60 protein-coding genes and 1 riboswitch (2 of these 61 only partly in view) are annotated in these 57,671 nt (G+C 37.9%); of the genes, 56 read left to right on the forward strand and 4 right to left on the reverse strand.

The window, feature by feature from the left end:
* The 3 genes from BV906_RS06120 to BV906_RS06130 all read right to left on the reverse strand — a co-directional run.
* Positions 1 to 1,959, reverse strand: the 5' portion of a protein-coding gene (locus tag BV906_RS06120) for a penicillin-binding transpeptidase domain-containing protein (RefSeq protein ID WP_087972550.1). Its footprint begins 60 nt before the window's first position; 1,959 of the gene's 2,019 nt are visible here — the first part of the coding sequence; it begins with the start codon at positions 1,957 to 1,959; its stop codon lies off the left edge, out of view.
* 139 nt (positions 1,960 to 2,098) lie between these two features.
* A complete protein-coding gene (locus BV906_RS06125; protein WP_087972807.1) occupies positions 2,099 to 3,073 on the reverse strand; it encodes an LCP family glycopolymer transferase in 975 nt (324 codons plus the stop codon).
* Between the two features lie 310 nt (positions 3,074 to 3,383).
* The gene (locus BV906_RS06130) at positions 3,384 to 3,989 is read right to left on the reverse strand and encodes a class D sortase (protein ID WP_087972551.1); all 606 of its coding nucleotides are present in this window, start codon (positions 3,987 to 3,989) and stop codon (positions 3,384 to 3,386) included.
* Between the two features lie 518 nt (positions 3,990 to 4,507).
* On the opposite strand from BV906_RS06130, the gene BV906_RS06135 reads away from it, so the two are divergent.
* The 9 genes from BV906_RS06135 to BV906_RS19395 all read left to right on the forward strand — a co-directional run bounded on the left by BV906_RS06135 (position 4,508) and on the right by BV906_RS19395 (position 9,863).
* Positions 4,508 to 5,098 carry a TasA family protein gene (locus BV906_RS06135; protein WP_087972552.1) on the forward strand — a complete coding sequence of 197 codons (591 nt, stop codon included), beginning with the start codon at positions 4,508 to 4,510 and terminating at the stop codon, positions 5,096 to 5,098.
* Between the two features lie 109 nt (positions 5,099 to 5,207).
* A complete protein-coding gene (locus BV906_RS06140) occupies positions 5,208 to 5,774 on the forward strand; it encodes a TasA family protein (RefSeq protein WP_087972553.1) in 567 nt (188 codons plus the stop codon).
* Between the two features lie 171 nt (positions 5,775 to 5,945).
* Entirely contained in the window at positions 5,946 to 6,797 is an 852-nt protein-coding gene (tapA, locus tag BV906_RS06145) for an amyloid fiber anchoring/assembly protein TapA (RefSeq protein ID WP_176330278.1), read from the forward strand.
* Positions 6,794 to 7,369 carry a signal peptidase I SipW gene (gene sipW, locus BV906_RS06150; RefSeq protein WP_087972555.1) on the forward strand — a complete coding sequence of 192 codons (576 nt, stop codon included), beginning with the start codon at positions 6,794 to 6,796 and terminating at the stop codon, positions 7,367 to 7,369. Before tapA ends, sipW begins: the two co-directional genes overlap by 4 nt.
* A gap of 27 nt (positions 7,370 to 7,396) precedes the next feature.
* Positions 7,397 to 8,071 (forward strand): LPXTG cell wall anchor domain-containing protein, encoded by a 675-nt coding sequence (locus tag BV906_RS06155; RefSeq protein ID WP_087972556.1) that lies wholly within the window; start codon positions 7,397 to 7,399, stop codon positions 8,069 to 8,071.
* Between the two features lie 170 nt (positions 8,072 to 8,241).
* Positions 8,242 to 8,325: riboswitch (cyclic di-GMP riboswitch) on the forward strand.
* A gap of 24 nt (positions 8,326 to 8,349) precedes the next feature.
* Positions 8,350 to 8,472, forward strand: coding sequence for an anti-repressor SinI family protein (locus BV906_RS06160; protein ID WP_087972557.1), 123 nt, complete (start codon positions 8,350 to 8,352; stop codon positions 8,470 to 8,472).
* An 84-nt stretch (positions 8,473 to 8,556) separates the two neighbouring features.
* Positions 8,557 to 8,889, forward strand: coding sequence for a helix-turn-helix domain-containing protein (locus tag BV906_RS06165; RefSeq protein ID WP_087972558.1), 333 nt, complete (start codon positions 8,557 to 8,559; stop codon positions 8,887 to 8,889).
* A gap of 144 nt (positions 8,890 to 9,033) precedes the next feature.
* Positions 9,034 to 9,537: a VanZ family protein gene (locus BV906_RS06170; protein ID WP_087972559.1), complete on the forward strand. Its 504-nt coding sequence runs from the start codon at positions 9,034 to 9,036 to the stop codon at positions 9,535 to 9,537.
* 167 nt (positions 9,538 to 9,704) lie between these two features.
* Positions 9,705 to 9,863, forward strand: a complete 159-nt coding sequence (locus BV906_RS19395; protein WP_176330279.1) for a hypothetical protein — start codon at positions 9,705 to 9,707, stop codon at positions 9,861 to 9,863.
* A gap of 30 nt (positions 9,864 to 9,893) precedes the next feature.
* Here BV906_RS19395 and BV906_RS06175 read toward each other — a convergent pair whose 3' ends face one another.
* Complete coding sequence (locus BV906_RS06175) at positions 9,894 to 10,544, reverse strand: YigZ family protein (RefSeq protein ID WP_087972560.1); 651 nt, start codon at positions 10,542 to 10,544, stop codon at positions 9,894 to 9,896.
* A 182-nt stretch (positions 10,545 to 10,726) separates the two neighbouring features.
* On the opposite strand from BV906_RS06175, the gene BV906_RS06180 reads away from it, so the two are divergent.
* From BV906_RS06180 to BV906_RS06400, 47 genes are all read left to right on the forward strand, one after another.
* Positions 10,727 to 11,866: a sensor histidine kinase gene (locus BV906_RS06180; protein WP_087972561.1), complete on the forward strand. Its 1,140-nt coding sequence runs from the start codon at positions 10,727 to 10,729 to the stop codon at positions 11,864 to 11,866.
* Positions 11,867 to 12,051: 185 nt separating this feature from the next.
* Positions 12,052 to 12,744, forward strand: a complete 693-nt coding sequence (locus BV906_RS06185; RefSeq protein WP_087972562.1) for a response regulator — start codon at positions 12,052 to 12,054, stop codon at positions 12,742 to 12,744.
* 143 nt (positions 12,745 to 12,887) lie between these two features.
* Positions 12,888 to 13,730, forward strand: coding sequence for a DegV family protein (locus BV906_RS06190; RefSeq protein WP_087972563.1), 843 nt, complete (start codon positions 12,888 to 12,890; stop codon positions 13,728 to 13,730).
* A 559-nt stretch (positions 13,731 to 14,289) separates the two neighbouring features.
* Positions 14,290 to 15,438: an ATP-dependent helicase ComFA gene (locus tag BV906_RS06195; protein ID WP_245843940.1), complete on the forward strand. Its 1,149-nt coding sequence runs from the start codon at positions 14,290 to 14,292 to the stop codon at positions 15,436 to 15,438.
* Positions 15,435 to 16,115, forward strand: a complete 681-nt coding sequence (locus BV906_RS06200) for a ComF family protein (protein WP_087972565.1) — start codon at positions 15,435 to 15,437, stop codon at positions 16,113 to 16,115. The genes BV906_RS06195 and BV906_RS06200 overlap by 4 nt, the downstream gene beginning before the upstream one ends.
* 141 nt (positions 16,116 to 16,256) lie before the next feature.
* On the forward strand, positions 16,257 to 16,682 hold the full coding sequence (locus tag BV906_RS06205; RefSeq protein WP_087972566.1) for a TIGR03826 family flagellar region protein: 426 nt from the start codon (positions 16,257 to 16,259) through the stop codon (positions 16,680 to 16,682).
* Between the two features lie 124 nt (positions 16,683 to 16,806).
* The gene (flgM, locus tag BV906_RS06210; protein WP_087972567.1) at positions 16,807 to 17,064 is read left to right on the forward strand and encodes a flagellar biosynthesis anti-sigma factor FlgM; all 258 of its coding nucleotides are present in this window, start codon (positions 16,807 to 16,809) and stop codon (positions 17,062 to 17,064) included.
* A 31-nt stretch (positions 17,065 to 17,095) separates the two neighbouring features.
* Complete coding sequence (locus BV906_RS06215) at positions 17,096 to 17,581, forward strand: flagellar protein FlgN (protein WP_245843942.1); 486 nt, start codon at positions 17,096 to 17,098, stop codon at positions 17,579 to 17,581.
* A 29-nt stretch (positions 17,582 to 17,610) separates the two neighbouring features.
* Positions 17,611 to 19,065 carry a flagellar hook-associated protein FlgK gene (gene flgK, locus BV906_RS06220; protein WP_087972568.1) on the forward strand — a complete coding sequence of 485 codons (1,455 nt, stop codon included), beginning with the start codon at positions 17,611 to 17,613 and terminating at the stop codon, positions 19,063 to 19,065.
* Positions 19,066 to 19,075: 10 nt separating this feature from the next.
* Positions 19,076 to 19,963 carry a flagellar hook-associated protein FlgL gene (flgL, locus tag BV906_RS06225; protein WP_087972809.1) on the forward strand — a complete coding sequence of 296 codons (888 nt, stop codon included), beginning with the start codon at positions 19,076 to 19,078 and terminating at the stop codon, positions 19,961 to 19,963.
* A gap of 94 nt (positions 19,964 to 20,057) precedes the next feature.
* A complete protein-coding gene (locus BV906_RS06230) occupies positions 20,058 to 20,621 on the forward strand; it encodes a DUF6470 family protein (RefSeq protein ID WP_087972569.1) in 564 nt (187 codons plus the stop codon).
* Positions 20,622 to 20,640: 19 nt separating this feature from the next.
* Positions 20,641 to 21,087: a flagellar assembly protein FliW gene (gene fliW / locus BV906_RS06235; RefSeq protein ID WP_087972570.1), complete on the forward strand. Its 447-nt coding sequence runs from the start codon at positions 20,641 to 20,643 to the stop codon at positions 21,085 to 21,087.
* Positions 21,087 to 21,308: a carbon storage regulator CsrA gene (gene csrA / locus BV906_RS06240; RefSeq protein WP_087972571.1), complete on the forward strand. Its 222-nt coding sequence runs from the start codon at positions 21,087 to 21,089 to the stop codon at positions 21,306 to 21,308. The genes fliW and csrA overlap by 1 nt, the downstream gene beginning before the upstream one ends.
* Positions 21,309 to 21,384: 76 nt before the next feature.
* Positions 21,385 to 21,618: a flagellar protein FlaG gene (locus tag BV906_RS20120; protein WP_342744355.1), complete on the forward strand. Its 234-nt coding sequence runs from the start codon at positions 21,385 to 21,387 to the stop codon at positions 21,616 to 21,618.
* Positions 21,611 to 21,745 (forward strand): flagellar protein FlaG, encoded by a 135-nt coding sequence (locus tag BV906_RS20125; protein WP_342744356.1) that lies wholly within the window; start codon positions 21,611 to 21,613, stop codon positions 21,743 to 21,745. Before BV906_RS20120 ends, BV906_RS20125 begins: the two co-directional genes overlap by 8 nt.
* A gap of 13 nt (positions 21,746 to 21,758) precedes the next feature.
* Positions 21,759 to 23,288: a flagellar hook-associated protein 2 gene (locus tag BV906_RS06250; protein WP_342744357.1), complete on the forward strand. Its 1,530-nt coding sequence runs from the start codon at positions 21,759 to 21,761 to the stop codon at positions 23,286 to 23,288.
* Between the two features lie 35 nt (positions 23,289 to 23,323).
* The gene (gene fliS, locus BV906_RS06255; protein WP_087972572.1) at positions 23,324 to 23,725 is read left to right on the forward strand and encodes a flagellar export chaperone FliS; all 402 of its coding nucleotides are present in this window, start codon (positions 23,324 to 23,326) and stop codon (positions 23,723 to 23,725) included.
* The gene (gene fliT / locus BV906_RS06260; protein WP_087972573.1) at positions 23,725 to 24,078 is read left to right on the forward strand and encodes a flagellar protein FliT; all 354 of its coding nucleotides are present in this window, start codon (positions 23,725 to 23,727) and stop codon (positions 24,076 to 24,078) included. The genes fliS and fliT overlap by 1 nt, the downstream gene beginning before the upstream one ends.
* 210 nt (positions 24,079 to 24,288) lie before the next feature.
* The gene (hpf, locus tag BV906_RS06265; RefSeq protein WP_087972574.1) at positions 24,289 to 24,852 is read left to right on the forward strand and encodes a ribosome hibernation-promoting factor, HPF/YfiA family; all 564 of its coding nucleotides are present in this window, start codon (positions 24,289 to 24,291) and stop codon (positions 24,850 to 24,852) included.
* 341 nt (positions 24,853 to 25,193) lie between these two features.
* Positions 25,194 to 25,358, forward strand: coding sequence for a hypothetical protein (locus tag BV906_RS19400; protein WP_176330280.1), 165 nt, complete (start codon positions 25,194 to 25,196; stop codon positions 25,356 to 25,358).
* 357 nt (positions 25,359 to 25,715) lie between these two features.
* On the forward strand, positions 25,716 to 28,229 hold the full coding sequence (gene secA, locus BV906_RS06270; RefSeq protein WP_087972575.1) for a preprotein translocase subunit SecA: 2,514 nt from the start codon (positions 25,716 to 25,718) through the stop codon (positions 28,227 to 28,229).
* Positions 28,230 to 28,623: 394 nt separating this feature from the next.
* Positions 28,624 to 29,725, forward strand: a protein-coding gene (gene prfB, locus BV906_RS06275; protein ID WP_140321966.1) for a peptide chain release factor 2 whose coding sequence is annotated in 2 segments (ribosomal slippage) — positions 28,624 to 28,695 and positions 28,697 to 29,725 — 1,101 coding nt in all. Because the reading frame shifts where the segments join, the coding sequence is not laid out codon by codon here.
* A 218-nt stretch (positions 29,726 to 29,943) separates the two neighbouring features.
* Positions 29,944 to 30,309: a cytochrome c551 gene (gene cccB / locus BV906_RS06280; protein WP_087972576.1), complete on the forward strand. Its 366-nt coding sequence runs from the start codon at positions 29,944 to 29,946 to the stop codon at positions 30,307 to 30,309.
* Between the two features lie 228 nt (positions 30,310 to 30,537).
* Positions 30,538 to 31,224 (forward strand): cell division ATP-binding protein FtsE, encoded by a 687-nt coding sequence (gene ftsE / locus BV906_RS06285; RefSeq protein WP_087972577.1) that lies wholly within the window; start codon positions 30,538 to 30,540, stop codon positions 31,222 to 31,224.
* Positions 31,214 to 32,107 (forward strand): permease-like cell division protein FtsX, encoded by an 894-nt coding sequence (gene ftsX, locus BV906_RS06290; RefSeq protein WP_087972578.1) that lies wholly within the window; start codon positions 31,214 to 31,216, stop codon positions 32,105 to 32,107. Before ftsE ends, ftsX begins: the two co-directional genes overlap by 11 nt.
* A 61-nt stretch (positions 32,108 to 32,168) precedes the next feature.
* Complete coding sequence (locus BV906_RS06295) at positions 32,169 to 33,647, forward strand: M23 family metallopeptidase (RefSeq protein ID WP_087972579.1); 1,479 nt, start codon at positions 32,169 to 32,171, stop codon at positions 33,645 to 33,647.
* A 679-nt stretch (positions 33,648 to 34,326) separates the two neighbouring features.
* A complete protein-coding gene (locus BV906_RS06300) occupies positions 34,327 to 35,775 on the forward strand; it encodes a S41 family peptidase (protein WP_087972580.1) in 1,449 nt (482 codons plus the stop codon).
* Between the two features lie 209 nt (positions 35,776 to 35,984).
* The gene (locus BV906_RS06305; RefSeq protein WP_087972581.1) at positions 35,985 to 37,193 is read left to right on the forward strand and encodes a PDZ domain-containing protein; all 1,209 of its coding nucleotides are present in this window, start codon (positions 35,985 to 35,987) and stop codon (positions 37,191 to 37,193) included.
* Positions 37,194 to 37,391: 198 nt separating this feature from the next.
* Positions 37,392 to 39,371, forward strand: a complete 1,980-nt coding sequence (uvrB, locus tag BV906_RS06310; protein ID WP_087972582.1) for an excinuclease ABC subunit UvrB — start codon at positions 37,392 to 37,394, stop codon at positions 39,369 to 39,371.
* Positions 39,372 to 39,378: 7 nt separating this feature from the next.
* On the forward strand, positions 39,379 to 42,258 hold the full coding sequence (uvrA, locus tag BV906_RS06315; RefSeq protein WP_087972583.1) for an excinuclease ABC subunit UvrA: 2,880 nt from the start codon (positions 39,379 to 39,381) through the stop codon (positions 42,256 to 42,258).
* Positions 42,259 to 42,642: 384 nt separating this feature from the next.
* Entirely contained in the window at positions 42,643 to 42,996 is a 354-nt protein-coding gene (locus BV906_RS06320) for a YojF family protein (protein WP_087972584.1), read from the forward strand.
* A gap of 26 nt (positions 42,997 to 43,022) precedes the next feature.
* The gene (gene bshB2 / locus BV906_RS06325) at positions 43,023 to 43,694 is read left to right on the forward strand and encodes a bacillithiol biosynthesis deacetylase BshB2 (protein ID WP_087972585.1); all 672 of its coding nucleotides are present in this window, start codon (positions 43,023 to 43,025) and stop codon (positions 43,692 to 43,694) included.
* Between the two features lie 126 nt (positions 43,695 to 43,820).
* On the forward strand, positions 43,821 to 44,015 hold the full coding sequence (locus tag BV906_RS06330) for a PspC domain-containing protein (RefSeq protein ID WP_087972586.1): 195 nt from the start codon (positions 43,821 to 43,823) through the stop codon (positions 44,013 to 44,015).
* Positions 44,015 to 44,374, forward strand: a complete 360-nt coding sequence (locus BV906_RS06335; RefSeq protein WP_087972587.1) for a phage holin family protein — start codon at positions 44,015 to 44,017, stop codon at positions 44,372 to 44,374. The genes BV906_RS06330 and BV906_RS06335 overlap by 1 nt, the downstream gene beginning before the upstream one ends.
* 92 nt (positions 44,375 to 44,466) lie before the next feature.
* On the forward strand, positions 44,467 to 45,405 hold the full coding sequence (hprK, locus tag BV906_RS06340) for an HPr(Ser) kinase/phosphatase (RefSeq protein WP_087972588.1): 939 nt from the start codon (positions 44,467 to 44,469) through the stop codon (positions 45,403 to 45,405).
* Between the two features lie 12 nt (positions 45,406 to 45,417).
* Entirely contained in the window at positions 45,418 to 46,299 is an 882-nt protein-coding gene (lgt, locus tag BV906_RS06345; protein ID WP_087972589.1) for a prolipoprotein diacylglyceryl transferase, read from the forward strand.
* Positions 46,300 to 46,366: 67 nt separating this feature from the next.
* Positions 46,367 to 47,326 (forward strand): nucleoside recognition domain-containing protein, encoded by a 960-nt coding sequence (locus BV906_RS06350; protein ID WP_087972590.1) that lies wholly within the window; start codon positions 46,367 to 46,369, stop codon positions 47,324 to 47,326.
* On the forward strand, positions 47,301 to 47,936 hold the full coding sequence (gene ppaX, locus BV906_RS06355; RefSeq protein WP_087972591.1) for a pyrophosphatase PpaX: 636 nt from the start codon (positions 47,301 to 47,303) through the stop codon (positions 47,934 to 47,936). Before BV906_RS06350 ends, ppaX begins: the two co-directional genes overlap by 26 nt.
* A 2-nt stretch (positions 47,937 to 47,938) precedes the next feature.
* A complete protein-coding gene (locus BV906_RS06360) occupies positions 47,939 to 48,454 on the forward strand; it encodes an acyltransferase (RefSeq protein WP_087972592.1) in 516 nt (171 codons plus the stop codon).
* A gap of 17 nt (positions 48,455 to 48,471) precedes the next feature.
* Positions 48,472 to 49,017 carry a glycerol-3-phosphate responsive antiterminator gene (locus BV906_RS06365; RefSeq protein WP_087972593.1) on the forward strand — a complete coding sequence of 182 codons (546 nt, stop codon included), beginning with the start codon at positions 48,472 to 48,474 and terminating at the stop codon, positions 49,015 to 49,017.
* 203 nt (positions 49,018 to 49,220) lie between these two features.
* Positions 49,221 to 50,051, forward strand: a complete 831-nt coding sequence (locus tag BV906_RS06370) for an MIP/aquaporin family protein (protein WP_087972594.1) — start codon at positions 49,221 to 49,223, stop codon at positions 50,049 to 50,051.
* Between the two features lie 12 nt (positions 50,052 to 50,063).
* Entirely contained in the window at positions 50,064 to 51,557 is a 1,494-nt protein-coding gene (glpK, locus tag BV906_RS06375) for a glycerol kinase GlpK (protein ID WP_087972595.1), read from the forward strand.
* A gap of 330 nt (positions 51,558 to 51,887) precedes the next feature.
* Entirely contained in the window at positions 51,888 to 53,552 is a 1,665-nt protein-coding gene (locus tag BV906_RS06380; protein ID WP_087972596.1) for a glycerol-3-phosphate dehydrogenase/oxidase, read from the forward strand.
* Positions 53,553 to 53,971: 419 nt separating this feature from the next.
* On the forward strand, positions 53,972 to 54,970 hold the full coding sequence (locus tag BV906_RS06385; RefSeq protein WP_087972597.1) for a tetratricopeptide repeat protein: 999 nt from the start codon (positions 53,972 to 53,974) through the stop codon (positions 54,968 to 54,970).
* Between the two features lie 78 nt (positions 54,971 to 55,048).
* Positions 55,049 to 56,002: a thioredoxin-disulfide reductase gene (trxB, locus tag BV906_RS06390; protein ID WP_087972598.1), complete on the forward strand. Its 954-nt coding sequence runs from the start codon at positions 55,049 to 55,051 to the stop codon at positions 56,000 to 56,002.
* A gap of 447 nt (positions 56,003 to 56,449) precedes the next feature.
* Positions 56,450 to 57,331 (forward strand): RNase adapter RapZ, encoded by an 882-nt coding sequence (gene rapZ, locus BV906_RS06395; RefSeq protein ID WP_087972599.1) that lies wholly within the window; start codon positions 56,450 to 56,452, stop codon positions 57,329 to 57,331.
* Position 57,332: 1 nt separating this feature from the next.
* Positions 57,333 to 57,671 carry the start of a gluconeogenesis factor YvcK family protein gene (locus BV906_RS06400; RefSeq protein ID WP_087972600.1) on the forward strand. It continues 633 nt past the right edge of the window, so only the first 339 of its 972 coding nucleotides appear in the window; the start codon lies at positions 57,333 to 57,335; its stop codon lies beyond the right edge, outside the window.

The following is a 57,671-nucleotide window of genomic DNA, read 5'->3' on the forward strand; positions in this document are numbered from 1 at the left end:
ATGTGTTTCTTCAACCATCATCGCTATAAGGATATTCGGATCATCTGTCGGATACCCAACAAACCAACCGTTCTCCGCGCCGGATTCTTTATCGGAAAGCTTTAACTCGGCAGTACCGGTTTTACCTGAAATTGGGAAGTCTGCATCTTGAGCTTTTTTCGCTGTACCTTCTGTTACGACTTTTCTTAGGATATCTTGAATGGCTGTTGCTTGATCAGGTGTAATTAATCCATCTTGCCAAACTTGAGCTGTTTCTTCACTTGTCAAGAACGTTGGTTTTATCAAATTTCCGTTATTCAAAAATGGCGTGTACGTTACTGCCAAATGAAATGCACTCATTTCCAATTCACCTTGGCCGTAGCTTGCGTTTGCAAGTAAGACCTCATCATTTAAATCACCATCTGAAGAAATGGTTGACATCGTGATTGGGTATTCAAATGGAAGTTCCTCCCCAAATCCGAAATCTTTTAGCCCACTGACATAGGCATCCGCGCCCATTTCAACTGCTTTTCTTGCAAAAAAGATATTATCAGAACGTACTAATGCATCTTCCAAGTCTACAGGCCCATTAGAAGTAGATACCCTTGTAACTTCATAATCACCCCAGCCTTCACCATTACTCCATGTTAACCCATTAATTTCTATTCCCTCACCAAGTTTGATACTTTCGTTTTTTAATCCAATCGCACCAGTGACCGGTTTAATGACCGACCCTGGAGCATATGTGGCAGCAAACCGATTAATTAGTGGCTTTTGTTCGTCATTTTCAAGTCGTTCCCATAAATCTCCAGATGTTCCATATAAAATTTCATTTGGATCAAATGCAGGGCTGCTAACAAGTGCTAACGTTTCACCGGTTAGCGGATTAATCGCTGCAGCTGTTCCAGCATCTTCTCCGTATGATTGGAATAACTTTTCCTGTATATTGACATCGATTGTTACGCTTACTGTTTCACCATCTTGGACAGGTGTTTCAGCTAGTATAATTTCTTCCTGTCCTTCTTTATTAATCGTGACTTTAACTCCTTTTTTCCCTTTAAGCTGCTCTTCATAAAGTGCCTCAAGACCGCGCGAACCAATTTTATCATTTGCACTATATTGTCCAGGATCTAGATCTTCTAGATCATCCGCTGTGATATCGCGAATATATCCAACGAGATGTCCCGTTGCTTCATGGGCAGGGTATACACGACCGGTTGTTTCTCGGCGCTGGACGCCATCTATTGCCATTAACTGGGGGAGAAGTTCCTCATCAGAAGGGAGTACGCTTTTTAGCGGCACAAATAAATTATCTTCTACCCAACCGGCATTAAGTGCTGTATCAACTGCATCTGGACTCATGCCGAGCAAATTCGCTATTCGATCTTTTGACTGTTCTGCATTGGTTCCAAGCTCACCAGGAATAACACCGATTTCATAAACCGTATCATTGATGGCTAAAGGTATTTGGTTGCGGTCGAGAATCTCCCCACGCTTCGGGTTGATTGTTTCAATAGCAATATCCCCGCCGTCTTTTAATGGTGGGAAAATAAATCCAGGATTCCAACTGACATACCAATTCAATTCCTCTTCTTCGCTATCTTCTCCCTCCTGGATAAGAGTCGCTTCATAATCAAATGTAATCGGCCCGGCCACTGTTTCCATGTTTACTGTAAAAGGGATCGTGGCCTTTCCTTCTTCCATCGCCAATTCAAGCTTCTCTTTGTTTAATTCTTCAACGTCTATCTGCAAATCAGTAACGTTTAAGTCCTGATAAATTTTTCCGGTTCGTAATGTGGACGCATCTTCTGGATACGTTTCTGTTGCTGTCGTGGAAAACATCCCAAACATTTCTTCAAACTCCTGTTCACTCCATAACTTTACATAGTCATTAAACCGCTCATTCGGTGTAACCTGATCATCATTCGAACATGCAGTAAGAATAAGTGGAATAATAAGTAATAATAATAGTCGCTTCATAAAGTAGACCCCCAAAAAAAATTTCTGAATCTAGTATAACACTATCAACTTGCTGAAATGGAAGCATAAGAACCGTCCCATGCTTCCAAATAAACGAAAAGCCACGCTGTTTTAGTAATACACAGGTGACTTGTTGCTTTTAGTTTGCTTCCATATGATTTGTAATCTCGGTAGTGATGCGGTTGAATTCAGATTCTGGAACGTTATAATACCAAACGCCACCAATTGTTTGTCCGGAACCATTGATTTCCATTGTCGTTACATTTTTGCGTGCTCCGGCATAGCCAGTGACAAGTGTTTGTATCTTGTCCATATCCAGGTTTGTTTGTACATTGCCACCTAAGATGTTAAGGAATTCTCCAATTTTAGTGATACTATTAAAGCTAGCAGCTTCATTCATGGCAGCAGTGATTACTTTTCGCTGCCGTTCATTTCTACCCATGTCACCACGTGGATCTTCATAGCGCATTCGAATATAGCTTAATGCCTCTTCACCGTTCAATGTAATTTGTCCTTCAGGATATGTGCGACCATCTTGTGTGAAAGCAAAATCATTCGTTACAGTCACACCACCCAATGCATCAACCCCTTGTTGGAAACCTTCCATATTTACTCTTGCATACGCATGAATAGGAAGGTCGAACGTTTCTTCAACCGTTTGAACCGATAATTCTGTTCCACCGAAAGCATAGGCATGGTTAATCTTATCCATACCACGACCAGGAATATTTACATACGTATCCCTTGGAATGCTCAACATAATCATGGACTCCGTGTTCGGATTAACAGATAAAAGGATCATTGTATCAGATCGTCCCTTGTCACCAGAACGCTCATCCACACCAAGTAAAAGTATATTAACGGATTCTGTTTCTTTGAAAATATTATTTACTTCTTTTTGTCTTTCTGGATCTTTATCCCGTGCTAATGGATTATGCATTGTTTCGACCGTGGCACCGACCTGATTCCAAACATAGAAACCAAATCCTCCGATCAGTAGAACTAATGCCAGGAATATTCCACCAACCCAATAAGGCCATTTGCGTTTTTTCTTAACTTGTCTCTTTTCTGCTCTTGACACGACTCGTATTCTCCTCTGTACATATGATTCCATCAAAATGGATTATAAGACTTTTTAACTAGTAAAATGGTGCAACTGGCTACTATCTGTAGAAGCGAAAATTTAGGCATTCGCCCAAAAGTTTGGCGAATCCTATATTATTAAAATATCGAATCTTGGATAAATTATATCTGAAATGACGAATATAGTCTATGGAAAATTGAAGAATTTAATAACATGAGGTTTACTATTAGAGAGAGAGATAGTTATAACTACAATCAATGCAAAATTATAGTAAGTGGTAAAAAGATATTATTTTCACCACCTTATCGTAATTCTTCTCGAATAGACTAGTAGGAAGGTTTTACTTCTCTATTTCTTTATTAACTGGCATTGCTGTAATGATATACCTATCTGGTGCACTGCCGATAAAGGAAAAAGGGTAGCATGTCGTTATTGTCAGTACCTCTTCATCATGTGGAACGATTATGGTACGATCATCTGCATCAACAATCTGCGTTTTAGTGATTTTATAGAAAAAATCACCATAAGATAATTTTAACGTTAGAATATCACCAATCTCCAGTTCACCCATTCGACGAAAGACCGTATCACGATGTCCCGAAAGAACAATCTGATCATTTTGAAGTGGATATGCCGTGCCGCCATAATGCCCGACCCCTTTTGCCAAATCATCCTCATGTGTTCCTTCGACGATTGGAAGGTCTGCTTCTAGTTTTGGAATATGCAAGAGTCCGACTGTCTCACCTGTTACCGGAGAAAACTCTTCAGCTAACTCCACTTGTTGGATGGGATTAGTTTCCTTGATCGTTTTTTCTTTCACGTCCAGTAAAGATTGTGCCTCTGACATACTTTCACTTTGTGCGCTTTCTGTTTCGTACCACTGGAAACCGCTGTAAGCAATTATTACTAATCCAACAGTAATCAATAAAATAGAAAACTTCTTCATAGGGCATGCTCCTCATACTTATGATTAAATTTAATATCTAAAACTTTTTTAATCTATAAAGTTATTTTTTTAACGCATGCCTTCCATTCGGATTGGATTGCGTACACTAAAGGTTCTTTTGTTCATTATAACGAAAATAAATAATATAAAAAAATTCATAAATTTAAGTAAAATAAAGTATAAAGGAGATAATGAAAGATTGGTGTTCTTTATAACGTATAAACGACTGAATTTGAAGGTTTTCATTCTAGGAGTAATAACCTATACTTCAATTTATCGTTCGTTATAACATACAATTGAGGTTGTTTATAAAGAACGAACGCTATTACGTTGAGATACATAAGAGAGGAGGATTATCGCTGTGGCAAGTCTAGTTCGCAAATAAACTACTTCTATTGTATTAGGTTATTACCAACTAGTACAGAGAATCAGACCAGTAATTAAAAACAGCGAAGATCAAAGGAAAGTCAGTAACAAACGCATTACTAAAAATTATATTTTATTGGAGGAATTAGACGATGAGTATTAAGAAAAAATTAGGTATGGGTGTAGCAACAGCAGTATTGGGATTAGGATTAATTGGTGGAGGAACATTTGCTTATTTTAGTGATCAAGAAGTTTCGAATAACACATTTGCAGCGGGTACGTTGGATTTATCATTAAGTCCAACCGAAATTATTGAAGTAACAAATATTAAACCTGGCGATACAATGCTGCGGCCTTTCACACTTACAAATAGTGGAACATTGGATATTAAAACAGTTGATTTAATTACAAATTATACAGTAGAAGATGCAAAAGGTGATAATGCGACTGAAGATTTTGCTGAACATATCCGTGTAAACTTTTTGGCAAACGCTGATAAATTAACTGCCCCAATTTGGTCAACAACACTAGCAGATCTGAAAAATGCTAGTCCGGAATTAGTACAAGAAAAATTCTGGGCTGTATTCTGGGAAAATAGAGGCCTAGATGCAGGTACAAATGATACTTTCTTCGTTCAATTTGAATTTGTTGAGAACAACCAGGATCAAAACAAGTTTCAAGGAGATGGCTTGAACTTGGAATGGACATTTGAAGGAATGCAAGGTGAAGGGGAAGCAAAATAATTATTAACGGAGGAGAGCATTTCTCCTCCTACATAAGTTTTTCAAAAAAATAACATAATCATAAAGTTAAACACTTTTCACATAACATAAGTCGAAAGGGGAAGTGATTATGAGCTTAAAGAGTAAATTAATAATGAGTATCGTGACTGCAGCACTTGGTTTCAGCCTAATAGTTGGTGGAACATTAGCGTATTTCAATGATACGCAAGGAACTACAAACACCTTTGCAACCGGTTTATTAGATTTAGGAATAAATAAAGAAACAATTTTTCAAGTTGACAAGATAGTTCCTGGAGACACCATCAATGGGAATTTCGAACTTACAAATGATGGGACAGTAGATATGAAAGAAGTAATTTTACATTCTTCCTATGAAGTTGTTGATAATGGGAAGAACAACGGTGGTGATGATTTTGGTAATCATATTAGTGTAGAATTTTTATATCATATGAATGGTAAAGAAAAAGTACTTTTTAAAAAGAAGCTTTCTGAGTTGAAAGGTAATCCGACACAGATATTAGAACAATTTCCGGAGAAGAGTAATGCGGCAAAATTTGCGGTTCGACTTAGCTTTGTTGATAACGAAGGAAATCAAAATCACTTTCAAGAAGATTCTATTGAACTAAAGTGGGAATTTGAAGCGATTCAACGAGACGGTAATCCTGATGTTCACTAAGTTTTTTCCGATTCCTTAACCTTAAAACAGAAGGAGATCATCCCCTCCTTCTAATTTCTATAAAATAGCTATACTTAAAAAATTTATATCTATTCAAAAGCATACAACATTCATTTCTATGTTTATGAATGGATATAAAAATTGTAGACAGTTTGAAGGGCGGAGATAAATTTGAGAAAAAGCCATTTAAAAAGATTCAAATCAAAGGATGGAATTTTTTTAATTGTATTTAAAGTTACGCTTATTTGGTATTTGTTAATTTTTGCTGCGGGTTATTTAACTTCAGATACAGCTGCTCATTTTAATGATTATAAGGAGACATCAAGTTCAATAACGGTTGGCATTTGGGAAGAAGAGCTTGATGATCGAGATGAAACAGATAAAAGCTCCTTATCATTTATAACGAAGGGAAACCAAAATATAAAAGCCTGTCAGCCCACAATCATTACTACAGAATTAAAGAATAAAGGTCCAGAGGATATGAAAAAAGAAAGTTCCTTTGATGTGTATTATATCTCAAATGGCAACCCTGAAAAGCATGGAGAAAAACTACAACTGAGTGAAAACGAGGGGAAAATTGACCCTCTGAAAAATGGTGGATCAACTACATTGTCATTTAATGCAGACAAAGCTGGTGTTTATGTATTCAAAGCTAAGGAGCAAGCAGTTGAGGATAGTAAACTCATTTGGAGTAAATGGATAGATATTAATTGCCCGTCAGAAAATAATCAGCCTGATGCAAATAATGATTCTGTAATCAATGAAGAAGTTAAACCAGACCAGCAAAATGATGAAGCAAATGAAAATAATAAAGCTAAAGATGAGAAAACAGATACTATTACCGAAAAACCGGAAAGTACGGAAGCTAAGGAGGATACAGAAGAAAGTAAAATAGAAAAAGATGCTGAAGTGGTAGAAGATGCTGGACCAAGTGTAACAGAGGAAGATAATAAAGTGATTGAGGAAGAGACTACAGAAAAAGAGGAAGAAACGAAAAACAATCAGGAAGGTGAAGAAAAATGAAAAAGCGTATTTTAAAATGGACAAATCGGATTATTACAGGTGTTCTAATGATTTTACTTGTAGGTGTAGCGATTACTGTACTGTCCACTAAACTAACCGGTGGAGATCCTCAATTATTTGGTTATGAGTTGAAAACAGTATTATCCGGATCAATGGAGCCTGGTATACAAACGGGTTCAATTATCGCGATACAATCTGTAACTGAAGGGGAGAAAAGCAGCTTTAAAAAAGGCGATGTTATTACATTTATGGAGGAAGATAATAAGCTGATCACTCATAGAATTACGGATGTTACTTCAACAGAAAATGGGGTTCTCTATACTACCAAGGGTGACAATAATAATGCGGACGATAGAAATCCTGTTCTAGCAGATAATATAGTTGGTGTATATAAAGGTTTAACCATTCCTTATATTGGTTACTTAATTAACTTCGCACAATCCCCGAATGGAAGCATAGCATTTATGATTATTCCTGGATTACTCATGCTAGGCTACTCTGGAATTACAATTTGGAAAACGATTAGACAGCTTGATGATAAAGACAAGGTCATAGATGTTAAAGAAATGTAATTGATATTTATACGGGGAAGGTGCTTTATGAAACATGGAAGAGTTAGCCCTTTTGTATTATTAGTGGCCAGTATTTTAGTTCTTGTTATGGTAAATGTAAAAACTGTAAAAGCCGAAGATAAAATTACAATTGATATTTTACCAGAAGAAGTATTATTCAACGTTGATAATATGAAACCAGGGGATTGGGCACCGAGAACAGTTATTGTTCAAAATAATGGTGGATTAAATTTTGATTATTATGTATCGGTGGAACCAAATGGAGATTCTAAGAAACTTTATAACGAATTAATAGTCGAAATACACGATGCAGATCAGTTATTATATAATGGCCACTTAAAAGATTTTAGTGGATTACCTCCTAGAAGCCTTGAAAGTACTACAGAAGAAGAGTTGAATTTTACGATTCGATTTCCCGTTCATTTGGGTAACGACTATCAAGGTTTAGATGCTAATTTTTCCATTCTTTTTACAGCTGAAGGAATGGAAGATGTGGGCAAGAATGATAGTGACGAACAAAGTGTTGCAGGAGCTGTGAGCAGCGATGGAAACTCAAGTTCAGGAGGATCAAGCTCAAGCTTTGGGGGATTACCACTGCCAAACACAGCAACTAACATATTTAACTTTCTCATTATTGGTGCTTTATTAATTATAGGTGGTTCACTAATTATTCTTTATAATAGAAAGAAAGTTTCCGAATGACGATTTTCAGATTAAAGGAATAACCGAATAATGAAATAAATATTTTAATACGGAAACCAGATTCATCTCAATTTATTTTTTCTACCCTACAAAACTAGTCTCAATCCGACAAAACAAGTCAACCAATTATTGCTGTATCTATAGTATGATAGTCTTATAAATTAAGAATCCTCAGTAAATGGCAAACTTATTGAAAAATAAGGACGCAAAGTCACAGGTCTAAAGCACGGTGCTATGATGGCTGGATTGTCTGAATTGAATAAGTGGGGGACAGGTACATGGAGAAAACACTTGATAATCTGGCAGTTGATGAGGAATGGATCATGTTGATAATGAATGCAAAGCATCTGGGTATTTCTGTGGAAGAGATTCGTGAGTTCCTGAATAGTACAGGAAAATAGATGTATTTTCAGCTAAACTTGTACTTTATTTAGAACTCATCACTGCAAACATGGTATAATGCGCAGTGAAAGTAGGTGAGGAACTTGATCGGTGAAAAAATAAAAAAATTGCGCCAAGATAAACGAATGTCCATTTCTGAATTAGCTGAAAAAGCGGGTGTGGCAAAATCATATCTCAGTTCGATTGAGCGAAACCTCCAATCAAATCCATCGATCCAGTTTATTGAGAAAATCAGTACTGTATTGGGTGTATCCGTAAATGACATTATAAATGAAGAAAGTAAAAACTTAGACACAGAAGAACTTGATAGTGAATGGATGCAAATCGTACAGGAAGCAATGAAGTCCGGTGTTTCCAAAGCACAGTTTAAGGAATATCTGGAATTTAATAAATGGCGACAAAAACAGGATAATTAAGAGTTCTAAAACCGCTCCGGCTAACTGCTTAGCGGTTTTTTAAAATGGAAAATTTTAAATATGACACGTAACGGATCAACCGCTATACTATATAGTGTGATAATTTTTAGTAAAAAAGTATGATGAAAGTTTGGTAGGATAACGATGAAAAAGTATTTATATTGGTTATTGCCGATTGGGTGGATGGGGATTATCTTTTATTCCTCTTCAACACCATACGAGAATCAGGATATCAAGCCTTTGATGGATGGTCTGGTTGATTTTAGTTTTCTGGAACCATTTGTTGGCTGGATATCATTTTCTTATAATCATTCGGTGATAAGTGTCGAGAAATTAGGTATCAGTGGGTTTATCGAATTTTTTATTCGTAAAGGGGCACATGTCACGGTGTTCTTTTTGCTTTCCTTTTTATTCTATATTGCTTTTAAAAAATCAACCAATCTAAGTAATGAACTCCGATTATTATTTTCACTGTTATTGACAGTAATCTATGCTGTTTTAGATGAAACACATCAGGGTATCACACCAAATAGAACGCCATATGTTGGTGATGTATTGCTGGATAGTATCGGGGCATTAGCAGCTATTATTTGTATTATTATTATAAGCTGGTTGAAGAAAAATAGAAGTCCTAGCCATAAAATATAATTATTGTCGAACAGTTATAGAGGACGTTCTTTGTACACACACTTAAGACGAAAACAAAAATATATTTCCTTTTTCGACATAATACGACATATATTTGGCGGAAAATGTGGTACAGTTCTTTCTAATGCAAGTAGTAATTTGGAATTCGAATAAGAGGTGGTTAGAAAATGGTAGAACAAGAGAAATATAAATCGATGCTGCGGCGAATGATTGATGAAACAGAAAAGCAAAATATTCATTCGTCTGAAGAGCTGATAAAAATGTTAATCAATGAGTTATCAGGTAATAAAAGTTTGGAAAAATATTCGCAAACGATGGCAAAATAAACTGCATTCCTATTAGGATGCAGTTTTTTATTAATTGTCATCGGCCCGACTAAAGTCACTTTCAATATATTTCGGTTCTATTTTCTTTATTTCTGCTTGATCATTTGTTAAGTCTACAATCCAATTTTGGAATGGATTTTCTTCCCCATCTTTTACAAAAACAATAAATTCAACTTTCTCCAAATAGTTAACTGTTTCCAGGATATGATCCGAATTACGTAAAACATTTTCCAGTTTACCTAAAAGGCTGTAATCAACAGTTATGGAGAAACCTTGCATGAGTTGCCTTATTACAACACCTGTTGTTTTTATAGCCTGGGATGTTGTGCTTCCATATGCGCGAATTAGTCCGCCGGCACCAAGCTTGATTCCGCCAAAATATCTTGTAACAACGACTGCGGTATCTTTGAGGTGTTGTTTCTTAAGAACTTCAAGCATTGGAACTCCAGCAGTACCAGTTGGTTCCCCATCATCATTTGCCTTTTGAATTTGGTCATTTTCGCCGATAATATAGGCAGAGCAATTATGGGTGGCATCATGATGTTTCTTCTTTATTTCCTGGATGAAATTCTGTGCTTCCACTTCCGTTTCAACCCGCTTTACATAGCCGATAAATCGGGACTTCTGGATAATTATTTGGTCGTTACCTTCTTTTTTTACTGTATAATAGTTATTGAGCATGTTGATTTTATCACCTCGAACGCACATTATAGTATATAAATAGTTTATTTGATTCATATAAAGAAAAGAGTTCATGAAAATATCCAAATAAGGAAAAATTTTACTGAATATAAGGAGAAGACCCCATTAAAAAAATAAATAGTTACGTACTATTATAACATAACATAGGTTGGTGAATAGCTATGGCAGTAAAGATAAGTGAGAAGGCTTTGGACCACGTTATTGATGAAATGGTTGAAGTTGTCGAAAATAGTAAGGATGAGATCTTCAATATTAGTGAAGAAGCTCGTAAAGAACATGAGCATCTTGTTATCGAACTGAAAGAAACAAAGGTAAAGGTCCTCCAGCATATTGAAAATGGGGACCAGCTTGAAGAAAAAGTACGTTATTCACGAAAGCGATTGGCAAAAGTAAGTAAATACTTTGATCAATATTCTGAAGCAGATATACGTGAGGTATATGAAAGTACGCATCTTATGCAAACAAATCTTGCAATACTACGTCAAGAAGAAAAAGCATTGCGTGAAAAACGAGATGAATTGGAAAGAAGATTAATAACATTGTCGCAAACCATCGATCGGGCCGAGGGATTGGCCGGAAAAATTTCCGTCATTCTCACTTACTTGCAAGATGATTTTCGTCAAGTTAATGAAATGATTGAAAGTGCAAAAGAGAAACAGGAATTTGGATTGAAAATTATTGAGGCACAGGAAGATGAACGCAGGAAGATATCGAGAGAAATACACGATGGACCTGCACAAATGCTCGCCAATATTTTACTCCGCTCTGAAATTGTAGAACGAACGATTCGTACTTGTACTGTTGATGAAGCGATAGCTGAAATCAAAAGTGTCAGGGAAATGGTTCGTTCATCCTTATATGAAGTCAGAAGAATTATATATGATCTGAGACCGATGGCTTTGGATGACCTAGGTCTTATACCAACAATAAAAAAATACGTGGACAATCTATCTGATTTTAATAAAAAAACGATCGAGTTCACTGTTTTAGGTGAAGATAAGCGTCTCAATCAGAAATATGAAGTAGCCTTTTTTCGGTTGATGCAAGAATCCATTCAAAATGCAATCAAACATGGTAAAGCAAGTCTGATACAAGTGAAATTGGAGATATGTGGAAGTAACCTGACAATGGTCATTAAGGATAATGGTAAAGGGTTCGATATGAATATAAAAAAAGATAAATCATTTGGTTTAATTGGTATGAGAGAGCGAGTGGAAATGCTTGATGGTCAACTGAATATAAAATCTTCTCTTGGAAAAGGGACAGCAATTATAATAAAAGTTCCATATTCGACGGCATAAGTATATAATAGTTTAATATACTTCTTAGCAAATTTGACTTATGGCAAAGCATTAACTGTAAGTCTTCATTGCACTATATTTATTACATGTAAGAAGTTATTTTTCTATCAGTGTTAAAAATTAGAGAGAAAGATATAAATAAATGGGTCAATACTAGTAATAGTAAGCGGGAGGAAGATTGGTCGATGAATACAGAGAAAGAAATTCGTATTGTTTTAATAGATGATCATAAATTATTTCGCGAAGGGGTAAAGCGTATTTTGGAATTTGAACCATCATTCAACGTCGTTGCTGAGGGTGATGATGGGTCTGTTGCATCCAAACTGGTAAAGGAAAATGAGCCGGACGTTGTTTTAATGGATATTAATATGCCAGAACTCAATGGTGTACAGGCGACTACTGACTTGGTCAGATATTTTCCAAATTCAAAAGTAATCATTCTTTCGATACATGATGATGAAAGTTATGTGACCCATGCACTGAAGACTGGTGCGCAAGGATACTTGCTGAAAGAAATGGATTCTGATTCATTGATTGAAGCAATTAAAGTAGTTAGTGATGGTGGGTCCTATTTACATCCGAAAATAACACATAATCTCGTGAAAGAATATCGTCGCCTTGCTAAAGAGAATTCATCAAGTATCGCTGACAAAGGAATCGAATACCGCAAACCGCTTCATTTGCTGACAAAGCGTGAATGTCAGGTTTTACAACTTTTGGCGGATGGGAAAAGTAACCGTGCAGTAGCAGAAACTTTATACATTAGTGAAAAAACAGTGAAGAACCATGTCAGCAATATTTTGCAGAAAATGAATGTTAATGACCGTACACAAGCAGTTGTATCGGCAATCCGCAAAGGCTGGGTAGAAGTAATTTAATAAATTTAAAAATACGCTAGTGTCGTCGTACATTAGCGTATTTTCCTTTTGGGATGAATTCACGCGATTATAGGTGATTTTTTCATAGTCTTCATGTAAAATAAATGAACATATTGTGAAATTAATTAGAGGAGAAGATATTCATGAAGCTTGCTGTAATGACAGATAGCACAGCATATATCCCCGCTGATATAAGGGACAAACATAATATACATATGGTTCCCCTCAGTGTAAACTTTAAAAATCACTCCTATGAGGAAGAAATAGATATCACATCAGACCAATTTTATGAAAAAGTAAGAGAAACAAAAGAACTGCCTACCACTTCACAGCCGTCCATCGGTTATTTAACTACAAAATTGAAAGAGCTTGCAATGGATTTCGATGCCGTCATATCTGTTCACCTGTCAAGTGGGATTAGTGGAACATACCAGACAGTATTAACAGCAGGCGAGATGGTTGAAGACATTGATGTTTATGCCTATGATTCAGAAATGAGTTGTATGGCGCAAGGTTTTTATGCGCTGGAAGCGGCTTTAATGGCAGCAACGGGGAAGACTGCTGAAGAAGTTCTTTTGCGGTTGGATGAAATGAAACAAAGTATGGATGCTTACTTTATGGTAGATGATCTTACCAACTTGCAGCGTGGAGGACGTTTGAGCGGTGCACAGGCATTGGTTGGCAGTCTCTTGCAAGTGAAGCCAATTCTTCACTTTTCGGATAAGCTAATTGTTCCATTAGAAAAAATCCGAACTAGAAAAAAGGCGATACATCGTATTGTTGGATTACTGGAAGCTGATGCTGAAAAAGGCAACGAACTGCGCGTTGCATTTATTCATGGAAATGATGAAACAGCCGCCGTCGAACTCCAAAGTAATTTTCTGAGGAAATATCCAAACATGGAAACTTCTATCAGTTATTTTGGCCCTGTTATAGGTACCCATCTTGGAGAGGGTGCTCTCGGTATTGCCTGGTATGTAAAGTAGATAGTATTTTATGATAGATAAAGAGGAAGTATAAAATTCTAGCGCAATTAATTCTTGGACATAAATAGCCACGTCCAGCTCCGGCACCCAGCGACTACCGAGACTTCCTTCACCTGCGTAATCTAAATCAACATCGACTCTCTTCGTTCGTCGTGTTTCCCTTTTTCTCCTGCGGTGCAGTCCAGTCCGTTTGTCGCTACCCGGCGCCTGCACTTTTGTTCTTGATTATAAGTATAGCCAAGACTGGTAATCACCATAAATGAATAATTAGAAAGTGAGTGAAATATTAATGCCAAGTAATGTAAATGCTCCCTTTAACCTCAAGGAACTCTCCATTCAATATGACGGAAAACTCCTTCTTAGAAAAGAAATTCTCCTGGATGAACCTGTCTTTCAACAACTTCTATCAAGCAATTACCTCACAGAGAGAAAATCGATTATCCGTAAGAATCTAAAGTTTCAATGCCAGCGTTGCGGGAACCAGACAGCTTATTTATTTGCAAAGATCCCCTGCCAACTATGTCATCATACACATGTATACTGTCGAAAATGTATTGAAATGGGACGAGTTAGTGAGTGTGAGATGCTCTATTATTGGACGGGGCCAACACCAAAGTGGCTCCGGCATGCGCACCCTTGTTCCTGGCAAGGTCAACTGACTTCTGTACAACGGCAGGCTGCTGAGCGAATTGTAGCGGCAATTCGAAACAAAGAGTCTGAACTACTGGTTTGGGCAGTTTGTGGGGCCGGGAAAACAGAAATGCTTTTTCTTGGAATTACTGAAGCATTACAGCATGGGAAGCGTATTTGTTTGGCAACCCCTCGGGCAGATGTTGTCCGCGAACTGCTACCTCGCCTGCAAAAGGCTTTTTCCACTGTTTCCATCCAAGCATTACATGGTGGAAGTGGGGACAAACATGGAACAGCACAACTGATGCTTGCGACAACCCATCAGTTACTCCGTTATCAGAATGCATTTGATGTCATCATTATAGATGAAATCGATGCTTTTCCATACCATGCAGATCCATCGCTTCCATTTGCATCTAACCGAGCTAAAAAAGCAGAGAGCACTACCATCTACTTAACTGCCACTCCAAGGAAACAACAGAAAGAATTAATCCGCCGTAAAAAACTCTCACATATTTTCGTTCCCATTCGATTTCATGGCCAGCCATTACCTGTACCAAAAAAGATTCTAAGTCACGGACTAAAACGTGACCTTCATAACCACCTTCCACCAGCTGCTTTTTTGAAATGGGTAAACGTACGTAAAAACCCAAATAGACAACTACTGATTTTTGTGCCTTCCATCCTACTTGCTGAAAAAATAAAGCCCGTGTTAGCCATTAAGCTAAAAAAAGCTGGAGTTCTCAAATCAAAAGAAAAGCTGCAATCTGTACACGCCTCAGATCCGGACAGAGAAAGTAAAGTTCAAGCATTCAGGGAAAGGGATACATTTATCCTGATTACAACAACGATTCTTGAAAGAGGGGTAACATTTCCATCCGTTGATGTCGCTATCTTTGATGCGGGTCATGATGTTTTTGATGAAGCAGCACTTGTTCAAATCGCTGGGCGTGCTGGCAGAAGTCCGAATGATCCAACAGGAGAAGTTTTATTTTTCCATAATGGTAAAACAGAGGCAATGGTACAAGCAATTGATTCGATTAAGTCCATGAATAAGCGGGGAGGGTTTTCAAAATGAATTGTCTATGGTGTTACAATGAGATTATCCCTGAGATTACGTGGACCAATTTGTTTCAGTTGGATAAACCAAAGCCTGTTTGTAATAGTTGCGCAGATAAACTAGAACAATTACAGGGAGACCGTTGTATTAAATGCAGCCGCCAAACAGATGCAGAAATATGTTCGGACTGTCAGTGGTGGAAAGCAAACCAGGAAACAGATCCACTTGAATTCAACTATTCGGTATTTGCTTATAATGAACTGATGCAGGAAATAATTGCAAAGTGGAAATACCGAGGGGATTATGCGCTTTGTGGAATTTTTAAAACGTATCTAGAAGATGCATTTCAAGAGCGGTTTTCTAAGTTAAAGCGAGAAATTGTCGTGGTGCCTATTCCATTAAGTAAAGAACGAGCAAAGGAAAGAGGTTTTAACCAGGCAAAAGCATTGGCGGAGTTTTTGCCTACCAAATGTACAGATATTCTGTTACGGAAACATGGCGAGAAACAGTCAAAGAAAACGAGAATGGAAAGGATCGATACTGAAAATCCTTTTATCCTGGAAAATCCGATTAACAAACCAGTCATTCTTGTCGATGATATATATACAACCGGAACAACATTACGTCATGCTGCAGACTTATTGAAAAATCAGGGATGTCCAGCAATTTACGGGTTGACGTTGATTCGGGGTTGATGATCAATATGGTGTAATAGGATGTTCAAAAAGTCCGGTAAAACTGACAAGCTATAGGACGCCTGCGCACTTAACGACCACGGTCCTTTTTTACCTGATCTTTGAACATTTATTATAATTAATAGAAAGAGGGAAAATCCCATGGCCGAACTAGCAAACTGCAACCGCTGTGATGCAGTTTTTGTAAAAGGATTACGTGATATATGTCAAAATTGCTATAATGAAGAGGAAGCAGCATTTCAAAAAGTTAATAGCTTTTTAAAGATTAGAAAAAATAGGGAAGCAACATTAATTGAGATTGTGGAAGCAACGGATATTAAAGAAACGTTAATTACGAAATTTATCAGAGAGAAAAGACTTCATCCGACCAATTTTCCAAAACTTGCTTATCCATGTGAAAAATGCGGTGCGAATATTGTTTCAGAAAAGTTATGTATCGATTGCATGGAAGAACTGAAAAAGGAACTGGAAGAATATGAGGCATCAGAAAAACGTATAGCAGAAATGCGCACAAAAGAAGCGTCCCGCACGAATACGTATTATGCGATGGATAAACATAAGAAATAATAGTATGAAAGTCCTCTTTTAAGGGATTCTTAGCATAAATCCTTAACCTTTTATATTACTGACCGATAATAAGATTAAGAGAAAGGTATGCAGATAACTTTGAATAGAAAGAGGTGAGATCCAAATGAAAATTAATGGTCCAAATCAGACAAACTTCAATCCATATAAACAGCAAATACAAAAACAATCAGAAGTGAAGAAAGACATTCAAAAAGATCAAATTGAGATCTCAAGCCAGGCAAAACAGTTGCAGGAAAAGGATAAAATAAGTGAAAAGCGAGCTTCCCATGTTCAGGAGATTAAGCAAGCAGTTGATTCTGGTTCCTATAAAGTAAACCAAGAGAAGGTTGCCCAAAAAATGCTTGAATTTTGGTCGAAGTAAAATTTCTTACACATAAAAGGAGGACTTCAGATTGACCCATGTCATGACACAATCATTAGAACAGTTAGTACGAATACATGAGGATCTATTAGCAGTCTCCATTGATAAAACAAGTAAAGTTAAAGATGGTTCCATCGACGATTTGCAAGCTCTACTAGTAAAAGAACGTAAACTGATTCGGCTTTCTGAGCAAGCGGAAGGTAATAGACAGCATACTGTCCGAGCATGGTGTGAGAAGAACGGGATGGCATTAGAGGATGCGACAATTACGAACATTCTGCAACATGTCACAGATAAAGCGGAACAGGTAAAAATGGAGAAGGCCGCGATCAAATTAACAGATGTGATTACAAAGTTGAAACAACAGGAACAATTAAACCAAGTTCTTATCAGTCAGTCGATGCAATTTGTCCAACTGTCATTAGATTTAATGAGTCCTACACTAAAAAGTATGAATTACGGAGCAGGTAGTGAAATGGAATCTCCCAGCCGATCTGTTTTTGATTCCAAAGCATAATGATGAAGTAATAAAAGGAGTACGCTAAAATGAGTACATTTCATGGTTTGGAGATGGCGAGACAAGCCTTATCCACACAACAGTCAGCACTTTATACAACCGGTCATAATATAGCCAATGCTAATACAGAGGGCTATACGAGACAGCGGGTTAACTTTGAAACACTTTCCCCATATCCCTCTGCATCACGAAATCGCCCACAGATTCCAGGTCAGATGGGTACGGGAGTGGAATCCGGATCCGTTCAGCGTATCCGGAATCAATTCCTGGATAATCAATTCCGCAGCGAGAACAGTACATCAGGCTATTGGGAAACAAGGTCTGAGGCGCTTGGTCGTATGGAAAATGTTCTAAATGAACCATCTGATACTGGATTATCCACAACGATTGATCAATTTTGGCAATCACTTCAAGATCTTGCTGTTAATCCGGAAAATTCTGGTGCACGTTCTGTTGTCCTTCAACGGGGCCAGGCATTGGCAGAAACGTTTAATTATTTGTCTGATTCGTTGACGAACATTCGGACAGATTTGCAAACACAGATTGAAACAACGGTGAAGGATGCAAATACGTTAATCGATGGGATTAGCGAATTAAATAAACAAGTGAAAAATTTGGAAACGCATGGCTATGCAGCGAATGATTTGTATGACCGTAGAGATATGTTGATTGATGAGTTATCTAATATTGTAAGTATTGATGTCAGATATGATCAGGGGCATATCCCATCTGGTAAGGTTGGGGATGGGGTTGCAACAATCAATATTGTGAATGATAGTGGAACAGAAATCGCAGAAATTGTTAATGGAGTAGAGGGAGAAATACAAAAGATTAATGCTCCTGTTTATAACAATGCAGAAACATTATCTGTTGTAAGCTCTATTAATGTTAACGATACAAACGTAATGTCCTCAAGTGGATCACTCAAAGGTTTGCTCGCTTCCTATGGTTATACAGATGGAGAAAATGTGGCCGGTGATTATCCGGATATGCTAACTAAGCTTGATAGTATGGCATATACAGTTGCTACTGCATTTAATGAGCAGCATGGTTCAGATTTTTTTGAAATAGAGAACTCTATTGGAGCTGCAACATCCATTTCGGTTGCAATTATTGATGGCAGTGATATAAATGCCGGTTCCAATGATGATTCCGGTAATGGCGATAATGCTCTTGCATTGGCGGAAGTATTTTACACTGCGAGTGAATCTCTCGATGGTGCCTCTATCAAAGATTTCTACGAATCTGTTATCGGTGATCTTGGTGTTACAGCAGAGCATGTAAACCGAATGACAGAAAACACTGGAACACTACTGGCACAGGTAGAAAATCAAAGACTTTCCGTTAGCCAAGTTTCACTGGATGAAGAAATGTCCAATATGATTAAATTTCAGCATGCATATAGTGCTGCTGCCCGTAGTATGACGACAATGGATGAAATGCTGGATAAAATTATAAATAGTATGGGATTAGTAGGAAGGTAGATGGTTGACAATGCGTGTAACACAAGGAATGCTAACCAATAATATGCTCCGTAACCTGACAAACAGCAATGATAAAATGGGCAATTATATGGAACAGTTAAGTACCGGTAAAAAAATTAACCGGCCTTCCGATGATCCCGTAGTTGCTATGAAAGGAATGGGCTACCGTACCGAATTAGTAAAGGTGGAACAATACCAACGTAATACGAATGAGGTCCATAACTGGATGGATAATTCTGATGCGGCACTGGATAAAGCAACCTCTGCAATGCAGCGTATTCGCGAACTTGCGGTACAGGCAAGTAATGGTACGTATAGTGATGAAGAGCGAGTCAATATTAGTGAAGAAGTAGAACAATTGAAAGAGCATTTAGTGGATATTGCGAATACGAATGTAAATGATAAATATATTTTTAATGGGACAAATACGGACACCCCCCCAATAAGTGTTCAAGCAGATGGTGAAATATTTTCAAGTTTTAACGGTGAAGATGTGAACATTGAAGTATCAAATGGAACTAAATTGAAAGCAAACGTAAGTGGTGAGGATGTTTTTGAGGGGACACCCGCTATATTTTCAACAATTGATGGCTTTATTGATAAATTAAATGGTGAATCCAATGAAAATATCGATTCAAGCATTGAAGAACTTGATTCCGGAATCAACAACATTATTAACGCCCGAGCTGATTTAGGTGCCCGCATGAATCGCCTTGAACTTATTGAAAACCGGCTGAGTGAACAGGAAGTGATTGCAACGAAAACGATGTCTAACAATGAAGACATTGACTATGCCAAAGCAATCATGGAATTGATAACACAGGAAAGCTTGCATCGTGCGGCATTATCTGCGGGTTCAAAAGTAATTCAGCCATCCTTGGTTGATTTTCTACGATAGATAGATTATAGAATAAACCCTGACCCGAGTTGGGTACAGGGTTTATTCTATAATCCAGCCCTTTTTCTTAGTGGGTTCAAAGGGAGGTTGAATGATGAAGTTACCACAAGTACAAATACAATCACAAATGGCCCAAATACAAATTCAAACGACAAATGCTAGGCAGCAAATATCTCAGCCTCAAGCAGACCTTACTATTCAGCAGCCACAGGCCGAGGTCACGATTCGGACAACCCCTGGCAAATTGCAAATTGATCAAACTGGGGCATGGGAAGATATGAACCTGATGCATGTTTCGAAAAGCATTGAAAAGTTTGCCCAAGATGGTAAGAATGCATTAATGCAAGGGATTGCCAGAAAGGCGAGTCAAGGTGATGAGCTGATGAAAATTGAAAATGGCGGGAACCCGATTGCTAGTCAAGCAATGCAAAACAGCTATGATTCGATGAAATCCTTAGGCATAAAATTTATTCCTTCCCATTTTTCAGTGAAAACAAATTATCAGCCGGCAGAAGTACATATCGATGTTCAGACAAAAAAACCGATGGTAGATGCCACACCAAGAAAACCAGAGATCAGCTATCAGCCAGGTAAAGTAGAAACTAGTTTAAAGCAACGTGAAAGCCTGGATATCAGTTTCACTAATCTTCTTGTTTAGGAAAGGATGACGAAACGTAATGCAAATACAAACGAAATATTTAAGTGAGGTTGAGATTGAAGATAATAAAATAATCCAATTTCCATTTGGCCTTCCTGGGTTTACCAATGAGACAGAATTTGTTTTATTAGATTTACCTGATAACCCTTTATTCCAGATTTTGCAATCAATGAAGACTACTACTATCGCATTTATCGTAACAAATCCGTATCAAATATATAAAAAATATACATTCCAATTGGATGAAAGCATCCTGGAAAGTCTACAAATTAAAAATGAAAAAGAAGTTGCCATACTTTCTATTGTAACTTTAAAAGAACCATTTAAAAATAGTACAGTAAATTTGAAAGCACCGATTATTATTAATTCTAATCTAAAGCAGGGGAAACAATATATCTTAACGATTGACGACTACTCTTCAAAAACTTCCATTGTTCCCGTCTCTTCTGAAAGCGAGGTAAAATAATGCTCGTACTTTCTAGAAAAAAAAATGAAGGAATCCAGATTGGCGAGGATATCGAAATTACCGTTCTTGCTATAGAAGGGGACCAAATAAAACTTGGAATAGCCGCACCAAAATCTGTTGATATTTACCGGAAAGAAATTTACATTGATATTCAACAGCAAAATAATGAAGCAGCAAATGTTTCTCTGGATCTGCTTGAACTTTTAAAAAACCCTAAATAAATGAATGGAAAACTACATATAACAAGGTTCTTAACCGATATAAATAATAAAAGAGATCAAGGGGTGTTTTCGAGTGATGGATAGGGTTGAAGCGGGATTTCAAACTTTACCAATCAGTGAAAACAGCGTAGAAACAACAACTGTAGTGGAAGGTTCTGAAATCAGAGCAAATTATAAACAAGTACAAACACAAGAGCAAAAATCTATTATAAATAATGAAGACCTAGGAATGGCTGTTTCCAAAATGAATGAGTTAGTTGACCCTTTGAGAAGAAATATTAAATTTGAGCTTCATGACAAACTTGGGTAAGTATTATGTAACGGTAATTGATTCGAATACGAGAGAAGTAATTAAAGAAATCCCTCCGAAAAAGATGCTTGATATGTATGCCGAAATGGCTGACTTTATGGGAATGCTCGTCGACAAGAAAATATAAGGAGTTGATATGTATGGGAATGAGAATTGGTGGTCTAGCCAGTGGAATTGACACGGACTCCATCATCAAAGATCTAATGAAAGCAGAACGAATTCCATTGGATAAAATGGAACAGGATAAAACAAAGCTCGAATGGCAACGTGACTCTTTTCGGGATGTTAATAAGAAATTGCTTGAATTGGATAATATGATGCTGGATATGAAAATGAGCAAAACATATAACTCCAAGTCGGTTACATCATCCATGGAAGGGGCTGTAATAGCTACAAGTACATCTAGTTCAACGAATGGAACATATAATATAAATGTGGAAAAACTGGCTACCTCTGCGATTAATATCGGAACAGAAAATAATGTTGCGGATCCAGATGTTAGTATTGGTACTGATTATACTGGTGAACATTCGCTTAGTTATTTTGATGAGGATGGGAAAGCTAAAAACTTTACTTTCGAGATAAAAGCAGGAGATACAGTTAATGACGTATTGAAAAAAATAACTGATGGGGATAATCCTATTCGTGCCTTTTTTGCCGATGGTCAAGTTGTATTCGAAACAACGAGAACCGGTAATTATAATGAAGATGGAGACTTTTTTGGAGGAGCAGAGATTATTTTTGGAACTGTGACTGATTCAGAAACCGATGGAAAAACGTTTGAGTCTGAATCGGATACTTTCTTCACTGAATTTTTAGGTATGGTGCAAGGAAAAGATGAAGGGGGAGAAAAAGGGGGAGAAAATGCAAGTTTTACTTATAATAATAATCTTGACCTCACATCTAAGAATAACAACTATACCCTTAACGGTATAACATTCCAATTTAATGACATTACTGATGATAAAAATGCTACGCTAACCGTCAACAATGACGTAGATGCTTCATTCGACAATATCATGGCATTTGTGGACAAGTACAATGATGTAGTCGAAACATTAAATGGATCACAACAGGAACAACTTTACCGCGACTTTCCGCCATTGACCGATGCGCAAAGGGAAGAAATGTCTGATAATGAAATTGAATTATGGGAAGAAAAGGCGAAAAGCGGTCTTCTAAAAGGTGAAAGTGCAATTTCTAGCGGATTATTTGATATGCGTCAGAGTTGGTATTCCACGGTTGAAACTGGTGGACAATTCTCGTCACTAACTCAAATTGGAATTGCCACTTCAAGTGACTATTTGGATGGCGGTAAATTAATTGTCAATGAAGAGGAATTAAAAGCAGCATTATCAAAAGATCCTGAAAGTGTGCAAAAGTTATTTTCCAATAGTAAAGAGGATTCAAGCCGTGGTTTGGTCAATCGACTGGAAGACGCTGTTGAAAGCACGATGAACCGAATTAATGAGCGTGCTGGTAAAGGAACGGATACACTAGAAAATTACACGTTAGGTAAGCGGATGAAAGACTTGGAAGATCAGATTGATGCATTCGAAGATAGAATTACCCAAATAGAAGACCGTTACTGGCGCCAATTTAGTGCTATGGAACAAGCTATTTCCATGATGAACAATCAATCAGCAATGCTTATGTCAAACTTTCAATAAATAACCATTTAAATATATAAAGGGGCTGACGAAAAATGACAGCAAAAAAAGCCTATCAAACATACCAAAACAATGCGGTGAACACCGCTTCAGGCGGAGAGTTAACATTAATGCTTTATAATGGATGCATGAAATTCATTAAACAGGCAATCAAAGATATGAATGACCATAACTACGAAGCAAAAAATACAAACATCCAAAAAGCACAAAATATCATTCAAGAATTAATGATTACGTTAGATATGGAAGTAGAAATTTCCAAACAAATGATGCCATTATATGAATTTATGCAATTTCAGCTTAAAGAAGCGAATATTAAAAATGATATAGCAAAACTAGAAGAAGTTTTAGACTTCGTTAAAGAATTCAGGGATACATGGAAGCAGGTAATTATTAAAAACCGGCAACAGCAATATGCACAAGGTGCACGGGTTTAATGGATAGGATACTGCAGGTCTATGAAGTGACGATGAAAATCAAATCATTATTGGGGCAGGATATAACCGCCAAATCGAGAGAATCGGTAATCGAAGAATTAAACAATCTCATCACAACACGTGGCAACTATATGGAGAAACTTACACCTCCTTATACAGAAGAAGAAGAGCGAATTGGTAAAGAACTTGTTATGATGAATAATCATATTGAAAAAAAGATGCACCTCCTGTTTGCAGAACTCAAATTGGAAATGAAACAAGTAAAAAAACAAAAGAAATCCAATCAATCTTATACCAATCCATATAAAAATGTACATACGATGGATGGAATGTTTATGGACAGTAAGAAATAATATCACACCTTTTTTGAATTATAGAATCTTTTTTGCGATTATAAAAGGAATTGTAAAAAATATTAATTAATTGTAAACCCACTAACCCCTTGATATAGTTCGTTACAAATGATTTTTCAAGATGAATGTTAAGAATTTTCTAGGTTTATGAAGGAAATGTCCGGGGAAAAGTAGTATAATAGATTTATAAAGCTAAAGGAGGACACTTTCATGAATTATAATATTCGTGGTGAAAATCTTGAGGTCACAGGAGCAATTAAGGAATATGTGGAAAAGAAGATTGGTAAGCTTGAACGATATTTTGATACACCTCCAACGTCCGAAGCACATGTGAATTTAAGTGTCTATAATGATGAACAACGAATTGAAGTTACGATACCAATGACAAATTTATTATTACGTGGTGAAGTACAACATATTGACTTGTATGCAGCTGTTGACTTAGTTGTTGATAAACTAGAAAGACAGATTCGTAAACATAAAACAAAAATCAATCGTAAGTTCAGACAAAAAGGATCCCCTAAACATGCTTTTGCTGAAATGGAAAAAGAGGCAAGTAACATTGCCGTTGAAGAAGCAGATACGGATGAGATAGAAATTGTAAGAACAAAACGCTTTAATCTTAAACCGATGGATTCGGAAGAAGCAATCCTTCAAATGGATATGCTTGGGCATGAATTCTTTGTATTTACCAATGATCAATCTGGTGATACAAATGTGGTATACCGCCGCAGAGACGGTAAATATGGCTTAATAGAACCTAATGTTTTTTAATTTATCATACTTAAAAGCGATTCCTATATGGAGTCGCTTTTTATATTTATGGATAACCGCGTGCCCCGCGTTCGGGATTGCTCTAGGCTAAATACAGGGCTAAGCAGGGGGCACTAGCTAATATTTTTTGTGAATGTCGAAATTTGTAGAATGAAATATTGATTTTTGGTTTTAGAATTAGAAAATTGCCTAAAACGACAAATAATATCTGTTTAAGCCCTTAAAATCATTATTATATTTGCAATTTTTGTGTATTTTATAATGAAAATCGGAAAATAGCAATTAGTCTTTTTCTTCTATTCCGTGATATAAATAAGTCAATCGAACCAGGAGGTGAGCTTGTGAATGAAATGGAACGGAGGGTATTAAATGATTTAGTGATTAAAGTAAAACAACATGAGGACACTATAGCACAGTTACTTGAAATACTTGCAGCTACAAATCGAAAAATTGCTGAAATTTCAACAGAACAAAAGAAGAAGGAATATTTTTATTCACAGATTTAGGGCAGAATATCTCCCCAGATCTTCCTCTTATTCCCCATTTCAGAGAGCAGGCTATCTCCAGCCTGCTCTCTATTATATTTTTCATAACTTCGCCCTCCAGTATGCGCATCCAGTTGTCATAATTAATTGGAAAGTGTTATGATAATAATGGATTATAGTATAGGTTGTTCAAAAAGTCCGGTAAAAATGACACGTCGGGAAAGGAGGCCTTCGACTAAGTACCGACACGTCCTGTGTCGAACGTCGAAGTCACCACAACACGCGAAAATCTACATTGCCTCGGACTTCTTGGTCCTTTTTATCCTCCATTTTGAACACATACTAGTATAGATTGATTTAATTGAGGAGCGTTAGTATATGGCTGGATTATTAACAAAAATTTTTGGTGATGGTAACCAAAAACAAATAAATCGATTACAAAAACAAGTTGATAAAATAGAAGCAATTGAACCGGAAATCGAAAAGTTATCAGATTCCGAACTTCAGAATAAAACAGAAGAATTTAAAGAACGCTATGCAAGTGGTGAAAAGATTGATGATATGCTGGTTGAGGCATTTGCTGTAGTGCGGGAGGCATCCAAAAGAGTGCTTGGTATGCGTCCATTTAAAACCCAATTAATGGGAGCTATCGCACTTCATGAAGGCAATATTGCAGAAATGAAAACAGGGGAAGGTAAAACCCTTGCATCCACATTGCCGGCATATTTAAATGCTTTGGCAGGTAAAGGTGTTCATATCATTACGGTCAATGAATACTTGGCTGGACGGGATGCACAGGAAATGGGCAAGCTGTATGATTTCCTCGGGATGTCAGTTGGATTAAACGGTAATGGCTTAACGAAAGAACAAAAGAAAGAAGCATATGACCATGATATTACCTATGGTACAAACAACGAATTCGGTTTTGATTATCTAAGGGACAATATGGTTTTATATAAAAATCAAATGGTACAGCGACCACTTCATTTTGCAATTATTGATGAAGTTGACTCCATCCTAATTGATGAAGCGAGAACACCGTTGATTATTTCAGGATCCGCAAAAAAATCTGCCACCCTTTATCAGCAGGCAGACGGTTTTGTAACAACCTTAAATGGGGAGACAGACTATACGTATGATGAAAAAACAAAAGGTGTTCAGCTAACGGAAGAAGGAATTAACAAGGCGGAACGTTATTTCTCCATTGAAAATCTATTTGATTTGGACCATGTAGCCTTAACACATCATATTAATCAGGCATTGAAGGCACATGTTTCGATGCATCGTGATGATGATTATATGGTGGAAGAGGGAGAAGTTGTTATCATTGACCAATTTACAGGTCGTAAAATGAAAGGTCGACGTTACAGTGATGGACTTCACCAGGCAATAGAAGCAAAAGAACGATTGCAGATTCAGAATGAAAGTATGACACTAGCCTCCATAACTTTCCAGAACTTCTTTCGTATGTATAATAAGCTTGCCGGTATGACTGGTACTGCTAAGACTGAGGAAGAAGAGTTTAGAAATATTTATAATATGGATGTTATTTCCATTCCAACAAATCAACCCATAGCAAGGGATGATCGTGCTGATTTGATCTACAAATCTATGGAGGGAAAATTCCGTGCAGTAGTAGAGAATATTAAAGAAAGAAATATAGCTGGGCAACCTGTGCTTGTCGGTACGGTTGCAGTAGAAACTTCTGAGCTTATTTCACAGATGCTTAAAAAAGCTGGCGTTAAACACGAGGTGCTTAACGCAAAAAATCACTATAGAGAAGCAGAAATTATTGAAAATGCTGGTCAGAAGGGCTCCGTTACAATAGCTACCAATATGGCTGGTCGTGGTACAGACATTAAACTTGGTGAAGGTGTGAAAGAAATTGGTGGACTTGCTGTGATAGGTACAGAACGTCATGAATCACGCCGAATCGATAATCAGCTCCGAGGGCGTTCCGGTCGACAGGGAGATCCTGGTATTACCCAGTTTTACTTGTCTATGGAAGATGAATTAATGCGCCGGTTTGGTTCTGATAATTTGAAAGCAATGATGGAAAGACTTGGTATGGATGATACGCAGCCATTGGAAAGTAAAATGGTTTCCAAGGCTGTTGAATCTGCACAAAAACGTGTCGAAGGAAATAACTTCGATGCCCGTAAAACGGTCCTTTCCTATGATGATGTATTGCGTGAGCAAAGAGAGATTATTTATAAGCAACGATTTGAAGTAATCGATGCGGATGAAAATTTACGTGAAATCATCGAGAATATGGTGGAGTCATCAATCAATCGTGTTGTTCAGACACATACTCAGGACGATGATGAAGCGAATTGGGATTTAAAAACAATTGTAGAATATGCACATGGGAACCTCATGGATCCTGACGAACTTTCCGTTGATGATCTCAAGGGAAAAGAAGCAGCTGAAATTTCTGATCTACTGATGGATAAAGTACGTGCACGTTATGATGAGAAAGAAACGGAACTTACACCAGAACAATTCCGTGAATTTGAGAAGGTAATATTACTCCGGACAGTAGATTCCAAATGGATGGACCATATTGATCAAATGGATCAGCTGCGTCAAGGGATTCATTTACGTGCCTATGGTCAAAATGATCCATTAAGGGAATATCAAATGGAAGGCTATTCCATGTTTGAAGAGATGGTTGCCTCAATTGAAGATGAGGTTGCTAAATACATCATGAAAGCCCAAATTCGTGAGAACCTGCAACGTCAGGAAGTAGTGAAAAACACACAAGCAGTTGCTGGTGGACAGGATGAGAAAAAAAAATCCCGTAAGCCCATTGTGAAGAGTCAAACGGTTGGACGCAATGATCCATGTCCATGTGGAAGTGGAAAGAAATATAAAAATTGTCACGGACAATAAATTAAATCTATTTTGATATGATCTATTTTAGAAGGCATTTTTCTAAAAGAAATGAAACGAGAATTCTTCCGAAAAAAACATGCTTCACTAGTCCGGAATCACTCTGGGCGGTGACTCCTGCGGGGACAGCAAGACCAAAGAGTGATTTTCTCTTCGGAGGCTGGGGCCGTGCCCTAAGGTGCGCATCCGCCCAGAGCAATCCCAGGCGGTGGTAACATCTCAAATCTCAGAAGTAACTTGTTTCCATTATCATTGTTACAGATCTAAGATATATAGAAGTTACGTCGCAGCTTAACTCAACTTTGCGAGGCTTAAAAATCAACAATTATTTTTCAGTGGGATGAGTAATCGCAGTCCCAAACATTTATAAATAAATTAACCAGAGGTGAAAGTAATGGAATTAGCAGAAATAAAACATGAATTGGAAAAAATAGCTTCACGTATTGAAGACTTTAGGGGGTCTCTTTGACTTAGATGTCAAGAAGGCACGTATTGCTGAATTGGACATGCAAATGGCAGATCCAGAATTCTGGAACAGTCAGGAGACTGCACAAAAAGTAATTAATGAAGCAAATGGTTTGAAGAGCTATGTGGAAAGTTTCCAGGATATGGAGGAACGATTTGAAAATCTGGATGTTTCCTATGAATTGGTGAAAGAAGAAAATGACGAAGAATTGCTTGAAGATTTGCAATCAGAACTGCATATTTTTATGAAAGATGTGAATGATTTTGAATTGCAAATGCTTTTAAGCGAACCTTACGATGCCAATAACGCTATACTTGAATTGCATCCAGGTGCAGGTGGCACAGAGTCACAGGACTGGGCAAGTCTTTTACTCCGAATGTACCAGCGCTGGGGTGAAGACAGAGATTTCAAAGTGGAGACACTTGATTATCTTCCAGGTGATGAAGCTGGTGTGAAAAGTGTTACCCTCCTGATAAAGGGGCATAATGCATATGGTTATTTAAAAGCGGAAAAGGGTGTACATCGCCTTGTTCGAATTTCGCCGTTTGACTCATCAGGACGACGTCATACGTCATTTGTTTCCTGTGACGTAACACCAGAAATGTCAGATGATGTTGATATCGAAGTTAGGTCGGAAGATATTAAAGTGGATACGTATCGTGCCAGTGGTGCGGGTGGTCAGCATGTTAATACAACCGATTCGGCTGTTCGAATTACACATTTACCTACTAACACGATTGTTACTTGCCAGAATGAACGGTCACAAATCAAAAACCGTGAAGCTGCAATGAAAATGCTGAAGTCTAAATTGTATCAACTTGAGATTGAACGCCAACAGCAAGAACTGGATGATATTCGAGGCGAACAAAAGGAAATTGGTTGGGGAAGTCAAATTCGCTCCTACGTTTTCCATCCGTATTCCATGGTTAAAGACCATCGTACAAATAAGGAAACTGGAAACATACAGTCGGTTATGGATGGTGACATTAATATATTTATTGATGCCTATTTGAGATCGCAAATTCAATAAGCATCTGGGTAAGATACATTTATTTAGAAAACTACTACTAATATTTCCCAACACTTTCATAAAGTTGGCATAATCATCCGCAACTGTTGGTATAGTAATGGTTTGACAAGATTTGAGAAGAAAAAGGAAAGTTAAGGAAAGTTTTAATAAATATCAAAAAGGTTATACTATATATAGGAAACTTTTTTAATAAGAATTTTAGAATGGGGGATTTTTTGATGAAAAAATGGTTAGTAGCAGCTTTATTGGGAATCGTCTTAACATTAGCGGCATGTGGCGGTGGAGACGATGGGGCAACAGATGATACTGGTACAGATGATACTGCAACAGAAACAGAAGAATCAACAGAAGAAGGCACAGTGGACTCTGCAGCAGGTGAAGAAGTATATCAGGCAAACTGTGCAGCGTGTCATGGTGCAGATCTTTCAGGTGGAGCAGGTCCTGAATTAACGCAAGTAGGATCTAAATATTCTGCTGATGAAATTGCAGATATTGTCACAAATGGTAAAGGTAGTATGCCAGCACAAAATGTAACTGGTGATGATTTAGATGCATTATCCAGCTGGTTAGCTGAGAAACAATAACATAAACGTAGAAAAAACTTCTGGACAACTACTTGTCCAGAAGTTTTTTTCTTTACATAATCTATATTACTGAATGAAATATAAATGTAATAATTTTATAACCAAAAATATTGTTGAAAAATGTTATAATGGGTTAGGATTCTTGGAAGCATATGATGACACGGTGTAATTTGTCCTTTCAAGATAAACATAGAATGACAACAATAAATAAAAAGGTTGATATAAATTATGATATTAATGAATGATATTTATAAAACGTATGCCAATGGTGTTACAGCTCTAAATGGTGTTAACGTAGATATAAAACAAGGTGAATTTGTCTATATTGTTGGCCCCAGTGGTGCTGGTAAGTCAACATTTATAAAACTAATATTCAGGGAAGTAAAACCGACCAATGGAAAAATCGTTGTCGGTGATATGGATTTGAGTAAGATAAAAGAGCGGAAAGTTCCATACTTACGCAGAAATATTGGCGTTGTTTATCAAGACTTTAAACTTTTACCAAAACTATCAGTCTATGAAAATATTGCATTTGCTTTGGAAGTTATTGAAGAGCCCCCGAAAAATATCCGCAATCGTGTCATGGAAGTGTTAGAACAGGTAGGATTGAAAAATAAAGCTCGTTTTCTTCCAAATGAATTATCAGGAGGGGAACAGCAGCGTGTTTCGATTGCACGTGCCATCGTTAACAAGGCCAAAATTGTTATTGCAGATGAACCTACAGGAAACCTTGACCCCGAAACATCGTGGGAAATCATGAAAGTATTTGAAGAAATAAATGCTAGTGGAACGACAATTATCATGGCCACACATAGTAAAGAAATTGTTAACACGATAAAGAAACGTGTTATTGCTATCGAAGACGGATTAATTGTGAGAGATGAGCATAGAGGTGATTACGGCTATGAAATTTAGTACATTTAGAAGGCACTTACGAGAAGGGTTTAAAAATATATTTCGTAACGGTTGGATGACGGTTGCCTCAATTGGAGCAGTTACAACGACATTGATATTAGTAGGAGTATTTCTTGCTTTAGTGTTGAATTTGAATGAGATGGCAGTCAATATTGAAAGTGATGTTGAAATAAACACAATGATTGACTTAACAGCGACAGAGGAAGAAATCATTACAATAGGTGATGAAATAGAGCAAATTAGTGGAGTCGATTCAGTATCGTTTTCCTCAAATGATGACGAATTGGCGAAATTAGTCGATAGTATGGGAGAAGAAGGAGAATCCTGGAGATTATTTGAACAGGATAACCCATTAAACCATGTGTACATCGTCAGGGCGCAAGTTCCTGAAGATACGGAACGAATTGCAAATGAAATCGAAACGCTTAGTGGTGTTGAAAGTGTAGTTTTCGGACAAGATGTGGTCGAGCAGTTATTCGAGTTTAATAAATATGCGCGAACCATTGGTCTTGTCTTGATTATCGCGTTGGTATTTACAGCGATCTTCCTTATTTCCAACACTATAAAAATTACGATTATGGCACGCAGTACTGAAATTGGCATTCAGAAACTAGTTGGAGCAACAAATGGATTTATCAGATGGCCATTCTTTATCGAAGGCTTGCTGCTTGGAATTCTAGGTTCGATTATACCAGTTGCAGTAATACTTGGTGGTTATTACTATTTGGATAAAAATTTCAGTGGAAATATATCCTTTAGTTTTGTAGAAATCCTACCATTTAGTCCATTTGCTTGGCAGTTATCACTGATGATTCTGATAATTGGAGCGGTGATTGGTGTCTGGGGTAGTGTAATGAGTGTCCGGAAATTCCTGAAAGTCTAAATGAAATAGGCAACAACAGAGAAACAACAAATCAATATTAATTGAAAAGGGGAAATACGAGTTGAAAAAGCTAGCATCGGGCATTCTTATTGCTGTTTTAATTTTAACGACATTACCTGTAGATACGGAGCAGGTATCAGCTGAATCAATTGATACTCTTGATAAAGAGATCAAGGAATTAGAACAAGAGAAATCAAAACTAGACGAAGAGAATAATAAACTAGAAGATAAAAAGAAAGATACCGAAAGTAAATTAGGTCAAAATAAAAACAAGCAAAGTACGGTTGAACAGGAAATCAATACAATAGATGATAAACTTTCAAAAACGCAAAATGATATCAGCACTAAAGAAAGTGAAATCACGGCTACAAATAACGAAATTGAAGAATTAACGAACAAGATTAACGAACTAGCTGATCGAATTGAGGAATTAAAAGAAGAGATAGCGATATTACAAGACAGAATTAATAAACGCGATGCATTATTAAAAGAACGTCTGCGTGCGATCCAGCAAAATGGCGGTGATATGAAATATATTGAAGTTATCTTTGGTGCTAACAGTTTTGGAGACTTTATCAGTAGATCTTCAGCAGTCAATACGATAATGGATCAAGATAAAGATATTATGGAAGCACAAGCTGCAGATAAAAAAGCACTTGAAGCAAGTAAAAAGGAAGTAGAAGCAAGCAAACAAGAAGTGGAAACAAAGAAATTTGCAGTAGAAGATAAGAAAAAATCACTCGAAAACCAGAAACAAGAACTTGTAACCCTAAAAAATCAATTAGACAAACAAATATCCGAAAAAGAGACATTGATGGCATCATTGAAAGAGGAACATGGTGAACTGGAAGAGCATAAAATGAGTGTTGAAGAAGAACAACAACTTATAATTGCAGAAGAAAAAGCAAAAGAACAGGCGATTGCGATGGCTCAAGGTCAAAAAGGTGAGCTGGAACAACAGGCTAAAGAAGAAGCAGCAAGAAAAGCTGAGGAAGCTAGAAAAGCTGAGGAAGCGAAAAAATCGAATTCAAGTTCGAATTCAAATTCAAGTTCTGCTGAAACGAAATCAAGCCCTAGCCCTAGCTCTAGTCCTAGTCCAAGTGTGAGCTCAACTCCTGCACCAAGCAGCAGTTCTGGATCAGGAATATTTATAAAGCCAGCAGCGGGAGCAATCTCTTCCCATTATGGAATGAGATTCCATCCAATTCATAATTACAATAAATTGCATGCTGGTACTGATTTTGCATCACCTATTGGAACAACACTGGTTGCAGCTGCAGATGGTGTCGTAAGTACAGCAGGATGGATGAGCGGTTATGGAAATACAATTATGATTTCCCATTATATCAACGGTAAAAGCTATACGACGCTTTATGCACATCTAAACAGTATTTCTGTATCTTCTGGACAAGCTGTGAGTCAAGGTCAAGTAATCGGTGCTACTGGTAATACAGGCGGTTCGACTGGCCCGCATCTTCACTTTGAAGTACACCCAGGCGGATATAAAAATCCACAAAACCCGATGAACTATTTAAACTAGTATTTATATAAAAGGCATTCCCAAACGGGCGTGCCTTTTTTCTTTTATACTCTTTGTTTAGTGTTAGTTGCTTATTTGGTCACAGAGTTGAGAGAAGTTGTGACATAAAATAAGCAACTTCGGCGACCGCTCTGGGAAATTATACTGCGCACCTTAGGGTGGCTGGAGAGCCTCATCATGCTAGCGCATTTCACAAAGTCTCACCTATGCCTTTCCTCCCGCTGGAGTCTACGTATATTTCCCAGAGCTGATAAGAAGGATGCTAACTAATTACTATACATGGAATAGATTAAGTACCATCATACAACTTCACCAGTCCGGGTGAGCCGAAGCCCCGTTCCCTAAGGTGCGCATTCGCCAGGAGTAATCGCGGACGGCGGGAAAAATACATACCTAGATTATTAACCAGCATTTAAAAAATAAAAAATTTGGTTGGACAGGAAGTTCCCAGTCTCAATCTTTTAGAAAACAGGCTTCTTTTAAAAAGGATATTCAAAACGTCTATACAACTTTATTCCACAAATCCCAAAGAACAAAACCATAGTCATTCGTAACAGATAATGGTATGCTTTTCATATATAATTTTTCAACAAGTAAACATGAATGTTTCTTTATTCGTAAATTTTTTAGTAGCGCCATATACTGTAAATACAATGAATAATAAGTTAGAGGTGGAAAAATGAAGTTAAAAAAAGCACAAATTATACTCATTCTGGTTGCTGCACTATTTCTCGGTTTTGGTGGTGCATATGCTGGGGTACAGATCGCCGAGCCTGAGGCCTCTGAATCACAGAATGGAACGAAAACAGCCGGAAACGCAGATGGGACTGAGTTATCTGGTGATTTAACTAAGGTTGACCAGGCATATGATTTAATTAAGCAGAATTACTTGGAAGATGTGGAGGATGAGCAGCTGATAGAAGGGGCGATTGAAGGCATGCTCTCTACATTGGAGGATCCACACACTTCCTATATGGATGTTGAAACAGTTGATCAGTTTAACGATCAAATTGAATCTTCTTTTGAAGGAATTGGTGCGGAAGTCAGTATGGTTAATGATTTAGTAACGATTGTTGCACCAATTAAAGATTCACCTGCCGAAAAAGCAGGTTTGCGACCGAATGACCAAGTGCTGACTGTAGATGGCGAAAGTCTCGAAGGCTTGAACCTAAATGAAGCAGTTGCGAAGATTCGCGGTGAAAAGGGTTCAGAGGTAGTACTGAAAATCCAGCGTTCAGGTGTTGCAGAAGCATTTGACGTTACTATTACCCGTGATGAAATCCCTGTAGAAACGGTATATACTCATAAGGAAACAATTGATGGGAAAGAAACCGGTATTTTGGAAGTCACCAATTTTTCTGAAAATACAGCTGACGAATTCGAAGAACAGCTTGAAGCGCTGGAAAAAGAAGGTATTGAAGGACTTATCATTGATGTAAGAGGTAATCCTGGAGGTCTATTGAATGTAGTGGAAGAAATGCTAGCCTTATTTGTTCCGAAAGATATTCCATATATCCAAATTGAAGATGGTAATGGTAATAAGGAAGAATATCATTCCCAATTAGATGAAAAGAAAGAATATCCAATTAGTGTTCTCATTAATGAAGGAAGTGCATCAGCATCAGAAATCCTTGCTGTGGCAATGAAGGAATTGGGTTATGATGTTGTTGGAGAGACAAGTTATGGAAAAGGCACCGTACAACAAGCAGTACCACTTGGTGATGGTAGTTCAATTAAATTGACAACCTTTAAATGGTTATCGCCAAAAGGTGAGTGGATAAATGAAACAGGTGTAGAACCAACGATTGAAACAAAGCAACCAAAGTATTACTATACCTATCCAATCCAGGCAGAGGAATCATTTGCATATGATCAAACCTCCGAGGGAATTGGCAATATGCAAGTGATGCTTTCTGGGTTAGGGTATGACACAGGACGTACGGATGGCTATTTTAGTAAAGAAACAGAAACAGCTGTAAAGGCATTTCAAACAGATAATGATTTGGATGCAACTGGTAAAGTAAACCAGGAAACTGCTGGTTTGATTGAAACACAGCTTATCGAAAAAGTCCGTAACGGGGATGACGATGAGCAGCTTGAAACTGCACTGGAAGAGCTATATCAATAACAATTGGGAAGTAGGAATAAAGTGCCAGAAAATCCACGAGATGATGCTCGTGGATTTTCATTTAAGTATGTAGGCTTTTAGGTTACCTGCAATGGTGAAACAGCAATATGTCGAAAAGGCACAATTTATAAATAGAAAAGCAGGGAAATAATAGAGATCTATCGAATAGTAGTAAAGATGGTCAATAGATATGAAGAAGGTGAAGCGTTGTGACAGAAGCATGGTTAATAGAAATTTCCAAAGGTATTGGTAGACTTTTCCTAAATCCTATTGTCTATTGGACAATTCTATTGATATTATTAGCAGGTTATAGACGAATCAAGCGAGAGAGACTTGATTTCGGTACCAAAGTATATGATATTTTTTCAGAATGGAAAAATACATGGGGAATATCGCTTTTTTCCGGTTTAGCTTTATCCATCATCACAATAGGAGCAGGGATCGTTTTCTCCTATGAATCCATTGTATTACTAGCAATCGTAACCATTGTCCTAAGTATTGCATTACGTTTCACAATGCTGTCACCAAGTTATACAATTGGCTTTACGTTTATACTGCTCTTATTCTTGCCATTTTTGCTGGGAAATCAGACAGTAATCGCAATGGAATTAACTTCAGAAATCAATTTTACTGGACTGGCAGTAGTAGCCGGATTATTGATCATTGTAGAATCTATCTTGATTGGCAGAGTAAAACGTAATGAGACATACCCAAGCATTGCTTTAAGTGATCGTGGGATATGGGTTGGACAGCATCGGATAAAGAAATTAAGTTTGATTCCATTTTTCGTACTTGTACCAAATGGGTTAATCACTCCATTTGTACCATGGTGGCCGTCCATTGCAATTGGAGAAGCATCCTATAGTCTTGTACTTATTCCCTTTTTAATTGGGTTTGATTATTTAGCAAAGGGACATGAGCCAATGCAGGCGACCGGAAAAATCGCTAAATTTAATGGTCTCTTAGGAACAGGCGTCGTATTGATTGCTGTAGGTAGTATCTTTATTCCATTTTTGTCGATAGTAGCTATTGTGTTAGCCATCATCGGTAAGGAGTATCTAAATTATAAATACCGCGTTGGGGACAGGCTGCGCAGGCCATTTATGCAACCAAAGGAAAAAGGACTAAAGGTCGTTGGAATAATTCAAGGTACACCTGCAGCAAGATTAGAAGTTTTCCCGGGTGAGACAATTGCAAAAGTAAATGGTAAAAAAGTAGTAACCGAAGCAGAATTTTATAAGGCATTGCAAGGAAGTGGTGCATTTTTCAAACTGGATGTTCTCGATGATAATCAGGAAGTCCGGTTTGTACAAGGAGCATTATATGAAGGGGATCACCATGAACTTGGTCTGCTTTTTCCAGCCGCACCACATCACGAGAAACATAATAAGAAAACCGAATCAAAAATTACGGGCTGAGCAACCATTTAAGTGGTTGCTTTTGCCGTTGTTAAAAGACGAAAATGAAATCTATGAAAAGTGAAATGATTTTCTATTATGATTTATGGGTATTATAATTAAGAGAGTATCAAACAAAACAATCGAATACCTGTTCGTTTTTATGGTATTATAAAATATATAGTAGAACGTTATACAAGAACGGAGGATGTATCCGTCATGGATAAATTTGAATTGGTTTCAAAATATGAACCTGCAGGGGATCAACCTCTAGCGATAAAGGAAATAACAGAGAAGATCCTTTCGGGTCAGCGCCACCAGACATTGCTCGGTGCGACAGGAACAGGGAAAACATTTACTATGTCAAATGTAATTGAGGAGATCAATCGACCGACATTGGTCATTGCCCATAATAAAACATTGGCAGGTCAATTATATAGTGAATTCAAGGAATTTTTTCCGAATAATGCGGTAGAGTACTTTGTCAGTTATTATGATTACTACCAGCCGGAAGCATATGTCCCATCAACAGATACATTCATTGAAAAGGATGCAAGTATCAATGATGAAATTGATAAATTACGTCACTCGGCTACATCTTCGCTTTTTGAACGTCAAGATGTGTTAATTGTATCCAGTGTATCTTGTATATATGGTTTAGGTAATCCGGAAGAATATCGTAATCAGGTCCTTTCACTAAGAATGGGAATGGAAAAGGATCGGGATGAATTACTTCGCAATCTTGTAGACATTCAATATGCACGCAATGATATTAACTTTCAGCGTGGTACGTTCCGTGTTAGAGGCGATTCTGTTGAAATTATTGCTGCTTCAAGGGAAGAGCGTTGTATCCGGGTAGAGTTTTTCGGAGATGAGATAGACCGTATTCGAGAAGTCGATGCTCTAACAGGTGAAATCATTGGGGATCGGGAACATGTTGCCATTTTTCCTGCATCCCACTTTGTAACCGGTGAAGAGAAAATGAAAATAGCGATTAAAAACATAGAAACAGAATTGGAAGCTCGCTTAAAAGATTTACGTGAGGAAAACAAGCTTTTGGAAGCACAGCGGTTGGAACAACGTACGAACTATGATTTGGAAATGATGCGGGAAATGGGATTCTGCTCTGGAATTGAGAACTACTCCCGTCATTTAACATTAAGAGAAGCAGGCGCAACGCCATATACATTAATTGACTTTTTTCCAGATGATTTCCTTGTTGTTATTGATGAGTCCCATGTTACACTGCCACAAATCAGGGGAATGTTCAATGGGGACCAGGCAAGAAAGCAGGTTCTTGTGGATCATGGGTTCCGTCTTCCTTCGGCAATGGATAATCGTCCATTAAGATTTCAGGAGTTTGAAGAAAAGACGAAACAGCTTGTTTATGTGTCTGCAACACCTGGACCGTATGAACTGGAACATAACCCGGAAATGACGGAACAGATCATTCGTCCTACTGGTTTACTTGATCCAGAAATCGAAGTCCGACCAATCGAAGGTCAAATTGATAATTTAATAGAAGAAATTAATAAACGGTCAGAGAAAAATGAACGTGTTCTAGTTACGACACTTACGAAAAAAATGTCTGAAGATCTTACCGACTATTTGAAAGAGGTTGGAATTAAGGTTTCCTACTTGCACTCGGAAATTAAAACATTAGAACGGATTGAAATTATTCGTGATCTTCGCGTTGGTACGTTTGACGTTCTTATCGGAATTAACCTGCTTCGTGAAGGTTTGGATATTCCGGAAGTTTCCCTTGTTACCATTCTTGATGCCGATAAGGAAGGATTCCTGCGTTCTGAACGAGCCCTAATTCAAACGATGGGTAGAGCTGCACGTAATGAAAATGGCAGAGTTATTATGTACGCTGATAAGATCACTAACTCCATGCAGTTGGCGATGGATGAGACGACAAGGAGACGTAAGATTCAGAAGGCTTATAATGAGAAACATGGAATCACACCGAAAACGATTATTAAAGAAGTCCGTGATGTGATTAAAGCAACTGTTGTAGCTGAAGATCAAGATAAATACGAAGGTAAATCTAAGAGTTTGAAGAAAATGACGAAGAAAGAAAGAGAAAAATTAGTCGTACAAATGGAAAAAGAAATGAAGGATGCTGCAAAGTCGCTTGATTTTGAAAAAGCAGCCGAACTTCGTGATGTTATATTTGAATTAAAAGCGGAAGGATGAACATTTCATGCCTAGTAAGTCAATAATGATAAAGGGTGCAAGGGCACATAATTTGAAGAATGTAGATATTGAATTACCGAAAAATAAACTTATCGTTGTGACGGGTTTATCCGGATCCGGAAAATCCTCCCTTGCATTTGACACCATTTATGCAGAAGGACAGCGTCGTTATGTAGAGTCCCTCTCAGCGTATGCAAGACAATTTCTCGGTCAGATGGATAAACCTGATGTGGATGTCATTGATGGCTTATCACCGGCCATTTCGATTGACCAAAAAACAACGAGTAAAAATCCGAGATCTACTGTTGGAACAGTAACAGAGATCTATGATTATTTGCGTTTACTATATGCACGAGTAGGACACCCAACATGCCCAAAACATGAAATAGAGATTAGCTCACAGACGATTCAGCAAATGGTTGATCGGATTCTTGAATATCCAGAAAGAACCAAGCTGCAGATTCTGGCTCCCGTAATTTCTGGTAAAAAAGGTGAACATGTTAAAGTAATAGAGAAATTGAAACAGGAAGGCTATATTCGTATTCGGGTTGATAATGAAATGCGTGAAGTATCCGAAGAAATAAAGCTCGAGAAGAATAAAAAGCATTCTATTGAAGTTGTTATTGACCGTATCGTAATTAAAGAAGGTGTTGCAGGAAGGTTGGGTGATTCGATAGAAACAGCACTCCAATTGGGGGAAGGGAAGATTCTTGTTGATATTATTGGTCAGGAAGAACTGACTTTCAGCGAAAATCATGCATGTCCGATCTGCGGTTTCTCCATTGGCGATATGGAACCACGGCTCTTCTCCTTTAATAGTCCGTTTGGGGCTTGTACGAGCTGTGATGGTCTTGGTACAAAAATGGAAGTTGATCTTGATCTTATTATTCCTGACTGGGAACAAACATTGAAGAAAAATGCAATTGCACCATGGGAACCGATTAGCTCACAATATTACCCGCAATTACTGAAGAGTGTTTGTGAACATTATGATATTGATATGAATATACCGGTTAAAGATATCCCAGAAGATAAAATGAATAAAATATTGTATGGAAGCGGTAAGGAGAAGATTAACTTTCATTATGTAACTGATTTTGGTCGAGCACGTAGCAGTGACATTCTCTTTGAAGGTGTGATCAATAATATAGCCCGTCGCCATAAGGAGTCATCATCTGAGTTTACTCGTGAAACATTAGGAAAATATATGGCAGAAAAAAATTGCCCAACATGTAAAGGCCATCGTTTAAAAGAAGAGGCACGTGCAGTTTTAATTAATGGATTACATGTAAGCAATGTGACTAATTTTTCTGTTGTAGAAGCTGTGGATTTTTTCAAAAATCTTAAATTGACTGAAAAGGAACAACAAATTGCCAAAATGATCTTGCAGGAAATTGATAATCGATTAGAATTCCTACAAAATGTTGGACTGGATTATCTCACCCTATCCCGCGCAGCAGGAACGCTTTCAGGTGGAGAAGCGCAGCGTATCCGATTGGCAACTCAAATCGGCTCAGCATTAACTGGTGTGTTGTATGTGTTGGATGAACCATCGATCGGACTGCATCAGCGTGATAATGACCGACTGATTGAAACACTAAAACGAATGCGTGACCTCGATAATACGTTGATTGTTGTAGAACATGATGAAGATACAATGCTTGCTGCAGACTGGCTTGTTGATATTGGGCCTGGTGCAGGAGAACATGGTGGGCAGATCATAGCAAATGATACGCCAGAAAAGGTAATGAAAAACGAGAATTCTTTAACAGGGAGATATTTATCCGGTAAAGAGTTTGTATCTGTACCTGCCAAACGTCGAAAAGCGGATAAGCGAAAAATTGAAATTTTGGGTGCAGCTGAAAATAATTTAAAAAATGTTTCTGTTAAAATTCCAATTGGTTTAATGACCGTAGTGACAGGTGTATCCGGTTCAGGAAAAAGTACGCTGATTAATGAGATACTTTATAAATATTTATCCAAAACATTGAATCGAGCAAACCACAAACCTGGTAAGCATAAAATGATTAAAGGAATCGAGCATATTGAAAAGATTATTGCTATCGATCAATCCCCGATTGGACGTACACCAAGGTCAAATCCGGCCACATATACTGGGGTGTTTGATGATATTCGGGATCTGTTCTCCCAGACGAATGAGGCAAAGATACGGGGTTATAAAAAAGGACGCTTCAGCTTTAATGTTAAGGGGGGACGCTGTGAAGCATGCCGTGGTGATGGCATCCTTAAAATTGAGATGCATTTCCTACCGGATGTCTATGTTCCATGCGAAGTGTGCCACGGTAAACGCTATAATCGTGAGACATTGGAAGTAAAATACAAAGGGAAAAGTATAGCCGATATTCTCGGTATGCGGGTTGAGGAAGCAGTTGACTTTTTTGCCCCTATTCCTAAAATAAAGCGTAAGGTACAAACTCTTTTTGATGTTGGTCTTGGCTATGTTAAACTTGGTCAGCCGGCAACAACACTATCAGGTGGAGAGGCGCAACGTGTTAAATTGGCAAGTGAGCTTCACAAGCGGTCTTCCGGTAAATCATTCTATATTTTAGATGAACCGACAACAGGACTGCATGCAGACGACATCAAGCGGCTGCTTACCGTCTTACAGCGTCTTGTGGACAATGGAGATTCAGTCTTGATTATCGAACATAATCTGGACGTAATCAAAAGTGCCGACCATATCATTGATCTTGGGCCTGAAGGTGGAGATAAGGGTGGTCAGATTGTTGCAACCGGAACACCTGAACAGATTGCAGAAAAAGCGGATATATCCTATACAGGTAGATATTTAAAATCCATTCTGGAACGTGATCGTAAACGAATGGAAACAGTATTAGCAGAGAAAGAAAAAATTAGCACGAAATAACAATCAAAAGACAGGAAACGCTATATCGGCACCTGTCTTTTCTTTACATATCATTCGACAAGGCTGTTTTAGCATTTATTGTTGTTAACTGCCCCATAGTTGAGATAAACTGCGAAGTAACTGCTGGTTTTCTATCAGTATGCAGAAACTTCGGCGATCAAAGCACATACTTATAGTAATCATCTTGCAGTTATTTCGTAGTTTATCAAAACTATGAAGTTTAAAAAAAGCAACGATTCTTTTCGGCGGGACGAGTAACTGTCCCAAAGTTTATAAAAAAAGTCTTCGAATAAAACCGGGAAGTAACAGGCGCTGATCATTTTTTTTGACGTTTGGGGTGTGTTTCGGTACAGTAAAATTAGTTGAAAATTGGAGGATGGAAAGATGAAGCCAATTGAAATAGAAAAAGTACAAGCTGTCTTGGACGGGTTTACGAATAAAAGCGTGTACGTGCATTTGGAAACTACGAATGGAGCATATGCAAGTCATCTTAATGACCAGGCATATAATGTTGGAGCATATATACGAAATGCAAATGTAGTATTTAATCAGGCAAAGCTGGTTGGCAATGGTAAGGTATATCGTGCCGGTTTAAAAATGGAAATGGGCTGGATTTATGCAGAGGGCCTGACAGACTGGATCATGCATGAAGATACAAAATTATTGCTTGCAGGGCATGATCGTGAAGGTAGACTGATGGTTTCTCTAGAAATAAGTGAAACACCTTTTAGCTATTAAATTAAATTTGGAAATAGGTGAATAGAATGGAAAAACATGTTGTCGTAATATATCCCCATCCTGATGATGAATCATTTGGTGCAGCAGGGTCGATTGCTAAATTCCGTGATCAGGGAGTACCTGTTACTTATTTATGTGGAACTTTAGGAGAGATGGGTAGAAACATGGGTAATCCGACATATGCCAATCGGGAGACATTGTCGGTTATTCGAAAAGAAGAATTGATGAATGCCTGTAAAGTGCTTGATATCGAATTAAAGATGCTAGGGTATCGTGATAAGACGCTTGAATTCGAAAACCGTAACGAAGTGGCAGCTAACTTAAAACAAATAATGGAAGAAATTGGTCCGAGTTTAGTCATCACGCATTATCCGGAACATGCCGTACATCCAGACCATGATGCACTGGGAGCAGCTGCGATTGAAGCAGTTCGCTTAATGGATGTTGAGCATCGTCCAGTTGTTTGGGCGCAAGCAATAACAAATGACTATCATGAGGTACTTGGAAAGCCAGATATCCGTAACGATATTAGTGACTTTTTTGAAAAGAAAACGGAAGCAATCTTTTGTCATGATTCACAAGCTTCAGGTATACTAAGCCAATTCAAGCATATTGATAAACTTGAAAGTGAGATACAGGAAGATATTAAAGAAAGATTCAGTATGGAAGAATTTTACACCTGGAAATTTGAAGATTAATCGAATTCCCCTGGCTTAGCTGCAGGGGAATTTTTAAGTTAGGAAACTTTTTATAGCTGAAAAACGTATATATATTTATAAGGAAAGAAATTTAAAAATAAAGTATAACTTGAGGAGGATGTTTAGATGAAGCGGTTATACCGATCTACTTCAAATAAGATGTTATCAGGAGTACTTGGTGGGCTGGGTGATTATTTCCATATTGATGCAACACTATTGAGATTAGCATTTGCGCTATTACTTATCCCCAGTTTTATGACCTTTGCTTTGGTATATATTGTAGCAGCCATCATTATACCTAAAGAAGAGGAAATTTATTGATGCTTATAAGATGGATTGTATCCCTCATGCTAAATGCAATTGCGTTGACAGCTGTAGCACAACTATTTGATTCATTCCATTTGGAAGACTTTGGTACTGCATTCTTAGCAAGCTTTATTTTGGCAATCCTAAATATATTGATTAAGCCGATTTTAATCATCCTAACATTACCAATCACCATCCTAACTTTTGGCTTATTTTTAATTGTCATTAATGCGATTACGTTAATGTTAACTCAAGGGTTAATTGGGTCTTCCTTTGTCATTGATGGTTTTGGTGTAGCGGTTATTGCATCCATTGTCATTTCGCTGATTAGTATGGTATTGAACAATTTAATAAAAGATTCTTTTAAAAGATAAAAACGTAGGCTCAAGTCTACGTTTTTTACATTGCATATGCTAAAATGTATATCAGTAAGCATGTCCATAAGAATGATAGGAGGAGCTTGTTTATGGCAGCAGTTGTCCGCACAAAAGATTTACTGGGAAATTTCAATCTTGCATTAATAGCAGGGGAGGATGGCATCAACAGAGAAATCATTACAAGTGATATTTCAAGGCCTGGTATTGAAATGACAGGTTATTTTCAATATTATCCAAAAGAACGCCTTCAGTTAATCGGAAGAACCGAAATGACTTATTTTCTCGACTTAAGTGATGAACAAAAAAGGGATCGGGCAAGAAACCTTTGTACGGATGTCACACCAGGAATAGTTGTGTCTAGGGGAATGGACATTCCAGAAATCTTAATTGAAGAGGCAAATGAAGCTGGTGTTCCAATTCTTCATTCACCGAGAAAAACGACTCGTGTCATCAGCAGACTCACTAACTATTTGGAGGCGAAATTTGCACCATTTACTGCCATTCATGGCGTTTTAGTTGATATTTATGGTGTCGGCGTGCTAATTATCGGCCAAAGTGGAGTCGGTAAAAGTGAGACTGCATTGGAGCTTGTAAAAAATGGCCATCGTCTTGTAGCTGATGACAGCGTGGAAATTCGGCAGGAGGATTATGACAGTCTAATTGGAAATTCACCTCCACTTATCGAACATTTATTGGAAATTCGTGGACTTGGGATTATCAATGTAATGACATTATTCGGTGCAGGTGCCGTTCGCAGCAGAAAAAGGATTTCCTTAGTAATCAATCTGGAAAATTGGGACGAAAAGAAACAATATGATCGTCTAGGTCTTGATGAAGATACAATGAAAATTTTGGATGTACATATACCAAAATCAACAATTCCTGTTCGGCCAGGAAGAAACCTTGCAGTTATTATTGAAGTCGCAGCAATGAATTATCGTTTGAAACGAATGGGTGTCAATGCAGCTGAAGAGTTTTCAGAACGACTAACAACCATGATTGAAGATGAACAAAAGAATGAAGATTAGGAGTGATGTTCTTTGTTATTTAGCGCACCCGCATTAGATAGGGTATTTCTTGAATTAGGTCCTTTTACCGTTTATTGGTATGGTGTTATTATCGCGTTTGGTGCCTTTTTAGGGGTTTACTTAGCTTCAAAAGAGGCAGACCGTCTAGGATTAAAAAAAGATATCCTTATCGACTTTGTAGTTTTTGCTGTTCCAATAGCAATTATTTGTGCACGTATTTACTATGTTATTTTTGAATGGGAAAGATATGCAGATGGACCTTGGTGGAGTATTTTCGCCATCTGGGAAGGTGGTATTGCCATTCATGGGGCTGTTTTCGGTGGAGTACTTACTGCTATCGTCTTTGCAAGAGTAAGAGACGTTTCATTTTGGCAAATCGCAGATATTGTTGCACCGAGTTTAATTCTTGCACAGGCAATCGGCCGCTGGGGAAATTTTATGAACCAAGAAGCACATGGCGGACCGATTTCGCAATCTACATATGAAAGTTTTCATCAGTATTTACCAGACTTTATCATGAATCAGATGACGATCGATGGAGTCATGTATCATCCGACATTCCTATATGAATCATTTTGGAATATTCTCGTCTTTATTCTCCTTATTTTGATGAGAAAATATAATCCATTACGCGGAGAAATATTCTTAAGCTATGCGATATTTTATTCAATCGGTCGTTACTTCATTGAAGGACTTCGTACAGATAGTCTATATGTGTTCGGTGAAGTACGGACGGCACAATTGATTTCGATCTTGTTGATTGTCATATCCATCATATTAATTATTTACAGACGGAAAACGGTAACAGTAAGATATAAGGATACACCGATTCCTGAGAAGAAGAAAACCAATCATAATCATAATAAAAAGAAGCGAAAAAAGAAGAAAAATTAATATACCTGTATGAATGGATATAAATTGAGGTTTACCTTATTACTGTATTTGAAAGAGGGGTAGTCAGATGTTGGGAATTTTAAACCGAGGTTTACAACAGGGCTTAAAAACGACAGGAACCTTAGGTAAAGTAATCTTTCCAGTTACATTGATTGTGACGATTCTGCAATTTACACCTGTATTGCCATGGATCATTAATTTACTTTCACCTGCAATGGGTTTGATTGGCTTGCCAGGAGAAGCGGCAGTTCCAATCGTGCTTGGGAATACGCTTAATTTATATGCTGGTATTGCAGCAATCATATCTTTTGAGTTTACCGTAAAAGAAGTATTTATTATCGCAGTCATGCTTTCGTTTTCACATAACTTATTTATAGAATCTGCTGTGGCGACAAAGGTTGGTGTCAAATGGTGGGTGATTGTCGGCATAAGGATTGGACTTGCAATGGCTGCGGCATCTATCATTAATCTCGTATGGAACGGTGGAGCTGAGATGGCACAGTATGGCTTTGTCTCCTCATCTGAGGTTGTTTTGAACGGATGGCTGGAAATTGCTATGCATGGGGTTCAAACAGCATTGATAGCCATTTTCCAATTAGCTTTAATCGTTATTCCACTAATGATTATTATGCAATACATGCGAGAGCTTGGCTGGCTGGATGTGCTGTCAAATAAGTTTGCGCCATTCATGAAGGTTTTGGGAATAGATAAAAAAGCATCCATGACAATGGTTGCAGGTCTTACAATTGGTCTTGCCTATGGTGCTGGATTGATGATCCAAGCGGTTAAGGAGGATAATGTATCCAAAAAAGATATGTATCTAACCTTGATATTTCTCGTATCCTGTCATGCCGTTGTCGAGGACACACTTGTATTTATCCCACTAGGCATTCCGGTATTGCCATTACTAGCTATTCGTCTGGGAACAGCAATTATATTGACAATGGCTATCGCCTATATTTGGAACAGTAAAGAAAGAAAGAAAAGAAAGGAAGCCATACATGAGCATTCATACCATACTCTTTGATCTGGATGGAACATTAATTGATACAAATGCATTAATCAATGCTTCTTTCCAACATACATTTGAACACTTTAAGTTAAAATTCACACCAGAGGAAATTCTCGAATTTAATGGACCACCACTGATTGAAACATTCCAAAACATTGATCGTGAAAATGCAGACAGCATGGTTGCAACGTACCGAGAGCATAATTTGGCAGTACATGATAATTATGTAACAGCTTTTCCACAGGTGGCTGAGACAATAGGAGAACTAAAGAAGCGTCAAATAAAACTCGGAATTGTAACAACTAAAATGACAAAGTCAGTAAATATGGGACTAACACTGACAGGGTTAGATCGATTTTTCGATACCATCATAACTTTTGATGATGTTACACATCCAAAGCCACATGCAGAACCAGTATTAAAGGCGATGGAAGAATTACAGGCAGATCCGGCAACAACATTAATGGTTGGTGATAATCACCATGATATCGAATCAGGGAAAAATGCTGGCGTTCAGACTGCAGGAGTAGCATGGTCCCATAAAGGTAAAGAGAGATTATTGGAATACAATCCTACTTATATGTTGGAACAAATGTCAGATTTATTAAAGCTTGCGGGTGTGTAAAAATGCGTAGAACTGAACGCTTTAAGGTGGAACGCGCCAATTCGTTATGGCAGATTTATCAGACTGTCCCGTTTTGGAAAGTGGTTAAAAATTTCATAGTAATACAGCTTGCAAGATATACACCATTCTTAAGCATGAAGAATTGGCTGTACCGGAATTTTTTGCGAATGAAGGTAGGGGATCAGACGTCCTTTGCCTTAATGGTAATGCCAGATATTATGTTTCCTGAAAAAATTTCGGTCGGTCGCAATTCGGTGGTCGGTTATAATACAACAATATTGGCCCATGAATATTTAATCAAAGAATATCGAATAGGAAAAGTCATTATTGGTGATGAAGTATTGATTGGGGCCAATACAACTATCCTCCCGGGGGTAACGGTTGGGGACCATGCCATTGTTTCTGCGGGAACGCTCGTACATAAAGATGTTCCAGCTGGTTCATTCGTTGGTGGTAATCCGATGCGATTAATTTATACGAAGGAAGAAATGGATAAAAGAAATCAAGAAGATATGTAAGAAAGGGTGTTCTGGTTATGGAGATGCCGACTGGTCTATTGCCTGCAATCCGGAAAATGAAGGATTTTGATTCGGCTCTTGAAACGGATCACAAATTTATAGTTATTCTTGAATCAAGGCTTGTTCAATTGAAAAGCCTTGTTAACTATGCGAGAAGGGCAGATAAAAGGGTACTTATTCATTTTGATTTGATCCAAGGACTTAAGGCAGATGAATATGGGATGGAATTTCTCATTCGTGAAGTAAAACCGGATGGAATACTGTCCACTAGGGGAAATGTGATCAATCTTGCAAAAAAGCACAATCTACTTGCAATCCAGCGCGTCTTCTTGCTGGATAGTCTTGCTTTAGATCATAATCTGGAACTTATTAAAAAAGTCAGACCAAATTGTGTTGAAGTATTGCCTGGACTCATGCCAGGTATCATCAAGCAAATATCCGAACAAACAAATATACCGATTATTGCTGGCGGACTTATTCGCAGCGAAGAAGAAGTGAAGTCTGCACTGAATGCTGGTGCCATAGCTGTATCAACTTCCAATACAAGATTATGGGATTACTAGGTGAAAAAAGTAAAAAGATTTTATGTGAATGTGTTGACAGCGCTTACAGTATGCGTTAGTATAAACGAACAAGTTAATTTGTGGTGGAGATATGGAGACCTGCATTTCAATCGTACTCTTTGAGAAGAGTATGTTTATTGAAGTGTGGGTCTCTTTTTTGGTACCACAATTAATCTTACAACATATTAAAGGAGGTTTTTCAGATGTCTGAGTTTGTGGCTGAACTTATTGGTACGATGATCCTTATTATTTTCGGTGGTGGAGTAGTCGGTGGAGTGGTTTTGAAAAAATCAAAAGCAGAAGATGCTGGCTGGGTTGTTATTTCCATTGGCTGGGGTCTGGCAGTAACGATGGGGGTTTATGCTGTGGGCAGCTTTACTGGTGCTCATATTAATCCTGCAGTTACGTTGGGGTTTGCTGCCGCTGGTGAGTTTCCATGGGCAAAAGTTCCGCTATATATCAGTGCTCAGCTCATAGGTGCTTTTATCGGAGGGGTGATTGTATTTCTAAACTACCTGCCACACTGGAAGGAAACTAAGGATAAAGATGTTAAGCTTGGTGTATTTGCAACCGGTCCCGCTGTCAGAAGTCCTTTTTCTAATCTGATCAGCGAGATCATTGGTACATTTGTATTGGTAATGGGATTGATGTTTATCGGTGCAAATGAATTTACAGACGGGTTAAACCCTTTAATTGTAGGTGCGTTGATTATTGCAATCGGTATGTCATTAGGGGGAGCAACTGGGTATGCAATCAACCCGGCCCGTGACCTGGGCCCAAGAATTGCGCATGCACTGCTTCCTATTCCGGGAAAAGGCACTTCAGATTGGAGCTATGCATGGATTCCTATTGTTGGACCAATCATTGGTGGTATATATGGAGCAGTATTTTACCAGGCTATTTTTCTAGGAAACTTTTCGGCACTATTTTGGATATTAACTGCTATTGTTGTCACACTTATTATTGGAGCGGTAAATGTGGAACTTAAAAAGGGAGAAACTGTAGCTGATAAAGTAAACCAGCAAATTGTATAGGGGGAAATAAAGATGACTGAAAAGTTTATTCTATCATTGGATCAGGGGACAACGAGTTCCAGAGCTATATTATTTGATCATGAAGGTAAAATCGTTGAGACTGGGCAAAGGGAATTTGAGCAATTCTTTGCAAAACCTGGCTGGGTCGAACATGATGCAAATGAGATCTGGACATCTGTGCTTGCATGTATTGCAGATGTGCTTCGTAAGGCGGATGTTGATCCTAGTCAGGTTGCAGGTATCGGTATAACAAATCAAAGGGAAACAACAGTTGTTTGGGACAGGAACACAGGGAAGCCAGTCTATAAAGCTATCGTTTGGCAATCCAGACAAACAGAAGAAATCTGTAAGGAACTGAAAAGTGAAGGACATGAAAACCTAATCCGCAAGAAAACCGGTCTGCTTATCGACCCATATTTTTCTGGAACAAAAGTAAAGTGGATTCTTGATCATGTGGATGGTGCGAGAGTTAAAGCCGAAAATGGTGACTTGCTGTTTGGTACGATAGACAGCTGGCTTGTTTACAAACTATCTGGAGGAAAAACACATATTACAGATTATTCGAATGCCTCACGGACGCTAATGTTCAATATATATGATTTGAAATGGGATGATGAACTGTTGGAAATCCTTACTGTTCCTAAAAGTATGCTTCCAGAAGTACGCCAATCATCTGAAATTTATGCCAATACGGTCGGTTACCATTTCTACGGTCATGAAGTTCCAATTGCCGGTATTGCGGGAGATCAGCAAGCGGCACTATTTGGTCAGGCTTGCTTTGAAAAAGGAATGGCAAAAAACACGTATGGTACCGGCTGTTTCATGTTGATGAATACTGGGGAAAAAGCTGTAACATCTGAACATGGGCTGTTAACAACATTAGCTTGGGGCGTTGATGGAAAAGTCGAATATGCTTTGGAAGGAAGTATTTTCGTTGCAGGGTCTGCGATTCAATGGCTTCGTGATGGACTTAAACTGATTGAAACAAGTCCACAGAGTGAAGACTTTGCCAAACGGGTGGAATCGACTGATGGTGTATACATGGTCCCTGCATTTGTCGGCTTAGGTACTCCTTATTGGGATAGTGATGCAAGGGGAGCAGTATTCGGGTTGACCCGTGGTACAACGAAAGAGCATTTTATCCGAGCAACATTAGAATCGCTTGCATACCAGACGAAAGATGTCCTCGATGCGATGATTGCCGATTCCGATATTGATTTGAAGACATTGCGTGTTGATGGTGGAGCAGTTAAAAATGACTTTCTGATGCAATTCCAAAGCGATATATTGGGAGTTCCGGTTGAGCGCCCTGTTGTTCAAGAAACAACAGCATTGGGTGCAGCATATCTTGCTGGACTGGCAGTAGGATACTGGAGCGGAAAAGAGGAAATTGCAAATCAATGGCTAAATGATCATACATTTGAAAACAAAATGGAAGAAGAAAAGAGCAATGCGTTATACGCTGGCTGGCAGAAAGCCGTAACAGCTACAAGAACATTTAAATAGTTATTTTAACAGGGATCAAATTTTAAATTGTATCTGTTAGAAGAATCATATAGCGAAAATTAAAAAGAAGGAATGAACAAAAATTTAGAGGAATATGTGACTACGGTGGAAAAAGCATTTCAATAGTTTATAAGCAAGCCGCTGTACATGGAAATCCAGTTATGCTAAACTGTAGTTAAGTTAATAGTGATGGACGGAGAAATGGAGAAACCGCAAACTATCAGTGCAGATATGCACTGGTGTGTTTGCGGTTTTTTTATTTCTCCACATGATTGCCACTGGAAAAGGGTAAAGTTACTTATAGACAAGACATTTTAGGGAGTGTATACAATGAAACTATTTTCAAGCCATAAAAGAAAAGATATATTGAATCAGCTGGAAAAAAATTCACTGGATGTTTTGGTAATTGGTGGAGGAATCACTGGTGCCGGAATATCATTGGATGCTGCTACAAGAGGATTGAAAACAGGTTTGATTGAAATGCAGGATTTCGCTGCCGGGACATCAAGTCGTTCCACCAAGTTAGTTCACGGAGGGTTGCGCTACCTTCAACAGTTTGAAGTGAAAATGGTTGCAGACGTAGGTAGAGAAAGAGCTATTGTGTATGAAAATGGCCCACATGTAACGACACCCGAATGGATGTTATTGCCTTTCCATAAAGGAAGTACACTTGGACCAATGACATCAAATATTGGTCTTCGTGTCTATGATTTCCTTGCTGGTGTGAAGAAGAATGAACGTAGGATAATGTTCAAACCGGAAGAAGTATTAGAGCGGGAACCACTCATCAAAAGCAAAGATTTAAGAGGTGGCGGCTATTACGTTGAGTACAAAACAGATGATGCCCGTCTCACAATGGAAGTAATGAAAAAAGCTGTGGAACACGGAGTACATGCAGTAAACTATACAAAAGCGGTAGAGTTTATCTATGATGATTCAAATAAAACAGTTGGAATTATTGCAGAGGATCAGATTACAGGGGAAACGTATAAAATTTACGCCAAGAAGATTATCAATGCCGGTGGTCCATGGGTCGATGAAGTCAGGGAAATGGATGGATCAAAACAAGGGAAATCCCTGCATTTGACGAAAGGAGTTCATTTGGTATTTTCAAAAAAAGCATTTCCATTACAGCAGGCAATCTATTTTGATACTCCTGATGGACGAATGATTTTTGCCATACCACGTGATGGTAAGACATATGTGGGGACGACAGATACAACTTATGAAGGGGATATTGCCCACCCTTTATTAACAGAAGATGATCGAGATTATCTGTTAAAAGCAATTGACTATATGTTTCCAACCTTAAATATTTCAGCTGACGATGTTGAATCAAGCTGGGCGGGGTTGAGGCCACTTATTGCGGAAGAGGATGCCTCAAGCCCAAGTGAAATTTCACGTAAAGATGAGATATTCATATCTGATTCAGGCCTTATATCGATGGCTGGTGGAAAGCTTACCGGATATCGGAAAATGGCAGAGCAAGCTGTTGATCTGGTTATCAATCAGCTGAAAGACGAAGAGGGCATTCTATATTCGAAGAGCGAGACGAAACATTTGCCGATTTCTGGGGGTGATGTCGGTGGTTCAGTAGGATTTGAGAAATTCAGAGAACAAAAGACAGAAGAAGGTATCCTGTTTGGCTTATCCAAAGAAACATCAGAAAAGCTGATCAAACGCTATGGCTCAAATGTCAACAGGGTATTTAAAATATATCAGGATAGAAAATCGAACGCTATTCAGGAAAATATCGATCCGATTGACTTTGCAGAATTAAACTATGCTATTGATTATGAAATGGCATATAAACCTGTTGATTTCTTTATACGAAGAACAGGTGCATTATTTTTCAACAGGGATTGGGTTGTAACGCATCACCAGAACGTAACTAATTATTTGGGAAAAGTCTTCAAATGGAATACAGAACAGAAAGATCGCTACACGGCCGAACTGGAGCAATTGTTAAAAGAAGCAATAACACCTGTAAAATAAAATCCATTGAACAAAGCCAATCACTAAACGATTGGCTTTGTTTTGGCTCTTTGATTAATATTTATTGCTTTTTAATCCTCAGATTTGAGATAAACTACGAACTAACTATTAAGTATTTTAAATTCTATCTACAAAGTAAAAAGTGAAGTAACTAGGATTATCCGTCTATTCCCAGAGCGGTCGCCGAAGTTTCTACATACCGATAGAAATTAACCTGCAGTTACTTCGCTGTTTATATAGCAAAAACCACAAATCTTTTGATGGGATGAGCAGTGCGAAGTCCAATTCTTAGAGTAGGACAAGTATACCGCAGTCCCAATTGTTTCTGGCTAATTTTTGCATTTCCTACTACCTTATGTTATTGGCGGTGAAAATATGTTATACTCTTCACGAATGTTGTGAATTTAGGGGGATATCCGATGCAAGTAAAAGATAAGGAAATCAAACCAAATAATATTATCCCTTTTGTTCCTGAAGGTGATTTTTATTTTCTTAAAGGTGTAGAATTTTTTCAAAAAAGAAAGTTTGATATAGCAATTAAATGGATGAAAAAGGCGACAGAGATGGATCCTGATGAACCACTATATAAATGCCAAATGTCCATTGTATATACGGAAATTGGGTCATACCATACTGCAAACCAACTGTTAACAAGTGTATTACAATCCAATGATTATGTTGATTGTTATTACTTGATAGCAAATAATTATGCACATCTTGGATTGCTGAACGATGCTAGAAAATATACAAATTTATATCTGGAAAAAGAACCAGAGGGTGACTTCAGCGAAGAAGCATTAAGTTTGTTGGAATTAATTGATATCGACGAAGAAGATGATGATGAAGACTGGGATCTTGAGGATGAAGATGAGCTATTGATTTATCAGGAGACAGCTTTTTATCATCTTGAGAATATGGAATGGGAAAAGGCGCTTCCGATTATAGAAGAAATGATGACGCTTTTCCCTGAGCATTCTATGGCCAAACATGATTATACACAGGCACTGTTCTTTACAGGACGTGAGCAGGAAGCAATTGATATGGAAGAAACTATGTTGCAGGAAGATCCGAATTCCCTATATAGTCACATCAATTTAGCTTTGTTTTATTATGAAAAAAAGCTGAAACAAGAATACGAAAACCATATTCAGGCATTAATAAATATATATCCCATTCATGAACAGCAAAAATTGCGGATTGCTGTTACGCTTTCGAGAACTGGTTTACACGAAGAAGCCTATACGCGTTTCCGTATGCTTTCAAAAAGCAAAGTAAATAGCCATCTATCCTATTTTAAATGGTATAGTGTGGCAGCATATAAGAATGGTGATACCGATAAGTCAGTCGGTATCTGGGAAGAAGGCTGTAGAAGACACCCGAATCTTATTAAAGAAGAAGAGCCATGGAATAATCTATGAGCAGAAAGTTAGACGGAAAGTACCTGGTTTAATAAACTGGTAATAGTAAAACATTATAAGATTAAAGGGGCGATTTAAATGTCCGAACAACGTATGTATGATGTAATTATTGCTGGAGCAGGACCAGCTGGTATGACTGCCGCTGTCTATGCTTCTCGCGCAAATTTAGATACATTGATGCTGGAACGTGGAATTCCTGGTGGACAAATGGCAAATACAGAAGATGTCGAGAACTATCCTGGGTTCGATAATGTGTTAGGCCCAGATCTTTCTAATAAAATGTTCGACCATGCCAAAAAATTTGGTGCAGAATATGCCTATGGTGATATTAAAGAGGTTACTGACCATGGCGAATATAAAACAATTATTGCAGGCAGTAAAGAATACCAAACAAGATCATTGATCATAACAACCGGTGCACAATTTAAAAAGCTAGGTATTGCAGGCGAAGAAGAACTAGCTGGTCGTGGGGTCTCTTATTGTGCTGTTTGTGATGGGGCATTCTTCAAGCAGAAGAACCTAGTCGTTATTGGTGGAGGGGACTCAGCAGTTGAAGAGGGTATTTATTTAACCCGATTCGCTAATAAAGTAACAATTGTTCACCGTCGTGATGAACTTCGCGCACAAAAAATTATTCAGCAGCGCGCTTTTGATAATGAGAAAATCGACTTTATATGGGACACGGTCGCCAATAAGATCAACGGACCTGAAGGTAAAGTAAATAGTGTTTCTCTTCAAAATAAAAAAACTGGTGAAGAATATGATTTTGAAGCGGATGGCGTATTCATCTATATAGGTATGGTTCCATTAAGTGAACCATTTAAATCACTGGGAATTACAAATGAAGAAGGCTATATTCCAACAAATGAAGAAATGGGAACCAGCGTTCCAGGTGTTTTTGCAGCAGGAGATATTCGTGAGAAAACACTTCGACAAATTGTGACAGCAACTGGTGATGGAAGTATAGCTGCAGAAACTGCTATAAAATATGTGGAAGACTTGGAAGAAGAAATGAAAGCAGCAAATAAGTAATTAATGTAAAAAAAAGTTTACGAATAGTAATTGCTTTTTAACCGTGCTGTAATACATTTGAAACATAATTGGGGTATACTATATATAACTAATTGACCCCCTTTTAATAGATAAATTAGTTTATTGCACAGGTGCATGTCGCCTGTGCCTTTTTTATTTATGAGACGTTACTTGTCCCAATTTGTCGTAGAGTAATTCAAATTTCATCCCCTTGTTGTATGCTGCACATTCATAGTATAATAATAATGGAATAGAATTTATTATAAGAGGTTGTTCAAAAAGTCCCTTAAAAATGACGCTTCGAAATTCTCGCGCCTTTTTATCCACTTTTTGAACATGTATTATAAGAGTAATAACGATAAATGCGTCTTTTGGTATGCATGTTTAATAAAAATCTATCTCAGTACACTGAATGTCTCGCAATGTTTTAGAAGGGGAGTTAATAAGATGAACAATGAACATGAAACAAATTTGGTTATTATAACAGGTATGTCAGGTGCCGGTAAAACGGTTGCCATCCAGAGCTTTGAAGATTTGGGATACTATTGCGTGGATAACCTGCCCCCTGCCTTATTGCCGAAATTTCTGGAACTGATGAAGGATTCCACAAATAACATTCGCAAAGTAGCATTAGTAATGGATTTACGTGGGCGTGAATTCTTTGATTCTCTCATAGAAGCACTGGATATATTGGGAAATGAAGATTGGATTCAAGAGCATATTCTGTTTCTGGATGCAAAAGATGAAGAGCTCGTTACACGCTATAAAGAAACTCGAAGATCCCACCCCCTTTCTAATGGAGGTCTTCCCTTAAATGGGATTACGCAAGAAAGGGAAATCTTGGACGAATTAAGAGGCCGCTCCCAGCGGATCATTGACACAACCATACTAAAACCTAGGGAACTACGTGAAAAAATACTTAAAATTTACTCCGAGAAAAATGAGGAAATATTCTCCGTGCATTTTCTGTCTTTTGGATTTAAATATGGGTTGCCTATCGATGCTGATTTAGTCTTTGATGTGCGATTTCTCCCAAACCCTCATTACGTTGCTAACCTTCAACCATTAACAGGTTTGAATCAAGATGTTGCATCCTACGTTTTTAAATGGTCTGATACACAGAAATTCAATGATAAAGTGACTGACCTGTTAAAATTCATGCTTCCCCAATATAAAAAAGAGGGAAAATCTCAACTGATTGTAGCGATTGGATGTACTGGTGGTCAACATCGTTCCGTAGCATTAGCAGAGTATTTCGCAAAAGAGCTATCCTTCAATTATATTACACATGTAAGTCATCGGGATATAGATAAAAGAAAGGGACATTAATATGAGCGAGAAAAAGCTGCCACGAGTAGTTGTTATCGGTGGAGGAACAGGTATGCCTGTATTATTAAGAGGTTTGAAAAACTTGCCGATTGAACTAACTGCACTTGTAACTGTCGCAGATGATGGTGGAAGTACTGGAAGAATAAGAAGCGAGATGGCCATTCCAGCACCTGGAGATATACGAAATGTAATTGCAGCATTGTCAGACGCAGAACCAATGCTGCTTGAATTATTTCAGCATCGATTTTCGGAAGGGAACGGTCTTTCCGGACATTCCATGGGAAATTTATTGCTTGCTGCCATGACCTCGGTTACTGGAGATTTTAACAATGGTATTAAA

It is taken from the genome of Oceanobacillus rekensis (assembly GCF_002153375.1).
In the GTDB taxonomy this organism is placed as follows: domain Bacteria; phylum Bacillota; class Bacilli; order Bacillales; family Amphibacillaceae; genus Oceanobacillus; species Oceanobacillus rekensis.

Excerpts from the sequence above, each read along its gene's own strand:
- rapZ (WP_087972599.1), top strand. The coding sequence starts at position 56,450 with ATGAACAATGAACATGAAACAAATTTGGTTATTATAACAGGTATGTCA.
- secA (WP_087972575.1), top strand. The coding sequence starts at position 25,716 with ATGGCTGGATTATTAACAAAAATTTTTGGTGATGGTAACCAAAAACAA.
- BV906_RS06320 (WP_087972584.1), top strand. The coding sequence starts at position 42,643 with ATGAAGCCAATTGAAATAGAAAAAGTACAAGCTGTCTTGGACGGGTTT.
- BV906_RS06140 (WP_087972553.1), top strand. The coding sequence starts at position 5,208 with ATGAGCTTAAAGAGTAAATTAATAATGAGTATCGTGACTGCAGCACTT.
- BV906_RS06360 (WP_087972592.1), top strand. The coding sequence starts at position 47,939 with ATGCGTAGAACTGAACGCTTTAAGGTGGAACGCGCCAATTCGTTATGG.
- BV906_RS06155 (WP_087972556.1), top strand. The coding sequence starts at position 7,397 with ATGAAACATGGAAGAGTTAGCCCTTTTGTATTATTAGTGGCCAGTATT.
- BV906_RS06200 (WP_087972565.1), top strand. The coding sequence starts at position 15,435 with ATGAATTGTCTATGGTGTTACAATGAGATTATCCCTGAGATTACGTGG.
- BV906_RS06230 (WP_087972569.1), top strand. The coding sequence starts at position 20,058 with ATGAAGTTACCACAAGTACAAATACAATCACAAATGGCCCAAATACAA.
- BV906_RS06250 (WP_342744357.1), top strand. The coding sequence starts at position 21,759 with ATGGGAATGAGAATTGGTGGTCTAGCCAGTGGAATTGACACGGACTCC.
- BV906_RS06300 (WP_087972580.1), top strand. The coding sequence starts at position 34,327 with ATGAAGTTAAAAAAAGCACAAATTATACTCATTCTGGTTGCTGCACTA.
- bshB2 (WP_087972585.1), top strand. The coding sequence starts at position 43,023 with ATGGAAAAACATGTTGTCGTAATATATCCCCATCCTGATGATGAATCA.
- hprK (WP_087972588.1), top strand. The coding sequence starts at position 44,467 with ATGGCAGCAGTTGTCCGCACAAAAGATTTACTGGGAAATTTCAATCTT.
- BV906_RS06195 (WP_245843940.1), top strand. The coding sequence starts at position 14,290 with ATGGGACGAGTTAGTGAGTGTGAGATGCTCTATTATTGGACGGGGCCA.
- BV906_RS06190 (WP_087972563.1), top strand. The coding sequence starts at position 12,888 with ATGAAGCTTGCTGTAATGACAGATAGCACAGCATATATCCCCGCTGAT.
- BV906_RS06385 (WP_087972597.1), top strand. The coding sequence starts at position 53,972 with ATGCAAGTAAAAGATAAGGAAATCAAACCAAATAATATTATCCCTTTT.
- BV906_RS20120 (WP_342744355.1), top strand. The coding sequence starts at position 21,385 with ATGGATAGGGTTGAAGCGGGATTTCAAACTTTACCAATCAGTGAAAAC.
- BV906_RS06125 (WP_087972807.1), bottom strand. The coding sequence starts at position 3,073 with ATGGAATCATATGTACAGAGGAGAATACGAGTCGTGTCAAGAGCAGAA.
- fliW (WP_087972570.1), top strand. The coding sequence starts at position 20,641 with ATGCAAATACAAACGAAATATTTAAGTGAGGTTGAGATTGAAGATAAT.
- glpK (WP_087972595.1), top strand. The coding sequence starts at position 50,064 with ATGACTGAAAAGTTTATTCTATCATTGGATCAGGGGACAACGAGTTCC.
- BV906_RS06160 (WP_087972557.1), top strand. The coding sequence starts at position 8,350 with ATGGAGAAAACACTTGATAATCTGGCAGTTGATGAGGAATGGATCATG.
- ftsX (WP_087972578.1), top strand. The coding sequence starts at position 31,214 with ATGAAATTTAGTACATTTAGAAGGCACTTACGAGAAGGGTTTAAAAAT.
- BV906_RS06330 (WP_087972586.1), top strand. The coding sequence starts at position 43,821 with ATGAAGCGGTTATACCGATCTACTTCAAATAAGATGTTATCAGGAGTA.
- hpf (WP_087972574.1), top strand. The coding sequence starts at position 24,289 with ATGAATTATAATATTCGTGGTGAAAATCTTGAGGTCACAGGAGCAATT.
- csrA (WP_087972571.1), top strand. The coding sequence starts at position 21,087 with ATGCTCGTACTTTCTAGAAAAAAAAATGAAGGAATCCAGATTGGCGAG.
- fliS (WP_087972572.1), top strand. The coding sequence starts at position 23,324 with ATGACAGCAAAAAAAGCCTATCAAACATACCAAAACAATGCGGTGAAC.
- BV906_RS06175 (WP_087972560.1), bottom strand. The coding sequence starts at position 10,544 with ATGCTCAATAACTATTATACAGTAAAAAAAGAAGGTAACGACCAAATA.
- BV906_RS06380 (WP_087972596.1), top strand. The coding sequence starts at position 51,888 with ATGAAACTATTTTCAAGCCATAAAAGAAAAGATATATTGAATCAGCTG.
- BV906_RS06185 (WP_087972562.1), top strand. The coding sequence starts at position 12,052 with ATGAATACAGAGAAAGAAATTCGTATTGTTTTAATAGATGATCATAAA.
- BV906_RS06365 (WP_087972593.1), top strand. The coding sequence starts at position 48,472 with ATGGAGATGCCGACTGGTCTATTGCCTGCAATCCGGAAAATGAAGGAT.
- ftsE (WP_087972577.1), top strand. The coding sequence starts at position 30,538 with ATGATATTAATGAATGATATTTATAAAACGTATGCCAATGGTGTTACA.
- BV906_RS06350 (WP_087972590.1), top strand. The coding sequence starts at position 46,367 with ATGTTGGGAATTTTAAACCGAGGTTTACAACAGGGCTTAAAAACGACA.
- ppaX (WP_087972591.1), top strand. The coding sequence starts at position 47,301 with ATGAGCATTCATACCATACTCTTTGATCTGGATGGAACATTAATTGAT.
- cccB (WP_087972576.1), top strand. The coding sequence starts at position 29,944 with ATGAAAAAATGGTTAGTAGCAGCTTTATTGGGAATCGTCTTAACATTA.
- BV906_RS06170 (WP_087972559.1), top strand. The coding sequence starts at position 9,034 with ATGAAAAAGTATTTATATTGGTTATTGCCGATTGGGTGGATGGGGATT.
- sipW (WP_087972555.1), top strand. The coding sequence starts at position 6,794 with ATGAAAAAGCGTATTTTAAAATGGACAAATCGGATTATTACAGGTGTT.
- uvrA (WP_087972583.1), top strand. The coding sequence starts at position 39,379 with ATGCCTAGTAAGTCAATAATGATAAAGGGTGCAAGGGCACATAATTTG.
- flgL (WP_087972809.1), top strand. The coding sequence starts at position 19,076 with ATGCGTGTAACACAAGGAATGCTAACCAATAATATGCTCCGTAACCTG.
- BV906_RS19395 (WP_176330279.1), top strand. The coding sequence starts at position 9,705 with ATGGTAGAACAAGAGAAATATAAATCGATGCTGCGGCGAATGATTGAT.
- uvrB (WP_087972582.1), top strand. The coding sequence starts at position 37,392 with ATGGATAAATTTGAATTGGTTTCAAAATATGAACCTGCAGGGGATCAA.
- BV906_RS06180 (WP_087972561.1), top strand. The coding sequence starts at position 10,727 with ATGGCAGTAAAGATAAGTGAGAAGGCTTTGGACCACGTTATTGATGAA.
- BV906_RS06130 (WP_087972551.1), bottom strand. The coding sequence starts at position 3,989 with ATGAAGAAGTTTTCTATTTTATTGATTACTGTTGGATTAGTAATAATT.
- BV906_RS06205 (WP_087972566.1), top strand. The coding sequence starts at position 16,257 with ATGGCCGAACTAGCAAACTGCAACCGCTGTGATGCAGTTTTTGTAAAA.
- BV906_RS06135 (WP_087972552.1), top strand. The coding sequence starts at position 4,508 with ATGAGTATTAAGAAAAAATTAGGTATGGGTGTAGCAACAGCAGTATTG.
- trxB (WP_087972598.1), top strand. The coding sequence starts at position 55,049 with ATGTCCGAACAACGTATGTATGATGTAATTATTGCTGGAGCAGGACCA.
- flgK (WP_087972568.1), top strand. The coding sequence starts at position 17,611 with ATGAGTACATTTCATGGTTTGGAGATGGCGAGACAAGCCTTATCCACA.
- flgM (WP_087972567.1), top strand. The coding sequence starts at position 16,807 with ATGAAAATTAATGGTCCAAATCAGACAAACTTCAATCCATATAAACAG.
- BV906_RS06335 (WP_087972587.1), top strand. The coding sequence starts at position 44,015 with ATGCTTATAAGATGGATTGTATCCCTCATGCTAAATGCAATTGCGTTG.
- fliT (WP_087972573.1), top strand. The coding sequence starts at position 23,725 with ATGGATAGGATACTGCAGGTCTATGAAGTGACGATGAAAATCAAATCA.
- BV906_RS06370 (WP_087972594.1), top strand. The coding sequence starts at position 49,221 with ATGTCTGAGTTTGTGGCTGAACTTATTGGTACGATGATCCTTATTATT.